Here is a 56,317-nt window from a genome sequence, read left to right as displayed (position 1 = left end):
AGGAGTTGGTCGCCGGCACCGAGGGGATCGCGCCGGCCGAGCTGTGTGTGGTCGGCGACGCCGACCAGTCGATCTACGCGTTCCGGGGTGCGACGATCCGCAACATCCTGGAGTTCGAGCGGGACTTCACCGACGCCCGGACGATCCTGCTGGAGCAGAACTACCGCTCCACCCAGACCATCCTCAACGCGGCCAACGCGGTGATCGACCGGAACACCTCCCGCAAGCCGAAGCGGCTGTGGAGCGACGCCGGGGCGGGCGAGCAGATCGTCGGCTATGTCGCCGACACCGAGCACGCCGAGGCGGACTGGGTGGGCCGGGAGGTCGACCGGCTGGTCGACGCGGGCGAGACCCGTCCCGCCGACATCGCCGTCTTCTACCGCACCAACGCCCAGTCCCGGGTCTTCGAGGAGGTGTTCATCCGGGTCGGCCTGCCGTACAAGGTGGTCGGTGGGGTGCGCTTCTACGAGCGCAAGGAGGTCCGTGACGCGCTGGCCTACCTGCGCGCGGTGGTCAACGACGACGACACGGTCAGCCTCCGTCGGGTGCTGAACACTCCGCGCCGGGGCATCGGCGACCGGGCCGAGGCGTGCGTCGAGGCGCTCTCCAGCCGCGACCGGATCTCCTTCGGCGCGGCCCTGCGCCGGGCCAAGGACGCGCCGGGCATCTCCACCCGGGCCGCCAACTCCATCGGCGAGTTCGTCGCGCTGCTCGACGCCGGCCGCGAACTGGCCGAGACCGGCACCCCGGAGGAGGTGCTGGAGGCGCTGCTCACCCGTTCGGGTTACCTGACCGAGCTGGAGGAGAGCCTCGACCCGCAGGACGCCGGCCGGGTCGACAACCTCCAGGAGTTGGTCAGCGTCGCCCGGGAGTACACCGAGCGGGTCGAGGCGCTGGGCGCCGAGGGGGAGCGGGCCACCCTGGCCGGTTTCCTGGAGCAGGTGGCGCTGGTCGCCGACGCCGACCAGATCCCCTCCGACGACCCGGACCATCAGGGCGTGGTCACCCTGATGACCCTGCACACCGCCAAGGGCCTGGAGTTCCCGGTGGTCTTCCTGACCGGCCTGGAGGACGGCGTCTTCCCGCACCTTCGTTCGCTGGGCGACACCCGTGAGCTGGAGGAGGAGCGCCGGCTGGCGTACGTGGGCATCACCCGGGCCCGGCAGCGGCTCTACCTGTCCCGGGCGGTCACCCGCTCGGCCTGGGGGCAGCCGTCCTACAACCCGCCGTCCCGGTTCCTGGAGGAGTTGCCGCCGGAGCTGGTCCGCTGGGAGCGCACCGAGGGGACGTACACCTCGTGGGCCGGTGGGGGCGGCGGCGTCGGGGGCCGCGCGGACCGCGCGCCCGGCGGGCGTGGCGGCTTCACCGGGGGTACGCCGAGGGCGGCCGAGCTGGCGAAGCGGCTCGGGGTGGACGCCAGTCGGCTGACCACCGCCAGCGAGCTGCCGCAGGGGCCGAAGGTGTCGGCCGGCGACCGGGTCAACCACCAGCGCTACGGACTGGGCCGGGTGCTCGCCGTGGAGGGGCACGGGCCGAGTGCCCGAGCGCAGATCGACTTCGGCGACCAGACCATGTGGCTGGTGCTGCGGCACGCCCCGCTCGACAAGCTCTGAGCCCTGCGCGACACGCGTCGCGTGCCGGCGAGGTCCCGGTCCGGCGACGTGCCGGACCGGGACCTTCGCCGTTGGCCGCTGCGCGCTCTCCGGCGCGGCGTTGCCGGATGGCTCAGCAGGCCACGTCGATGCCCCGGGCGCGCAGGAACGGCGCCGGGTCGATCTGGTTCCACATCTGCCCCTGGTGTACCTCGAAGTGCAGGTGCGGGCCGGTGGAGTCGCCGGTGGAACCCTCGTAGCCGATCACCTCGCCGACGGTGACCCGGTCGCCGACGGTGACCTTGAGGCTGCTCTGGTGCGCGTAGTGGGTCAGGTAGCCGTTGCCGTGGTCGATGAAGACCGAGTTGCCGTAGCCGTCCCCGACGTCGCCGGCCTTGACCACGGTGCCCGCGGCAGCGGCGTGGATCGGGGTGCCGGCCGGCAGGGCGAAGTCGATGCCGGCGTGCAGGGTGCCCCACCGCTGTCCGTAGCAGGAGGTGATCTCGGCACCCTGCATGGGGATCACCCAGGACGGCTTCGGCTTCGGCGTGACCGCCTTCTTGGCGGCGACCTTCGACTTCGTGGTCACCTTCGGCTTCGCGGCGGCCTTCTTCGTCGGGGTGGCCGACGGAGTCGGGCTGGCGGTGGTGGGGCTCGGCGCGGGGGTGGGGCTGGTCGGGACGGCCGACTCCCGGGCCGACCGGTCCGCGCGGGCGGCGGCCTCGGCGCGGGCCTGGGCGTCGAGCGAGACGGCTGCCGGCTCGGGAGCGTCGGCGCGGTCGAGGGCGATCGCGGAGACCCCGGCCAGGCCCAGGCCGACCAGCGCGACGGCGCCGACGACGAGGGCACGTCCGCCGCGACGGTGCCGCCGATGCCGGATCACGGCGGCCGGCATCCCTTCCCGCCGGGTGACGCTGGCGGTGCTGTCGTTCGGGGGAGTGGTGTCGTTCGGGGAAGTGCTGTCGTTTCGGGGAGTGCTGTCGTTCTGGTGGTAACTGTCTTCCTGCACGGCGGACCTTCACACACTCAGGGGACTCGGACCCGGACCATCCTGGGTGTCGAAGTGCGTCGGGGCGGGTACGGGTACCCGGGGGTAGCAACGGTCGTCCGGGGCGGCTGCCCGGCTATGTCCCGCTCGGGCCATGTCTGCCCCGTTATCGGATCATGGTCGGCTGTGCCGCGGGTCACACTGCGGAGTGTGACCCAGTAGACTTGGTCGCACGAGAAACCGCCCGGATCCGCAGATCCGGGCGGTCAACAGGCACTACCCAGCGTCAGGAGGCGGCTGCTTCGCTGTAGTACGCCTCGACTTGCAGCTTGATGTCCACTCCGCGCTCCTGGAGCCACGGCACCGGGTCGAGGGGCTGGCCCTTGACATGTACCTCCAGGTGCAGGTGCGAGCCGTACGAGTGGCCGGTGTTGCCGACCAGTCCGAGCTGGTCACCCGCCTTGACCTGCTGGCCCTCGTGCACGCTCACCGCGGAGGAGTGGCCGTAGATGGCCTCACTGCCGTCGGCGTGCTGCACGATCACCGCGTAGCCGTAGCCGCCGAACCAGCCGGCCTTGGTGACCGTGCCGGAGTGGATGGCCACGTACGGGGTGCCCTCCGGCGCGACCAGGTCGATGCCGGTGTGCAGCTTTCCCCAGCGCATCCCGTACGGGGAGTTGAAGTCGTAGCCCTGGAGGGGCAGCAGCCACGGATCCTGCTCGTTGGCGCCGGCCTCGGTGTCCCGGGCGTTGTCCCGGGTGGCCCGGTCGGCGGCGTCGGCACGCGCGGCGGCGTCCTGACTGGTGATCGAGGCTTGCTTCAGCTCGTCGAGAACCGACGGGCTGACGCTCTTGGCGTCCGGCATCGCTCCCGCGCCGAGCGCGACGATTCCGGCACCGACGAACGCGGTGGTGACGACCGCCGCGTAGCGGCTCCGCGGGGGGGTGGGTACGCGGCGGCGGCCGCGATATCTATCGGGCTCAGACGACAGGCGCTGGCGCACGCACACCCTCCGTTGTCGGGGATCCGATGCAACCTTCGGCCGTTCGGTGTAGCTGATCGAACGGTCGTCGGTCGCGTCATCACCCGTCCGTGGACCTGATGACAACCGTGGACACGTTAGCCCCCCACCGCTCCGGTCACAAGCGGAAGCGCCGAACCGGCGATTCCTTCTGTCCCTTTCCGTCCATCATTGTCATATCTCCAGACGCCGGACGGCTGTCCCCCTTCCTGCCCGTTCGTCGCGCACAGTGACCGTTCGGCGGAGGCGTCCGACTTCCGGGCGGGCGGCCGGGACGGTAGGGGTCCGGCCCGGGTTCTCCGACCCCGGCAGGTCGGGTTACCGTTCGTTCAGCTGGTAGCCGCGGAGCCGTGAAGGGTGTGCGCTGATGAGCTCTCGTATCCGGGTAGTCGTCGCGAAGCCGGGCCTCGACGGCCACGACCGGGGCGCCAAGGTGGTGGCGCGTGCCCTGCGTGACGCCGGTATGGAGGTCATCTACACCGGCCTGCACCAGACCCCGGAGCAGATCGTCGAGACCGCCATCCAGGAGGACGCCGACGCGGTCGGCCTCTCCGTGCTCTCGGGCGCGCACATGACGCTCTTCCGTCGGGTGCTGGAGCTGCTCGCCGACCGGGAGGCGCGGGACGTCGTCGTCTTCGGCGGCGGCATCATCCCCGACGCCGACATTCCCGAACTGGTGCAGCTCGGTGTGGCGAAGATCTTCACGCCGGGCGCGACCACCCAGTCGATCGTCGAGTGGGTTCGCGCCAACGTGGCCCAGCCGGTCGCCTGACGGGCCGGCGACGGTCCACCGTCACCCCTCCTGCGGGCCGGGGGTGTGCCGCGCCCCGTGCGTACGCCGACGGTGGTGTTCCGATCCCGGGACGCCGCCGTTTCGTCGTGGCGCGACCCCGGCGGCGGTGTCGCCCGAATCCGGGCAGGGTGAAGGGCCGGACGCACCCCTCACACGCCCGGCCCTTCTATGCACGATGCCCCGCCGCCACCCCTCGACCGACAGGGCATCGGCCGCTCCCGTCTTCGCGCTGACCAGCGCTCCGACATCAGACTCAACGACGCCCACACGGTGGGGTTACGCGCAACGCGGGACAACCTGTGGACCGTTCTGTGCCGTCGGCGAGTCGCCGACGGCGCGCTGTGCATTACCGCACACCGCGCACCCGCTCGGTTGCCGCTGGTGCCCACCTCGCTAGGCTGCGGCCAATGGCCTGTTTCAACTGATGACAGGCGTCAACGGAGTTTCCACAACGCTGGCGGCGGCGCGACGGCGCGCCGCGGAGACGGGACGGGACGCGCAATCGTGGACCTGTACGAGTACCAGGGGCGGGACCTGTTCGAGCGGCACGGCTTGCCTGTGCTAGCCGGCGGCGTCGCCACTACCCCGGAGGAGGCCCGCGCGATCGCCGAACGCCTCGGCGGTCGGGTGGTCGTCAAGGCACAGGTGAAGGTCGGTGGCCGAGGCAAGGCCGGCGGCGTCAAGCTGGCCGAGGGCGCCGACGAGACGGTGGCCAGGGCCACCGACATCCTCGGCATGGACATCAAGGGTCACACCGTCCACAAGGTCATGATCACGGTGACCGCGGACGTGGCCGAGGAGTACTACTTCTCGTACCTGCTCGACCGGGCGAACCGCACCTTCCTCTGCATCGCCAGCGTCGCCGGCGGCATGGACATCGAGCAGGTCGCCGCCGAGACCCCCGACAAGGTGGTCAAGGCCCCGATCGACGCGGTCGAGGGCGTGGACGAGGCGAAGGCCCGGGAGATCGTCGACGCGGCCGGTTTCCCGGCCGAGGTCGCCGACCAGGTCGTCTCGGTCGCGGTGGGGCTGTGGAAGGCGTTCGTCGCGGAGGACGCCACCCTGGTCGAGGTGAACCCGCTGGCCAAGACGGGCGACGGCACGCTGCTGCTGCTCGACGCCAAGATCACGCTGGACGAGAACGCCGGCTTCCGGCACCCGGACCACGAGGCCCTGGTCGACCAGGCCGCGGTGGACCCGCTGGAGCAGGCCGCCAAGGAGAAGGACCTCAACTACGTCAAGCTCGACGGCGAGGTCGGCATCATCGGCAACGGCGCCGGCCTGGTCATGTCCACCCTCGACGTGGTGGCCTACGCGGGCGAGCGGCACGGCAACGTCAAGCCGGCCAACTTCCTGGACATCGGCGGCGGCGCGAGCGCCGCGGTGATGGCCAACGGCCTGGAGATCGTGCTCTCCGACCCGTCGGTGCGCAGCGTCTTCGTCAACGTCTTCGGCGGCATCACCGCCTGCGACGAGGTCGCCAACGGCATCATCCAGGCGCTGGCCCTGCTGGAGGAGCGCGGCGAGAAGGTCACCAAGCCCCTCGTGGTCCGGCTCGACGGCAACAACGCGGAGGCCGGTCGGGCGATCCTCGACGGCGCCGAGAACCCGCTCGTGCAGCGGGTCGACACCATGGACGGCGCGGCCGAGCGGGCCGCCGAGCTGGCAGCTGCGGGGGTCTGACGATGGCGATCTGGCTGACCAAGGAGTCCAAGGTCATCGTGCAGGGGATGACCGGGTCCGAGGGTTCCAAGCACACCCGGCGGATGCTCGCCGCGGGCACCACCGTGGTCGGCGGCGTGAACCCGCGCAAGGCCGGCACCACCGTCGACTTCGACGGCACCGAGCTGCCGGTCTTCGCCTCCGTCGCGGACGCGATGAAGGCGACCGGGGCGGACGTCACGGTGATCTTCGTACCGCCGCAGTTCACCAAGGGCGCGGTGGTCGAGGCGATCGACGCGCAGATCCCGCTCGCCGTGGTGATCACCGAGGGCGTGCCGGTGCACGACACCGCCTCGTTCTGGGCGTACAACGTGGCCAAGGGCGGGCAGACCCGGATCATCGGGCCGAACTGCCCCGGCATCGCCTCGCCGGGCGCCTCCAACGCCGGGATCATCCCGGCCGACATCACCGGCTCCGGCCGGATCGGCCTGGTCAGCAAGAGCGGCACGCTGACCTACCAGATGATGTACGAGCTGCGCGACATCGGCTTCTCGACCTGCGTCGGCATCGGCGGTGACCCGATCATCGGGACCACCCACATCGACGCCCTCGCCGCGTTCGAGGCCGATCCGGACACCGACGCGATCGTGATGATCGGCGAGATCGGCGGCGACGCCGAGGAGCGGGCCGCCGACTTCATCAAGGCCAACGTCACCAAGCCGGTGGTCGGCTACATCGCCGGCTTCACCGCGCCCCCCGGTAAGACCATGGGGCACGCCGGCGCGATCATCTCCGGCTCGGCGGGCACCGCCGAGGCCAAGCAGCAGGCGCTGGAGGCGGTCGGCGTCAAGGTCGGCAAGACCCCGACCGAGACCGCCAAGCTGATGCGGGAGCTGATGTCCGGCCGCTGAGCCACCGGCTGAACCGCCCGAGCGGGCGGTTGCACCAGCCGCGCCGCCGGCTGCCCGTCGGCCGGGCAGCTGAGCTGCAACCGCCGGGCGGCTGACCTGCCGAGCCCGGCACGGACAGGCGACGGAACAACTGAGGGGGTCGACCGGAGACGGTCGGCCCCCTCAGTTGTTCCAGAGCGGGTACGTCCCGCTGGCCCGCCAGATCGCGGTGCCGATGAGGTTGATCACGCCGAACGCGATGGCCAGGTAGCCGAGGATCGGCGACTGGCCGTACCGCTTGGCGTCCCGGATCGACAGATAGCCGAAGACGATGCCCAGGATCCCGCAGCAGATCAGGCCGAGGACGATGCCGAGCACCCCCCAGAGCGTGGTGCGATCCCGCCCGGCCGCAGACGGCGGCGGGGGCGGTGGGTACGGAGCGTTCACGGCTTCCTCCGGACGATCGGTGCCGCGACTTCGGTCGCGTCCCTGCGCCGAGGCTAGACCGGATCGTCGCCCGGCGACGGTGGATCACGGAACTCGCCGGGGTCGGGCGGCCCCGGCGGGCAGCCGCCACCGGTCCGGCGTGCCAGAGTAGAGCCGATGTCCTCGACCACCCCTGATCAGCCACGCCGTCCCGCCGGTGTCCGCGCCGACGGTAGGCCGCCCGGTCGTGCCGGCGGCGCCCGGGTGCCCGCCCCCCGCCGGCCGGAGCAGTCCGGGCGCTCCCGCGCGCCGCTCCCGGTCGCCGCCGGGGTGGCCGCCGCCGGTGCCGCCCTCACCTCGTACCTGCCGGTGGCGTTGGTGCTCGGGTTGGCCCAGCTCAGTGAGGATGCCGGCTCGATGGTCGGTGCGCTGCGCGCCGGGCTGGCCGGTTGGCTGCTCGGCCACGGGGTGCCGCTACAGACCACCGCCGGTCCGCTCGGCCTCGTCCCGCTGGCGCTCTCCGCGCTCGCGTTCTGGCGGCTGTGCCGGGCCGGGGTGCACACCAGCCGGGCGGTCGGGGCGCGCGGCGGTCGGTCACCCCGGCAGGCGATCACCGTCGCCGTCGCGGTCGGCATCGGGTACGCCCTGTTCGGCGTCCTGGCCGCGCTCCTGGTCGACAGCGCCGGCCTGCGGGTCTCCCCGGTCCGGTCCGGGCTGACCCTGCTGTTCTTCGGCACGCTGGCCGCCCTGGTCGGGGCGGTACGCACCACCGGCGTGGCCGGCCTGCTCGTCGCCCGCGCGCCGACGGTGCTGCGTGACGGCGTCCGTACCGGCCTGGTCGCCGGCCTGCTGCTGCTCGGGGCGGGTGCCGGGGCCGCCGGGCTGGCGGTGGCGACCGGCGGGGGAGACGCCGCCGACCTGATCGGGGCCTACCGGACGGGGGTGGCCGGTCAGGCCGGCATCACCCTGATCAGCCTGGCCTACGCGCCGAACGCCACCGTCTGGTCGAGCGCCTACCTGCTCGGCCCCGGGTTCGCCGTCGGCACCGGCACGGCGGTGCGTACCAGTGAGGTCTCCGTCGGTTCGCTGCCGGCCGTACCGCTGCTCGCCGGCCTGCCCAGTGGCCCGGTCGACGGGCTCGGAGCGGCGCTGTTGGCGGTGCCGGTGCTGGCCGGCATGACGGCGGGCTGGCTGCTCGGCCGACGTCTGCTCCGCCCGGACGGCGACGACCGGGCCGGTCCGGGCTGGTCGGCTCTGCTCGGCCCGGCGGCGCTCGCCGGACCGGTGGTCGGCCTGGCCGTCGGGCTCGCCGCGGCGGCCTCCGGCGGTCCGCTCGGCGGCGGCCGGCTGGCCGAGATCGGCCCGGTGCCCTGGCAGGTGGCGGCGGTGGCGACCGGGGTGGTGATGGTCGGTGCGCTGCTCGGTGCTGCCACCGCGAAGGTCCTCGACCGTTCGTCGCCCGCGGCCCGCCCGCCGGTCGACCGGCCCCGGCCGCCCCTCGGCCGCCCCCGCCCGCCCCGAGACCGGCCGCCCCGTCCGGCACGCGACTGATCGCGTCCGCCCCCGCCCCCACCCGCGGCCTGGTGGAGGCACTTCCCAGGGGCATCAGGTCCGGCCGGACGGCGGTCGTGGTCGCACTGCCGGGACGTGGTCGCGGCCTGCTCCCGGTCGCGGCCTGTTTGCGGTCCCGGTCGCGGGCCGCCGGCGGCGAGGGAGGGCCCGTAACGGCGAGGGGCGCCCCGGACGGTGCCGGGACGCCCCTCGTGCCGTACCGGTCAGGGCGACGTGGGCAGCGTGAACTGGCCGATGAGGTTGAGGAGCAGCAGCAGGATGCCGAGCGTGACCGCGATCGCTCCGCAGACCAGGCCGGCGACGGCCTGACCGCCGTTGCCGGCCAGCCCCTGGTTCGCCTTCTGCCGGCCCAGCCAACCGGTGACGACCGCGCCGATACCGACCGGGATGCCCAGATAGATGCAGCAGACCAGCGGGATCGCCGCGATGCCGAGGATCATCGACAGCAGGCCGAGGGTGTTCTGCTGCCCCTGCGGCGACGGGTAGCCGGCCCCCGGGTAGGAGGCCGCCGCGCCGTACGGCTGCTGCGCGTACGGGTCCTTGTGAACGGGCTGCCCGTACGGGTCGTGGTGGACGGGCTGACCGTACGGCTGGCCCGAGGCGGGCTGCTGCCCGTACGGGTCGTGCGGGGGCTGCTGGCCGTACGGGTCCTGTCCGGGCTGCATCTCGGGTGCTCCTCAGTCGTTGGCCGTCAGTAGGTGCTCGTGTTGCTGCCGCCGACCGCCCCCATCACACCACCGAAGAGGCAGCAGAGCAGCACGATGACGAGCCAGACGGCGCCGATGATGAAGGCCAGCTTCGACCACTTCTTCGACTCCTTGGCGGCGGCCTCGGCACCCGCGTAGTCGCCCTGCTGGAGCAGCGGGTTGACCTTCGAGGCGTTGATGATGGCGGGGATCGCCAGCGGCCAGAAGAAGAAGATGGCCACGATCGACGGGGTCATGTTGTTGTTGATCTGCTGCGGGGGGTTGGGGTAGCCGGGCTGCATCGCGATGCTCCTTGTTTACGTTCGGCACGGTGTCCGTACCTGATCAGTCTGTGAAGGGTGCGGTGGCGGGCATGGCCCGGCCACCGGGCGACCGGCAGCGTATCGTGTCCGGGCGACACGAGTGCTCAGCCGAAACGTCGCTGCCCGAAGGATGGGCGTCCTGACCTGCCCGATAGGGTGGCCGCGTGCCCGAGCCCGCGTCCGTCGCCCGTCTCGTCGTCCTCGTCTCCGGCTCCGGCAGCAACCTCCAGGCGCTGCTGGACGCCGCCGCCGACCCCGGCTACGGGGCCCGGGTGGTGGCCGTCGGCGCCGACCGGGACGGCATCGTCGGGCTGGACCGGGCCGCCGCTGCCGGGGTGCCGACCTTCGTCGACCGGGTGAAGGACCACCCCACCCGCGCCGACTGGGACAAGGCGCTCACCGCGCACGTCGCCGAGCACCGGCCCGACCTGGTCATCTCCGCCGGCTTCCTGAAGCTGGTCGGGCCGCAGTTCCTGGCCGCCTTCGGCGACCGCTACCTGAACACGCACAACACCCTGCTGCCGGCGTTCCCCGGCATCCATGGCCCCCGCGACGCGCTCGCCTACGGCGTCAAGATCACCGGAGCCACCCTCTTCTTCGTCGACGCCGGGATGGACACCGGCCCGATCGTCGCGCAGGTCGCCGTGCCGGTCCGCGACGACGACGACGAGGAGACGCTCACCGAGCGCATCAAGGAAGCCGAGCGCCGCCAGCTCGTCGAGCAGGTCGGTCGCCTGGTCCGTGCAGGTTGGACGATCACCGGAAGAAAGGTCACGGTTCCGTGAGTGCCCCGCAGGACTCCCGCCGTCCGATCAGGCGGGCGCTGGTCAGCGTCTACGACAAGAGCGGTCTGGTCGAGCTGGCCCGCGCGTTGCACGAGGCCGGGGTGGAGATCGTCTCGACCGGTTCCACCGCGTCGACGATCTCCGGCGCGGGCGTGCCGGTGACCCCGGTCGAGCAGGTGACCGGCTTCCCCGAGATCCTCGACGGCCGGGTGAAGACCCTGCATCCCAAGATCCACGGCGGTCTCCTTGCCGATCTGCGCAAGGAGTCCCACGTCGCCCAGCTCGACTCGCACGGCATCGCCGGGATCGACGTCCTGGTCTCCAACCTGTACCCGTTCCAGGCCACCGTCGCCTCCGGCGCGTCGCCGGACGAGTGCGTCGAGCAGATCGACATCGGCGGGCCGGCGATGGTCCGGGCCGCCGCCAAGAACCACGCCTCGGTCGCTGTGGTGACCGACCCGGCCGCGTACCCGGCGCTGGTCGCCGCGCTTGTCGAGGGCGGGTTCACGCTGGCCCAGCGCCGGGCGCTCGCCGCCCGCGCCTTCGCCGACATCGCCGAGTACGACGTGGCGGTCGCCGACTGGTTCGCCACCTCGCTCGCCCCGGCCGCCGACGGCTGGCCGGACTTCGCCGGGCTGGCCCTGCGCCGGCAGGCGACGTTGCGCTACGGCGAGAACCCGCACCAGGGCGCCGCCGTCTACGCCGACCCGAGCAGCCCGGCCGGATTGGCCCAGGCCGAGCAGCTGCACGGCAAGGAGATGTCCTACAACAACTACGTCGACGCGGACGCCGCCTGGCGGGCCGCGAACGACTTCCCCGACCAGCCCGCCGTGGCGATCATCAAGCACGCCAACCCGTGCGGCATCGCCGTCGGCGCTGACGTGGCCGAGGCCCACCGCAAGGCGCACGCCTGCGACCCGGTCTCCGCCTTCGGTGGGGTCATCGCCGTCAACCGGCCGGTCTCCGTCGAGCTGGCCGGGCAGGTCGCGGAGATCTTCACCGAGGTGCTGGTGGCACCGGAGTTCGAGCCCGGCGCGGCGGAGATCCTCCAGGGCAAGAAGAACATCCGACTGCTGCGCGCCCCGGCCTTCCAGCCGCTGCCGGCCGAGTGGCGGCAGGTCACCGGCGGCATCCTGGTGCAGCAGCGGGATCGGATCGACGCCGAGGGCGACGACCCGGCGAACTGGCGACTGGCCACCGGCGAGGCGGCCGACGAGGCCACCCTGCGGGACCTGGCGCTGGCCTGGCGGGCGGTCCGCGCGGTGAAGAGCAACGCGATCCTGCTGGCCAAGGACGGTGCCTCGGTCGGCGTCGGGATGGGCCAGGTCAACCGGGTCGACTCGGCCCGGCTGGCGGTCAGCCGGGCCGGTGCCGACCGGGCCCGGGGGTCGGTCGCCGCCTCGGACGCCTTCTTCCCGTTCGCCGACGGTCCCCAGATCCTCATCGACGCCGGGGTGAAGGCGATCGTCCAGCCCGGCGGTTCCATCCGCGACGAGGACACCATCGCCGCCTGCAAGCAGGCCGGCGTGACCATGTACCTCACCGCCACCCGCCACTTCTTCCACTAACTCGGAAGTAGACCTACTTCCTCCCGATTGGAGCCGCTTCGTGTAGCGGAGCGGCCAGGACCGGCCCCACCCACCCCGCCCCACCCTCCCCTTGATCGTCCACGGCTGAGCGGCACTCGTCCCGGCGTGTCGAGTCGGTCAGACGTAGACGATCAAGGGGAGCCGGGTGGTGGCGCGGTGGGTGGCGACGAGTCGGGCGGTGGTGCGGTGGGTGGGGGGCGGAGCGCGGCGAAGTGGCAGGCGCTGGGGTGGGGGTCGGCGGGTCGGGGGACGGTCGGCGGGTCCTCGCGGGCGCAGAGATCCTCGGCCTTCCAGCAGCGGGTGCGGAAGTGGCAGCCGGACGGCGGGTCGGCCGGGCTGGGCACGTCGCCGGTCAGCCGGATGATGCTGGCGTCGTCGCGGGCGTCCGGGTCGGGCACCGGCACCGCCGAGAGCAGCGCCTGGGTGTACGGGTGGGTCGGTCGCTCGTAGATCTCCTCCTCGGTGCCGATCTCCACGATCCGACCCAGGTACATCACCGCGACCCGGTCCGAGATGTGCCGGACCACCGACAGGTCGTGCGCGATGAAGATGTACGACAGCCCGAACTCGTCCTGGAGCTGCCCCAGCAGGTTGATCACCTGTGCCTGGATCGAGACGTCCAGGGCGGAGACCGGCTCGTCGCAGACGATCACCTCGGGACGCAGGGCGAGCGCGCGGGCGATGCCGATGCGCTGCCGCTGGCCGCCGGAGAACTGGTGCGGGTACCGGTTGACGTGCTCGGGATTCAGCCCGACCACGTCCAGCAACTCCTGCACCCGGCCGCGTTTGCTGCCCTTCGGTGCGGCGTCCGGGTGGATGTCGAACGGCTCGCCGATGATGTCGCCGACCGTCATCCGCGGGTTCAGCGAGGTGTACGGGTCCTGCATCACCATCTGCATGTTGCGGCGCAGCCGGCGCAGCTCACCCCCGGAGGCGGACAGGAGGTCCCGGCCCTCCAGGGTGGCCCGGCCGGAGGTCGGCGTCTCCAGTCGCATCAGCAACCGGGCGAGGGTGGACTTGCCGCAGCCAGACTCGCCGACGATGCCGAGCGTCTCGCCCCGGCGCAGCGCGAAGCTGACCCCGTCGACGGCCCGCACCGCACCGATCTGCCGCCGGAAGACCACGCCCCGGGTGATCGGAAAGTGCTTGACCAGGTCGTCGACGGTGAGGATGGTCTCGCCCCGGACCTTGGCCGGGCTAGCGGGCGCGGTCATCGTGGACCTCCTGCGCGAAGTGGCACGCGCTGGTCCGGCCGTCGGCGAGGACCAGGTCGTCCGGCACCACGTCCACGCAGACCTGCTGCGCGTACGGGCACCGGGGGTGGAACGGGCAGCCGGTGGGGATCCGCATCAGGTTCGGCGGCAGTCCCCGGATCGTCGACAGCTCCCGGCCGCGCACGTCCAGGCGCGGAATCGAGGCCAACAACCCCTTGGTGTACGGGTGGGCCGGCGCACGGTACAGCGGGCGGACGTCGGCGTGTTCGACGATCCGGCCGGCGTACATGACCGCGATCCGGTCCGCGACGCCAGCCACCACCCCGAGGTCGTGGGTGATCAGGATCATGGCCATGTCGAGGTCGCGGCGCAGTCCGGCCAGCAGGTCCATGATCTGGGCCTGCACGGTGACGTCGAGGGCGGTGGTCGGCTCGTCGGCGATCAGCACCTTCGGGTTCATCGCCAGCGCCATCGCGATCATCACGCGTTGCCGCATGCCGCCGGAGAACTGGTGCGGGTAGTCCCCGAGCCGCCCCGCCGCCCCGGGGATCTTCACCAGGTCCATCAGCTCGACGGTCCGCCGGCGGGCGTCGGCGCGGGACATCCGGTCCCGTTGCCGCAGCGTCTCGCCGATCTGCCAGCCGACCGGGAAGACCGGGTTCAACGCCGACAACGCGTCCTGGAAGATGATGGCGATCTCCTTGCCGCGCACCTGCCGGCGCTGCTCCTCGGGCATCGTGAGCAGGTCGCGGCCCTGGTAGCGGATCTGGCCGGAACGGATCACCGCCGGTGGGGTGTCCAGGATGCCCATGATCGCCTGGGCGGTGACCGACTTGCCGGAGCCGGACTCGCCGAGCACGGCCAGCGTCTCGCCCGGGTCCAGGTGGTACGAGACTCCGTTGATCACCTTGGCCACCCCCTCGCCGGTGCGGAACTCGACGTACAGATCCCGTACCTCCAGCAGGTGACCGCCGGGCGGGGCGGGTGAGGCCGGCGTGGGCCGGACCGCGTACTCGGTCACCGGATCTGCCTTTCGTTCGCGATTGCGGGGCTCGCTGCGCTCACTCCTCGCGCTCGCGGTGCTGGTCTTTCGTTCGCGACTGTGGGGCTCGCTGCGCTCACTCCTCGCGCTCGCGGTGCTGGCTGTTCGCTCGCGACTGCGGGGCTCGCTGCGCTCACTCCTCGCGCTCGCATAGGGGGGACCTCACCGGAGCTTCGGGTCGAAGGCGTCGCGGATCGCGTCGCCCAGCATGATGAAGGCGAGCACGGTCAGGGCGAGGAAGACGGACGGGACGACCAGCGGGGTCGCCGACTCGCGCATGTGCACCCGCCCGGCGTCGATCTCGATGCCCCAGGAGATGGTCGGGGCCTTCAGGCCGATGCCGAGGAAGCTCAGCGTCGCCTCGGCGGCGATGAACGAACCGAGCGCGATGGTCAGCACCACGATCGCCGGAGCGAGCGCGTTGGGCAGGATGTGTCGCCACATGATCCGGCCGTCGCCCGCGCCGAGCATCCGGGCGGCGGCGACGTAGTCCTGCTCCTTGGCGGTGATCACCGAGGAGCGGACCACCCGGGCGGCGGTGGTCCAGCCGAGCACCGCCAACACGAAGATCACCGCGAACAGCCGGACGGTGTCGCTGCTGGTGCTGACCCGCTTGAGCAGCACGATCGCGGCGAGCAGCAGCGGGATGCCGAGCACGATGTCGATCACCCGGGAGAGCACCGCGTCGACCCAGCGGCCGAAGTAGCCGGCGACCATCCCGACCACCAGCGCGATGACGCCGGTTCCCAGCGCGGAGAGCGCGCCGACCAGCAGCGAGGCGCGGGCCCCGTAGACCGCGCGGGCGTACGTGTCGCAGCCCTGGAAGTCGTACCCGAAGATGGCCCCGCCGGACGCGGCGGCGTGCTGGCGGGAGAGCACACAGTCGCGCGGGTCGTTCGCGGTGAACAGCGACGGCACGGCGGCCATCGCGGCGACCAGCACGACCAGTACCAGGCTGACCCAGAAGACCGGCTTGCGGCGCAGGTCGCGCCAGGCGTCACCGGCCAGGCTGCGGGGCTTCTGCGGGACGCCCACCTGGTTGGGCGTCCCGGGCTCCCCGGAGACGCCCCGCCGCGCGGCCTGGTTCTCCGTCGCCGCCACCGTCTCGAAGTCGCTCATGCCGGCACCTCGCTGCGCTCACTCATAGCGGATCCTCGGATCGAGTACGGCGTACAGGACGTCCACCACCAGGTTGGCGACGAGGTAGACCACGACGAGCACGCTGACGATGCCCACCACGAGCGGGCCGTCCTCGGTGCGGATGCCGCGGAACAGGTTGAAGCCCACCCCGGGGATGTTGAACACGCCCTCGGTGATGATCGCGCCGCTCATCATGTTGCCCAGCTCGACGCCGAGGAAGGTGATCACGGGGATGAGCGAGTTGCGCAGCACGTGCACGCTGATGATCCGCCGTCGGACCAGGCCCTTCGAGCGGGCGGTGCGGACGTAGTCGGCGCGCAGGTTCTCGGCGACCGAGGTACGGGTCAGCCGCAGCGCGGTGGCCAGCGAGAGCGAACCGAGCACGATGCCGGGCAGCAGCAGGGCGAACAGGTCCGGGTCGGCGCCCGCGGTGGCTGGGAAGATCGGCCACCGGACGCCGAGCAGGTACTGGGCGAGCGGGGCCAGCACGATGGTGGGGATGCCCAGCACCAGCAGGGTCAGCACCAGCGTGGCGTTGTCGAAGATGCCGGCCCGGCGGATGCCGGCGAGCACCCCGGCGGTGACCCCGAACAGGATCGTCACGGCCATCGCGATCAGGGCCAGCTTGACGGTGACCGGCCAGGCGGCGGCGAGGACGTCCGCGATCGACCGGCCGGTCAGCGACTGGCCGAGGTCGCCCTGGAGCAGGTTCTTGAGGTAGTCGAGGTAACGGTAGAAGAATCCACCGACCCCGGTCCGGTCGAGGTGGAACTTCTCGGTCAGGTACGCCCGCTGGGCCGCGGTCACCGGCCGTTCGCCGGCCAGCGCCTGGATCGGGTCACCCTGGCCGGCGAACATCAGGGCGTACACGATCAGCGTGGTCCCGAAGAAGGCGAGGACCATCTGGAGCAGACGCCGCAGAACGAAGCGGAACATACTGTGCAGTCTTGCCGAAAACGGCCTAATGCGAGGCGGGTCGGGCCACCGTCCACCGATGACCCGACCCGCCCTGCGCGCGTGCCTAGCTGACGGCCTCGATCTTCAGCAGGTCGATCCGGTCGAAGAGGTCCATCTGGACGTTCTTCACCTTGGTCGAGTGCCCGAAGTTGTTCTGGCCGTAGCGCAGCGGGATCACCGGCATGTCCTTCGCCAGCAGGTCCTCCGCCGCCTGGTACTTCTCGATCGCCGCTTCCTCGTTCGGCGCCTTCGCGCCCTCGGCCAGCAGCTTGTCGAACTCGGGGTTGCTGTAGCCGTAGTAGTTCGAGGACCCGTTCGTGCTGTACAGCGGGCCGAGGTAGTTCTCCATGGACGGGTAGTCCATCACCCAACCCATCCGGAACAGGCCCACCGGCTGCTCCGCCTTGACCTTGGTCAGCAGGTCGGCGAACTTGGGCTCGGCGGTGCCGACGCACTCCACGCCCAGGTTGGCCTTGAGCTGGTTGCAGGTCGCGTCGATCCAGTCCTTGTGGCCGCCGTCGCCGTTGTACGACAGTTCGATCTTCTTCGGGCCGCCCGCGGCCTCGTACATCGACTTCGCCTTGGCCGGGTCGAACTCACCGGCTGCGCCGATGGTGTTCTCCCGGTAGCCCGCGACCACCGGCGAGACGAACGAGCGGGCCGGCTGCTGCGAGTCCTTGAAGATCGACTTGGTGATCTCGTCCCGGTCGATCGCCATCGAGATGGCCTTGCGGACCTCGGGGTCGCTGTACTCCTTCTGGGAGGTCGGGAAGGCCAGCACCTGGAGCGACGAGGCGGGGCTCTGCTGGAAGCGGTCACCGAGGTCGGTGGCGGCGGTGGACAGGTTCTCGGTCGGAATCGTCTTGATCACGTCGAGGTTGTCCGACAGCACGTCCGCGTACGCGGCGGTCGGCTGCTGGTAGATCCGGAACTCGACGCCGCCCACCTTCGGCTGCTCGCCGGGGAAGGCGTCGTACTTCTCCACCTCGACCTTGGCGTCGTGCTGCCAGGAGCCCTTCATCCTGAACGGGCCCTGCCCGATCGGAGCCTGCTCGTAGCCCTCGGCCAGCGCCCCCGGACCGGAGAACGCGGCCTTCGGCAGCGGGTAGAAGGCGGTGTAACCGAGCATCGACTTGAACTCGCTGTACGGCTCGGTCAGGGTGACCGTGAAGGTCAGGTCGTCGACCTTCTTCAGCCCCGACAGCCGCTCCGCGGCCGGCTGCTCACCCTGGAGGTCGGCGTACCCGGCGATCTTCTCGAAGAAGTAGCTGGAGTTCTGCCCGTTGGGGGCGTACGCGCCGTAGTTCCAGGCGTCGAGGTAGTTGTCGGCGGTGACCTTCTCGCCGTTGTGGAAGGTGTAGCCGTCCTTGAGCGTGATCGTCCAGACCTTGTTGTCGGACGACGTGACCGAGTCGGCGGCCACCTCGTACGGCTTGTTGGCCTCGTCGTAGTCGACCAGCGGGCTGAACAGGGCGGCGAGCACCTGCGAACCACTCGTCTCGTTGGTGTTGGTCGGCACCAGGTGCTGCGGCTCGGCGATCTCGATCCGCACGGCCGCGTTGGGGTCGGACTGCCCGGTCCCGCTGCCGCCGCCCGAGCCGCAGGCCGCCAGGCCCAGGGTCACCGCGAGCGGGAGGGCGGTCCAGGCGGCAAGCCTGCGCACACGCATGGGGTCTCCTCATCTCCATCACGTAGCGCAGCCGGACCCGGCGCTGGGTGACTCTGCGCAACGTTCGGCAACGGTAGGTCGAGGGAGGCCCGTCGACAACGGGAGGGTTGCGAACGGGTAACGGGTCACCCGCCACGGTCTTGTTGTCGATGGGCTCACCTGGTAATGGGATGCAAGAAGGTATGCTGCTCATTGGTGGTGCGGCGGCGGTTCTGCCGGGGTTGCCGTCCCAAGGTCGGCCACCCCGGGGTGTTGTGTGCCCCGCGTCCGGTCTGCGGCCGGGACTGCGCGACCGTCCGTCGGGGCGAGTGGTGCGATCCACACCTGATCACTCAGAGTGACTAACAGCACGTCACGGATCGTCACGGATCCCCGTCGCCGGCCCACCGTTCGCCGGCCATGAGACGATCTGGTCGTGACGGCGATCATCCTGGACGGCAAGGCGACCGCAGCCGAGATCAAGGACGAGCTGCGGGTACGGGTCAAGGCGTTGGCCGAGCGAGGTGTCACCCCCGGCCTGGGTACCGTCCTGGTCGGCGCGGACCCCGGCTCGGAGGCGTACGTCAACGGCAAGCACCGCGACTGCGCCGAGGTGGGCATCGCCTCGATCCGCCGGGAGCTGCCGGCCGACGCCAGCCAGCAGCAGCTCGACGACGTGCTCGCCGAGCTGAACGCCGACCCGGGCTGCCACGGCTACATCGTCCAGCTGCCGCTCCCGGCCCACCTGGACACCCAGCGGGCCCTGGAGATGATCGACCCCGGCAAGGACGCCGACGGTCTGCACCCGGTGAACCTGGGCCGGCTCGTGCTCGGCTACGACGGCCCGCTGCCCTGCACCCCGCGTGGCATCGTCGAGCTGCTCCGCCGGCACGACGTGCCGCTGCGCGGGGCCAACGTCGCTCTCGTCGGCCGGGGCAACACCGTCGGCCGCCCGCTCGGCCTGCTGCTCAACCGGCGCAGCGAGAACGCCACCGTCACCCTCTGCCACACCGGCACCCTGGACCTCGCCTCGCACACCCGGGCCGCCGACATCGTCATCGTCGCTGCCGGGGTGCCCGGCCTGCTCACCGCCGACATGGTCACCCCGGGCACCACCGTGGTGGACGTCGGCATCACCCGGGTGATCGGCGAGGACGGCAAGGGCCGCTACACCGGCGACGTGGACCCGGAGGTGGCGCAGGTCGCCGGTCGGCTGGTGCCGATGCCGGGCGGCGTCGGGCCGATGACCCGGGCCATGCTGCTCACCAACGTCGTCGAACGCGCCGAGCGCGGCTGACCCGCCCGCCGGATCTCGCGTAGCCGCCCGCCGGAAACGGGCGGTGGTGACGTTGGCCCCATCCCAGGGCTGGTCGCCGCCCCTGGCCCGGACGATGCCGGGATGACTGTTACGGTCAGGAAAACCGACTGGTAGCAGGGGAGTGGGACGACCATGGGTAAGAAGGTCACTGTCGTCGGGGCTGGCTTCTACGGCTCCACCACCGCACAGCGCCTGGCCGAGTACGACGTCTTCGACACCGTCGTGATCACCGACATCGTGGAGGGCAAGCCGGCGGGCCTCGCGCTGGACCTCAACCAGTCCCGCGCGGTCGAGGGCTTCGAGACCAAGGTCGTCGGTGCCACCACCGGCCCCAACGGCGAGGGCTACGAGGCCATCGAGGGCTCGGACGTCGTCGTGATCACCGCCGGTCTGCCCCGCAAGCCGGGCATGAGCCGGATGGACCTGCTGGAGACCAACGCCAAGATCGTGCGGCAGGTGGCCGAGAACGTCGCCAAGTACGCCCCGAACGCCGTCGTCATCGTGGTGTCCAACCCGCTCGACGAGATGACCGCGCTGGCCCAGCTCGCCACCCAGTTCCCCAAGAACCGGGTGCTCGGCCAGGCCGGCATGCTGGACACCGCCCGGTTCACCAACTTCGTCGCCGAGGCCCTCGAGGTACCGGTGAAGTCGGTGAAGACGCTGACCCTCGGCTCGCACGGCGACACGATGGTCCCGGTGCCGTCCAAGAGCACCGTCAACGGCAAGCCGCTGCGTGACGCGATGCCGGCCGAGCAGATCGAGGAGCTGGTCGTCAAGACCCGCAACGGCGGTGCCGAGGTCGTCGCGCTGCTCAAGACCGGTTCGGCGTACTACGCCCCGTCGGCTGCCGCCGCCCGGATGGCCAGGGCCGTGGCCGAGGACTCCGGCGCGGTCATGCCGGTCTGCGCCTGGGTCGACGGCGAGTTCGGCATCTCCGGCGTCTACCTGGGCGTCGAGGCCGAGATCGGCGCCGAGGGCGTCAAGCGGGTCGTCGAGACCGACCTGGACGCCGACGAGTTGGCCAGCCTCAAGGAGGCCGCCGAGGCCGTCCGCGCCAAGCAGGCCGACGTCGCCAGCATGTGACCTGAACGACCCGCGAAGGGGCACGCCGGCACCCGCCGCCGTGCCCCTTCGCATACCCCCACCTGCCCCACCTGCCCCGCCCCGCCAGGTTGATCAAGAAGTTTATGTCACCCGCGGCGTGGCAGATGACGCAAACCTATTGATCAACCTGACGGGGCGGGTGCGGGGTGGGGGGTGGGGGATTCTGGGCGTTGGGTGGTGATTTTCTGGGCGGCTGGGGCAGTTGGAGGTGGCCGACCGAGGCCGGCTGGGGATCGCCGACCGGTTTCCAGTACGCTCGTACTGCTAGAGCACGTGTCCCCCGAGAGGAGCGCCGGCCGATGGCGAAGATCAAGGTAAACAACCCGGTCGTGGAGCTCGACGGCGACGAGATGACCCGGATCATCTGGAAGCAGATCCGGGAGCAGCTGATCCTGCCCTACCTCGACGTCGACCTGCACTACTACGACCTGTCGATCCAGCACCGGGACGCCACCGACGACCAGGTGACCGTCGACGCCGCCAACGCCATCAAGGAGCACGGCGTCGGCGTCAAGTGCGCGACCATCACCCCGGACGAGGCCCGGGTGGAGGAGTTCGGCCTCAAGAAGATGTGGCGGTCGCCGAACGGCACCATCCGCAACATTCTCGGCGGCGTCGTCTTCCGCGAGCCGATCATCATGTCCAACGTGCCCCGGCTGGTGCCCGGCTGGACCAAGCCGATCATCATCGGCCGGCACGCCCACGGTGACCAGTACAAGGCCACCGACTTCGTGGTACCCGGACCGGGCACGGTGACCATCACCTACACCCCGGCCGACGGTGGCGCCCCGATGGAGATGGAGGTCGCCAACTTCCCCGGCGGCGGCATCGCGATGGGCATGTACAACTACGACGAGTCGATCCGGGACTTCGCCCGTGCCTCGTTCCGGTACGGCCTGGACCGCAACTACCCGGTCTACCTGTCCACCAAGAACACCATCCTCAAGGCGTACGACGGTCGGTTCAAGGACCTCTTCGCCGAGGTGTTCGAGAACGAGTTCGCCGCCGAGTTCGCCGCCGCCGGCATCACCTACGAGCACCGGCTCATCGACGACATGGTCGCCGCCGCGCTCAAGTGGGAGGGCGGCTACGTCTGGGCCTGCAAGAACTACGACGGTGACGTGCAGTCCGACACCGTCGCGCAGGGCTTCGGCTCGCTCGGCCTGATGACCTCCGTGCTGCTCTCCCCGGACGGTCGTACCGTCGAGGCGGAGGCCGCGCACGGCACGGTCACCCGGCACTACCGGCAGTACCAGAAGGGCGAGAAGACCTCGACCAACCCGATCGCCTCGATCTACGCCTGGACCCGGGGCCTGGCCCACCGGGGCAAGCTGGACGGCACCCCGGCGGTCACCGAGTTCGCCGACACCCTGGAGCAGGTCATCGTCGACACCGTCGAGGCCGGCCAGATGACCAAGGACCTTTCGCTGCTCATCTCGCGGGACGCCCCGTGGCTGACCACCGACGAGTTCATGAACGCGCTCGACGAGAACCTGGCGCGCAAGCTCGGCGCCTGACCTCTCACCCGCACCCCACGGAACCCGTCGGCGGACTGCCGGCGGGTTCCGGCGTGCTCGGGGATGGCACGCGTCGGCGGACTGCCGCCGGGTTCCGTCGTGCCGGGGATGACACGCGTCCCGGGTGGGCCGTCCCGGGCCGGCACAGGGCCCCGCCCGGGGGTGCCACCCGTCCGGGTGACGGAGGCGTCACCGGCCCGGAAACAGATCGTTGAGCTGGGTGGACGTGGTGCCAGTCGCGTCCAGGAAGGTTGACGTCGGTCGCCGCACGGCACCAGCGCCGATCGGCCAGCCTTCCCGGCTGTCGAGTACAGCCAGCCGTCCCTTCCCCGCGGGGGGCCCAGTCCCGGGCCCCCCGCGTCCTGTCTCCAGGGATGCCCGGCCCGGCGGCGGACGCCCGGCGCAGGCGGTGCGCAGGAGTTCGGTGGTGGCCCGGCGCGGGTGGTGCGCAGGAGTTCGGTGGTGGTCCGGCTCAGGCGGCGGCGCGCAGGAGTTCGGCGGCGCGCTCGGGGGCGATGTCGTTGATGAAGACCCCCATGCCCGACTCGGAGCCGGCCAGGTACTTCAGCTTGTCCTTCGCCCGCCGGACGGTGAACAGCTGAAGGTGCAGGTGGCCCAGTTCCCGGTCGATCCGTACCGGTGCCTGGTGCCAGGCCGAGATGTACGGCATGGGCAGGTCGAACAGCCCGTCGAAGCGGCGCAGCACGTCCAGGTAGAGCGGGCCGAAGGCGTCCCGCTCGGCGTCGTCGAGCGCGGGGATGTCCGGCACCGGCCGGTGCGGCGCGACGTGCACCTCGAAAGGCCAGCGGGCCGCCGCCGGGACGTACGCCGTCCAGTGTCCGTTGGCGGCGACCACCCGGTCGCCGGCGTCCCGCTCGGCGGCGAGCACGTCGGCGTAGAGGTTCCCCCCGCCGGTGCGGTCCGCGTGCCGGCGGGCCGCCGCCAGCAGCGACCGGGTACGCGGCGTGACGAACGGGTACGCGTAGATCTGGCCGTGCGGGTGGTGCAGGGTCACCCCGATCTCCACCCCCCGGTTCTCGAAGCAGAACACCTGCTCCACGCCGGGCAGCGCGCCCACCGCCGTGGTCCGGTCGGCCAGCGCGTCCAGCACCAGCCGGACCCGGCGGGGGGAGAGGCTGGCGAAGGAGGCGTTGTGGTCGTCGGTGAAGCAGACCACCTCGCAGCGGCCCTGACCGGGGCGGACCGGGGTGAACGGGGTGATCTCGGCCGGCTCGTCGGCGATCCGCTGGCTCAGCGAGGGGAACCGGTTCTCGAAGACCGCCACGTCGTAGTCGGGCGCGGGGATCTCGCTGTGCCGCTCGCCCCGGGACGGGCAGAGCGGGCACTGGTCGGCCGGCGGGAGGAAGGTGCGGGTCTGCCGGTGCACCGCCACCGCCACCCACTCGTCGGTGAGCGGGTCGTACCGGAGTTGGGAGGCCGGCGGGGGCGGGGGCAGTTCCCGCTGGTCCGGCTGGTCCCGGACGGCGTCGTCCCGCTCGTCGAAGTAGATCAGCTCGCGGCCGTCGGCCAGCTCGATCGGCGTACGCTTCACCGCGTCGTCTCCTGCTTTGTCGCCCGGCCCGTGCCTGTCACGATCACCAACTCGCCCACTTTCTCGTCGATCACCCGGCGCGCAACGGGTGCCAACCGGTCGTCGCTGACCAGCACGTCGGCGGCGCCCAGGCCGACGATGGAGGAGATGCCCACGGTGCCCCACTTGGTGTGGTCGGCGAGGACGACCAGCCGGTCGGCGGCCTCCACCAGGGCCCGGTCGGTCTCCGCCTCCATCAGGTTGGGGGTGGTGAAACCGGCCCGTTCGGTGATCCCGTGGACGCCGAGGAAGAGCAGGTCCAGGTGGAGCGAGCGGATCGCCTCCACGGCCAGCGGGCCGACCAGCGCGTCGGACGGGGTGCGTACCCCGCCGGTCAGCACCACGGTCTGGTCGGGCCGGCCGGCGGTGTGCAGGATCTCCGCCACCGGCAGCGAGTTGGTCACCACGGTGAGCCCCGGCACGTCGACCAGCCGACGGGCCAGCTCGGCGGTGGTGGTGCCGGCGGAAAGGGCGATCGCGGCACCCGGCCGGACCAGTTCGGCGGCGTGTCCGGCGATGGCGGCCTTCTCGGCGGACTGCCGTACGGACTTGGCGTGGAAGCCTGGTTCGTCGGTCGAACCGGGGCCGGTGGCGGTGGCTCCGCCGTGCACCTTGGCCAGCAGACCCTGGTCGTGCAGCGTGTCCAGGTCACGCCGGATGGTCATGTCGGAGACGCCGAACTCGGTGGCCAGCTCGGTGACCCGTACGCCACCGGCGGTCCGGACCCGGTCGAGGATGGTCGCCTGTCGCTGCCGCGCCAGCATCCGCCGCACCTCCCGGGCCCCCGCACCTGCACGCACTCGAACGTGTTCCAACAAGTTTGAACACTAGCGCGCAGCAGGCAGCGGCGGAAGTGGACCCCAGGGTCAGGCGGACGGCAGCCGCTGCTCCACCCAGCCGGTCTCGTTCAGGTGGTTCATCACCGCCTGCACCGCCTCGTCGATGCTCTGGTCGGTGGTGTCGACCACCAGGTCGGCATCGGTCGGCGCCTCGTACGGGTCGTCGATGCCGGTCATCCCGGTGAGCAGGCCGGCGCGGGCGCGGGCGTACAGGCCCTTGCGGTCCCGCTGCTCACAGACCTCCAACGGGGTGGCCACGTGCACCAGCAGGAAGCCCGCCCCGGCCGCTCGGGCCATCTCCCGGACGGCGGCCCGAGCCTGGGCGTACGGGGCGATCGGGCAGCAGATGCCCACCCCCCGGTGCCGGGCGATCTCGGCCGCCACCCAGCCGATCCGGCGTACGTTGGCGTCCCGGTCGGCCCGGCTGAAGGTCAACCCGGCCGACAGTTCCCGGCGCACCACGTCCCCGTCGAGCAGGGTGATCGTGCGCTCGCCCTGCTCCCGGAGCAGATCGGCCAGGCCCCGGGCGATGGTCGACTTGCCGGAGCCGGAGAGCCCGGTCAGGAAGACCACCAGCCCCCGGTGCCGGCGCGGTGGGCGGGCCCGACTGAGTTCCTTGGCCACCGCCGGCGGGGTGTGCCACTCGGGCAGCGGGAAGCCCCGGTCGAGTAGGTCGTCGATCTCCGCCTCGCTCAGTGCCAGCTTGCGGTTGCGCGGCGGGATGTCGTCCCGCCAGCGCCACTGGCCGTCCCGGTTGTCGTAGGCCAGCTCGCGGGGGACCAGCACCCGAAGCCCGGCGCCGGAGAGCATGCCGCCGGTGGAGAGCAGGTGGGTCACCCCGTAGGCGGCGGAGATCCGGGCGCGCAGCAGGGCGTCGCTGATCTCGTCGGAGCGACGGGGCAGCGGCACGGCGACCAGGGTCGCCGGGGGCATCCGGTCCCGGGCGGCGAAGACGCTGCGGACCAGGGCCTCGGTAGGCAGCCCACCCGCGCCGTCCTCGCCGACCGGGATCATCACCAGCAGATGGGCACCGAGGGTACGGGCCGCGTGCGCGATCTGGGCCAACTGTGGCCGGTGCAGCGGCCGGTCGGCGATCACCCCGAGCACCCGGCCCGGGGGGAGCAACGGGCGTACCTCGTCCGGGCCGCGGCGCAGCCGCTGGAACGGACCGTGCCCGCCGTCGCCGAGCCGGCGGACCGGACCACCCAGCCCGGCCACACCGTCGCGGGCGGGCCAGATGTCGGTCACCTCCAGCGCGGCCACCGGGGCGCCCTCGCCGTCGGTGAGCACCAGTGTCCGGCGGGCCGGGTCGGCCGGGTCCAGGCCGTCGGCGACCGAGGTGGGAACCTGGAGGGCCACCGGGACCGGCCAGGAGGTGCCGTCGGCCAATCGACCCCGACGCTGCAACGAGGCCAGGTCGGCGCGGGTCATGAAGCCGGTCAGCGGGGTGTACGCCCCGCTCAGCAGCAGCTCCAGATCGGCCAGCTCACCGGGGCGCGGCGCGTACGCGGGCGCATCCCGCAGCACGTCCTCGGGCAGCACTGAACCGTTGCTCATCCGTACCCCTCACTCGCTGGCCGGCTCACAGTTTCTCAGCCGGCCGGCGATCGGTCGAGAGCGCCACTCCACTCCGGCCCGGAAGTGGATCAACGGTGCGGCGTACCGACCGGTCGGCGGGTGGCGCAAGTCGGCCGGGACCAGCGACGGGACGCCGAACGCCACGGCGAGACCCGTCAACCGGCCCGTACGCCGCGAGACTCCGCCCGGTCGCCCGGTCGACCGGCCGGCGGGCGTGACGAAGCCCCCACCCGCCGTTGGCCATCCGCAATCCATAGCTCATTCATAGCTAGTTCATACAGTGTTTCCGGTCTGGTCACCTTTTATGCCTGCGACCCTTTCGCGACGAGAAAGTGCCCACCGCATGCGACTACGGTTCCCTCGCCGGACCTCCAGATCCGATCCGCCCACCGTCCCCGAGCCCTCCGCCAGCGGGCATCCCGAGTCGTCGACCCCGCCCGGCGACGCCGACCACGCCGGCCACGCCCTGCGGGCGCCGAGCAAGCTGCACGCGTTCAACCGGTACGAGATCAAGTACCTGGTCGAGACGACGAAGGTGCCGGCGTTGCGGGCCGAACTCGCTGCCCGGATGATGCTCGACGCGCACGGCGGTGATGGCGGATACGGCGTCTGGAGCGTCTACTACGACACCACCGACCTGCGGTTCTACTGGGAGAAGATCGAAGGGCTGAAGTTCCGCCGCAAGCTGCGCGTGCGTCACTACGGCGACCGGTCGGGCGTGACCGACGACGGCACCGTGCACGTCGAGATCAAGCAGCGGGTCAACCGGGTCACCCAGAAGCGCCGGATCGCGGTGCCCTACCGGGTGGCCCGCCAGCTCTGCGACGAGCGCGTCATGATCGAACACGACCCCTCCCAGCGCGGTTTCGTCGAGGAGGTGCTGGAGCTCGTCTCCGGCCTCGACCTGCGCCCGGTGGCGATGACCGGCTACCAGCGCGAGGCGTTCGTCGGCCAGGAGGCCGACGTGGGTCTGCGGGTCACCCTCGACCACCGGGTACGTGGCCGGGACCGCGACTTCCACCTCGGCGCGGACGCCGAGAACCGCCTGATCATTCCGGCCTCGAAATCGATCGTCGAGGTCAAGGCGAACGAACGTGTCCCGTACTGGCTCACCGACCTGGCCGGCCGGGCCGAACTGTCGGTGGTGCGGGTCTCGAAGTACTGCCAGAGCGTCGAGGCGTTCGGCCGCGTACCGCGCTCGATCTTCCACGTCCAGGACGCCGACCCCGCCGCCGACCTGGTGGCCCCCACCCCGAGAAACGAGGCCTGAACCCCGATGGACATCACGTTCCAGGACCTGTCCGGCACCTTCAGCACGGGCGACATCGCCCTCACGCTGTCGTTGTCCTTCCTGCTCAGCGCCATGATCGGCTGGATCTACCGGGCCACCCACCGCAACGTGTCGTACAGCCAGTCGTACGTCCAGACGCTGATCATCCTGGGCATGCTGATCTCGTTGATCATGCTGGTGGTGGGCTCGAACATCGCCCGAGCCTTCGCCCTGGTCGGCGCGTTGTCGGTGGTGCGGTTCCGTAACGCCATCAAGGAAACCCGCGACGTCGGCTTCATCTTCCTGGTGATGGGCGTCGGGATGGCCTGCGGCACCCGGTTCTACAGCCTGGCCATCGCCGCCGCCGTGGCGATCAGCCTGATCATCGTGGTGATGTACCGGTTCAACTGGTTTGCGCTCAACGTGCAGCGGCAGGTCGTCAAGGTCCAGGTTCCGGCCGGCGGCAACCACACCGCTGACATCCAGGACGTGCTGGTCCGGCACACCACCGAGTTCGAGCTGGTCAGCATGGAGACGATCCGGGCCGGTGCGCTCACCGAGCTGATGTACACGGTCCGGTTGAAGAAGGGCGGCGAGCCGGGCGACCTGATCTCGGCGCTCAGCGAGCGGACCTCCGGCCAGCGGGTGACCGTGCTCACCGGCTACGACCAGACGGACCTGTGATGACGCAGCCCCTGCGTACCCGGTCCGTGCTGCCGCGCCGGCTGCGCCGCCGGCTGCCGGTCCGGGTCCGGCAGAACTGGAAGCTGCTCACCACCTGCGCGGCCTTCCTCGCCGTGCTGACCCTGGTGCTGGGGACGGAGCGGATTCGTCCGTACGTCACCAGCACCGGGGACACCAACAGCGACGTGGTGACCGTGAACGTCGCCGGCACCGTCGACCTCTTCGACGCCAGTCGACCGCACGAGATCTCGCTGACCTTCCGGGACACGGACTACGAGCGGATGCTCGACACCTACTGGAAGGAGGGCGAGAAGGAGTACGTCGAGGCCGACCTGACCGTCGACGGGACCACGATCCCCAGCGTGGGCATCCGGCTGAAGGGCAACTCCACCCTGGGCCAGCTCAGCTGGAAGGGCGAGACGCGCGGCTTCGGGGGCAGGAACGGCGAGGGCGGGCCGCGAGAGGGCGGCGGGTTCCCGGGTGGACCACCTGAGGGGCTGCCGGAAGGCATGGAGCTCCCCGAGGGCTTTCCGGAGGGTGGTTTTCCGGAGGGTGGGTTTCCGGGCGGTGCTGCCCCCGGCGGTCAGCAGGGCGGTCAGCAGCAGGGTGGTCAGCAGCCCGGTGGCGGTCAGTTTCCCGGAGGGATGGCCATGGCAGCGTTGAAGGCCGAGGAGCCGGAGACGTTGCCGTGGCTGATCAGCTTCGACGAGTTCGCCGACGGCCGGCGCTATCAGGGTCACCGGGAGGTGGCCGTCCGGGTGGGCGGCATGGGCGGCGGTTCGACGGTGCTCAACGAGGCCCTGTCGCTGTCGCTGCTCGACGCCACGGGCCAGGCCGCGCAGCGGTACGCGTACTCCTCGTTCAGCGTCAACGACCGGCCCACCACCGCCCGACTGCTGGTCGAGCACCCGGACGAGCACTTCGCCGATCAGATGGACGGCACCGGGGTGCTCTACAAGTCGCTGGCTAGCGGCAGCTTCACCGACCAGGGCGACGATCCCACCGAGTACGTCGACGACTTCAAGCAGATCACCATGAAGGGCAGTCAGGACCTGCAACCGGTGATCAACTTGATTCGGTGGGTGAACTCGGCCAGCGACAAGGAGTTCGACGCGCACCTCGCCGACAAGGTCGACGTGGAGTCCTTCGCCCGGTACGTCGCGTTGCAGAACCTGCTGCTCAACTTCGACGACATGGCCGGCCCGGGGAAGAACTACTACCTCTGGTACGACCTGGAGACGAAGAAGTTCAGCGTGATCAGCTGGGACCACAACCTGACCTTCAGCGGCAACGCCAGCCAGGGCCCGCACGAAAGCGGTGGGTTCGGCATGGGCCGGGGCGGCCCCGGCGCAGCCGGTGCGAATGGTGCCGCCGGTGCGAACGGTGCCGCCGGTACGAACGGCGCGGCCCCGGGCCAGGCCGCGCCGGGCGGGACCGGTCAGCAGGCCAGCCAGCAGCCTGGTCAGCAGGGCGGGCAGCAGCCTGGTCAGCAAGGTGGGCAGCAGGGCGGTCAGCAGGCTGGGCAGCAGCCTGGTCAGCCGGGCGGGCCGAACGCCCGCGGCGGTGACAACGAGGGTGGCCGGCGTGGCGGAATGATGATGGGCCACAAGCTCAAGGAGCGCTTCCTCGCCAGCGACGCATTCAAGGCGACCTACGAGGACGCCTACCGGGAGCTTTACCAGCAGGTCTTCGGCAGTGGGAAGGCGGCGGAGTCCCTCACCGCGATCAGCGCGGTGCTGAAGGAGGTCGAGGGGGCGGACGCCGCCGCCGTCGACTCCGACGCGGCCCAGTTGCGTACCCTCATCGGCCAGCGGACCGAGAGTCTGGCCAAGAACGAGGTGATCGCCCGGAGCTGAAGCCGGCGGGACGCGGGCCGGCACCAGGCCCGCGTCCCGCCTCCGACCTAGGGGAAGTCCCCGGGCGATTCCCGATACCGGCCGGGGTGCCGGCTCCCTAGGCTGGCGGACGTGACACTGATCGCGACCGAGTCGCTGACCAAGACGTATGGAGGCCGGGTCACCGCGTTGGCCGACCTGACCGTCGCGGTCGAGCCGGGGATCATCGGTCTGGTCGGCGCGAACGGCGCCGGCAAGTCGACCCTGATCAAGATCCTGCTGGGCCTGCTCCCGCCGACCAGCGGACGGGTCTCCGTGCTCGACCTCGACCCCACCACCGACCCCGCGGCGGTCCGCGCCCGGGTCGGCTACATGCCGGAACACGAGGCGCTCCCGCCCGACCTCTCCGCCGCCGAACTCGTCACCCACCTCGGCCGGATGAGTGGCCTGCCCCGTACGGTGGCCCGCGAGCGCGCCTCCGAGACGCTGCGCCACGTCGGCCTCTACGAGGAGCGGTACCGGCCTGTCGGCGGCTACTCCACCGGAATGAAGCAGCGGGTCAAGCTCGCCCAGGCTCTGGTGCACGACCCGGACCTGCTGCTGCTCGACGAGCCCACCAACGGCCTCGACCCGGCCGGCCGGGACGCCATGCTCGCGCTGGTCCACCGGATCGGCACCGAGTTCGGCATCTCCGTCCTGGTCTGCTCGCACCTGCTGGGCGAGGTGGAGCGGATCTGCGACACGTTGGTGGCCATCGACGGTGGCCGGCTGCTGCGCGCCGACCGGATCGACGCGATGACCTCGGCCACCGACGTGCTCGCCGTCGAGGTCAGCGAGGGCACCGACCAGTTGGCCGGCCGACTCGCCGCGCTCGACCTCCCGGTGACCCAGGACGGCCGGCTGCTGCTCGTCCCGCTCGTCGACGAGCGCACCTACGACCTGATCCTCGGCGCGGTCGCCGAGCTGGACCTGCCGCTGCACCGGCTGGACCAGCGTCGGCACCGGGTGGCCGAACTCTTCGCCCCGAGGGAGCCCAGCAATGCCTGAGCCGACCGGCGTCATCCACGACATCGGCTACCAGCGCTACACCGGCCCCCGGTTGGGTCGCCGGCACGTCTTCGGCGCGCTCTACCTGCACAGCCTGCGGACGGTCTTCGGGCTGGGCCGCAGCGCCAAGGCGAAGATCTTCCCCTGGCTGGTGGTCGGCATCGTGACCGTGGTGGCCGCCGGCCTCACCGCGGTCCGCAGCCAGATCGGCGAGGTGGTGATGACGTACGCCCAGTTCGCCGACGCGATGAGCTGGCTGGTCATCTTCTTCGTCGCGGTGGCCGCCCCCGAGTTGGTCTCCCGGGACCTGCGCAGCGGCGTACTCCCGCTGTACTTCTCCCGGCCGCTGCCGCGCGACGACTACGCGCTGGCCAAGCTGCTGTCCCTGGTCAGCGCGCTCTGGCTGCTGCTGGGCGGGCCGCAGCTGGTGATGTTCCTGGGGGCGGCCTTCACCACCTCCGACGGCATGCGCGGGGTCTGGAACGAGCTGCTGGACCTGCTGCCCGCCCTGCTCTACGCCGGGCTGTGGGCGGTGGTCTTCGCCACGATCGGGCTGCTGATCGCCTCGCTCACCGGCAAGCGTGCCTTCGCCGCCGGCGGGGTCGTGGCGGTCTTCCTGATGACCACCCCGATCGTCGGCGTGCTGTCGATCCTGCCGTCCCGGTCGGTCAACGAGCTGGCCCTGCTCGCCTCACCCTCCACCCTGGTCGAGGGAGTCGGCACCTGGGCCCTGGGTGACCTGTTGTACCCGGGCGCCGGGACCGGCCCGCTGATCGGCAGCTTCGGCCCGGTCTACGCGGTCGCCGCCGTGCTGCTGGTCGCCGCCTGTACCGCCCTGCTGCTGCTGCGATACCGGAAGGTGGCCGCCCGATGACCACACTCGACACCGTCGCCCCGCCGGCCGCCACCACCAGCACCCTGGACCTCGCCGGGGTCTCCCGCTGGTACGGCAACGTGGTGGCGGTCAACGACGTCACCATGCGGCTCGGCTCCGGGGTGACCGGCCTGCTCGGCCCGAACGGCGCCGGCAAGACCACCCTGCTGCACATGATGGCCGGCTTCCTCGCCCCGTCCCGGGGCACGCTCACCCTGGACGGCGAATCGACCTGGCGCAACCCCGACGTCTACCGCCGACTCGGGCTGGTCAGCGAGCGGGAGGCGGTGCACACCTTCCTCACCGCCCGCGAGTTCGTGCTGGCCAGCGCGAAGCTGCACCGGCTGCCCGACCCGGAGGCCGCAGCCCGCCGGGCGATCGAGCTGGTCGAGATGACCGACGCGCAGGACCGCCGGATCGGCACGTACTCCAAGGGGATGCGGCAGCGCACCCGGGTGGCCGCCGCGCTGGTGCACGACCCGCAGGTGCTGCTGCTCGACGAACCGTTCAACGGGATGGACCCGCGCCAACGGCTGCACATGATGGGTCTGCTGCACTCCCTCGGCGACGCCGGGCGGACCATCCTGTTCAGCTCGCACATCCTGGAGGAGGTCGAGCAGGTCTCCGGCACGGTGCAGGTGATGGTGGCCGGCCGGCTGGCCGCCTCCGGCGACTTCCGGACCATCCGCCGGTTGATGACCAACCGTCCGCACGTCTTCGCGGTCCGCTCCACCGACGACCGGGCGCTGGCCGTGGCGCTGATGGCCGATCCGTCGGTCAGCGGCGTCGAACTGGACAAGACCGGCCTGACCGTACGGGCCGGCGACTACGGCGCGTTCACCCGGGCGCTGCCGAAGATCGCGCTTGCCCAGCGCATCCGGGTCCGACAGTTGACCCCCGAGGACGAGTCCCTGGAGAGCGTCTTCTCCTACCTGGTGGAGGCCTGATGTCGACCGTTTCCTGGATCACCGCGCGCGGGCTCTTCGGCCGCCGCCGGTTCCTCATGCTGCTGCCGCTGCCGGCGGTGCTGGTGCTGCTGGCCGTGCTCTGCCAGGCGCTCGGGGTGGACCCGGGCCAGTGGGCGCCGCCGGTGCTGGTCGGCCTCGGCCTGGCCGTGGTGCTGCCGGTGGTGGCGCTCATCGTCGGCACCGGCGTGCTGGGCGCGGAGATCGACGACGGCACGGTGGTGCACATCCTGACCAAGCCGCTGCCGCGGTGGCAGATCGTGCTGCCGAAACTCGCGGTGGCCGCCGGGGTCAGCGCGGCCACCGTCGCCGTGCCGCTCTACGTCGCGGGCGTGCTCGCCGACTCGGTACGCCTCGGCCTGGCCCTCGCCGCCGCCTCGGCGCTCGGGGCGCTGGCGTACTCGGCGCTGTTCCTGGCGCTCAGCCTGGTCACCCGGCGGCCGGTGCTGCTCGGTCTGGTGTACGTGCTGATCTGGGAGGGGCTGCTGGGCAACTTCGTCAGTGGTACCAAGGTGCTGTCGATCCAGCAGTGGGTGATCGCCCTGGCCGACCGGATGGCCCCCACCGAGCTCCTGTCCACCACCGTCTCCGTCCCGGTCGCGGGGGTGCTGACCGCCCTGGTCAGTATCGGCTTCACCATCCTCGCCATCGACCGGCTCCGCTCCTACAGCATCGCCGGCGAGACCAGCTGACCCCGCCCCACCCGGCCCGGCCCGCCTCACCCGCCCACCCTGCCCCGACCGGGCGGGCGGGGCAGGGGCAGGGGCATGATCGACACAGTTGCGCAGATGTGGCGGTGTCCGCCTGCCCGGACACCGCCACATCGGCGATCTAGCACCGACCCGCCGACCCGCCGACCCGCCAGCCCGGCCGGTCCGACGGTCAGAAGGCGCTGGCGATCACCAGCTCGGGGGTGCGGTCGGGGAGCAGGTCGAGGGTGGTGATCCGGCCGGCGGCGCGGACGTCGTCGGCGATCAGGGTGAGCTGGTCGAGCAGGGCGGCGGGGCCCAGCGCCTCGGCCAGCGGGATCTCCGCCCGCATCGACAGTTTGCGCTCGGACTTGGCCCGGCGGACCTGGGCCAGGGCGTCCCCGGCCAGCCGGAGCAGGGCCGGGTCACCGGTGCCGGTGATCGCCCGGTCCACCTCGTGGGTGGTGGGCCAGGTGGCCCGGTGCACCGAGCCGTACCGCCACCACGACCAGACCTCCTCGGTCACGTACGGCAGCACCGGGGCGAAGAGCCGCAACTGCACCGACAGCGCGGTGGCCAGCGCCGCTCGGGCCGAGTCGGCAGCCGGCCCGGTGCCGTAGGCGCGTTCCTTCACCAACTCGATGTAGTCGTCGCAGAACCGCCAGAAGAACGCCTCGGTGGCCTGCAACGCAGCCGTGTGGTCGTACCCGTCGAAGGCGGTGGTCGCGGTGGCGACCACGGCGGAGAGTTCGGCGAGCATGGCGGTGTCCAGCGGGGTGGTCGCCGGGGTACGCAGCGCGTCGGCGGCACCCAGCCCGAGCGCGAACTTCGACGCGTTGAGCAGCTTGGTGGCCAGCCGCCGACCCACCTTGATCTGCGCCGGGTCGAAGGCCAGGTCCATGCCGGGCCGGCCGTTGGCCGCCCAGTAGCGGACCGCGTCCGAACCGTGCTGCGTGAGCAGCGCCATCGGGGTGACCACGTTCCCCTTCGACTTGGACATCTTCTTGCGGTCCGGGTCGAGGATCCAGCCGGAGAGCACCGCGTCCCGCCAGGGCAGCACCCCGTGCTCCAGGTGGGCGCGGACCACGGTGGCGAAGAGCCAGGTCCGGATGATCTCCTGCCCCTGCGGGCGCAGGTCCATCGGGAAGACCCGGCCGAACAGCGCCGGGTCGGTCTCCCAGCCGCCGACGATCTGCGGGGTCAGCGACGAGGTGGCCCAGGTGTCCAGCACGTCCGGGTCGCCGACGAAACCGCCGGGCACGTCGCGCTGCGACTCGTCGTAGCCGGGCGGCGGCTCGCTCGACGGGTCGATCGGCAGCGACGACTCGTCCGGTGTGAGAGGGTTGGCACGGTCCGGCTCGCCAACGGCGTCGAGCCGGTACCACACCGGCACCGGCACCCCGAAGAAGCGCTGCCGGCTGACCAGCCAGTCACCGGTCAGCCCACCCACCCAGTGCGCGTAGCGGTGCCGCATGTGCTCCGGCACCCAGCGCAGCTCGTCGCCCCGGGCCAGCAGCGCCGCCCGCAGCCCGGCGTCCCGGCCCCCGTTGCGCAGGTACCACTGCCGGGTCGAGACGATCTCCAGCGGCCGGTCGCCGCGCTCGTAGAACTTCACCGGATGGGTGATCTCGCGGGGCTCGCCGACCAGGTCACCGGCGTCGCGCAGCAGCTCCACCACGGCCCGCCGGGCGGCGTTGACGCCCTGCCCGGCCAGCGCCGCGTAGGACGCCGCCGGCACGCCGGCCGGCGGCTCGGCCAGCAGCCGACCGTCCCGGCCGATCACCACCCGGGTCTCCAGGTCGAGGTCCCGCCACCAGGTCACGTCGGTCAGGTCACCGAAGGTGCAGACCATCGCGACGCCGGTGCCCTTCGCCGGGTCCGCCAGCGGGTGCGCGCGCACCGGCACCTCGACCCCGAAGACGGGGGTACGCACCGTCGCGCCCACCAGGTCGGCGTAGCGCTCGTCGTCCGGGTGGCAGACCAGCGCCACACAGGCCGGCAGCAGCTCCGGCCGGGTGGTGTCGATCAGCACCTCCCGCCCGTCCGGCCCGGCGAACCGCAGCCGGTGGTACGCCCCCGGGCGCTCCCGGTCCTCCAGCTCCGCCTGGGCCACGGCGGTGCCGAAGCCGACGTCCCAGAGGGTCGGCGCCTCCGCCTGGTACGCCTCACCCCGGGCCAGGTTGCGCAGGAACATCCGCTGCGACGTGGCCCGCGCCGCCCGCCCGATCGTGGTGTACGTCAGCGACCAGTCCACCGACAGTCCGAGCCGTCGCCAGAGCGCCTCGAAGACCTGCTCGTCGTCGGCGGTCAACCGCCCGCACAGCTCGACGAAGTTGCGCCGGGAGATCGGCGTCGGCTCCCTGCGCCGGGCCTCGGTGACCGGGACGCCGGGCGGCTGCCACGCCGGGTCGTACGGCAGGGACGGGTCGCAGCGCACGCCGTACACGTTCTGCACCCGGCGTTCGGTGGGCAGGCCGTTGTCGTCCCAGCCCATCGGGTAGAAGACGTTCCGGCCGCGCATCCGCTGGAACCGGGCCACCGTGTCGGTGTGCGTGTACGAGAAGACGTGCCCCATGTGCAGCTCGCCGGATACGGTCGGCGGCGGGGTGTCGATGGAGTACACGTCGTCGCCCCGACCGTGCCGGCGCGTGCCTTCCGCCGCCGGCTCACGACCCGCTACGGTCGCCTTCGCCCGGTCGAACGCGTACGTGCCCTCCTCCTGCCAGCGGTGCGCCCAGCGTTCCTCGATGCCGTCCAGGGTGGGACGCTCGGGAACACCGGCGCGGGCCGTCCTCGCCGTATCAGTCATCGGTCGATCCTAGGCAGCCGCCGACGCCCCGCCCACCGGCTTTTCCCCCGTGCGGCACCCGACGTCGCGCCCACCGGTTTTCCCCGGTGAGGCACCCGGCGGGGCGGGCCGGGTGCCGCGGACAGGCGGTTACCGGTTCGAGGAGCCGGTCGGCGGAGCGAGCAGCGGCCCCCGGGTGGCGATCTGGAAGTCGAGCCCGGTGCGACCGTTGACCCGGTCGAGGATGACCGAGACCGGCGCGTAGATGTTCTTCTCGTCGGGGTTGGTGCAGGGGCCCTCGCCGTCGTCGCCGTTGCTCAGGATGCCCAGCGCCCGCCCGTCGGACTCGGTGAACAGCGGACCGCCGCTGTCGCCCGCCCGGGCACACACCCGCACGTCGATGCCGCCGCTGGCCTTGCCGATGACCTCGCCGCAGCGGGTGCCCGGCAGGTAGCCGAGCCCGGCCCCCGAGTCGACGTACTGCTCGCCGGCCTTCGGGGTGTACGCCGAGCCGGTGGCGCAGACCACCCAGCCGGCCTGTACCGCGTCGTACGGCGTGACGCCGGTGACCGGCACGTCGTGGCTGCCCTTGGTGGCGCACGCCGGATTGTCCGCCACGCACCAGTAGTTGACCAGGCTGGGGGCCTTGCCGACGGTCCGCCTCGGGTACGACCACCGGGTCGCCGCCCCGTCCGCGTACGGCAGGATCGCGTAGTCGTTGGGGAAGGCGTTCTCGGCCAGCACCGGGTTGGTCGACTCGATGCCCACCGGCACCTTCGGCCCGAGGAACTGGTGCCAGGTGTCGTCGACGCGCTGGTGCCGGCCGCCGACCACGCAGTGCCCGGCGGTCAGCACGTAGTACTGCCCGGACTTCGCCTGCACGTTGAAGCCGGTGGTGCAGCCGCCGACGGTGCCGTCGTCACGGGGCACGTCCAGCCGGATGCCGCCGCGCATCGGCGCCTTCGCGCAGTACCGCGGGTCGCAGGCCTTGGGGATCGAGGACTTGTCGAGCCGGGCCTGGGCCCGGACCGGCACCTCGGTCGCGCCGAGCGCCCCGGCCAGCCGGGCGTCGTCGGCCCGCACCGTGTCGCCGGTGAGCACCACCACCTCGTTGGCCCGCTCGTCGACCAGCACGTCCTGCCCGGCGGTGACGCCCAGCGCCCCGGCCAACCGGGTCACTGCCGCGTCGAGGTCACGCCGCGAGTGGCGGACCGGGACGACGGTGACGTGGCGGGCGTCCGGCAGGCCGGCGACCACCTCGGTGACCGGGGCCGGGTCGGTGGCGGCGATGGTGAGCACCCCGCCGTCGGCCTGGTCCAGCCACATCCCGGCGTACGAGGTGGGGAAGCGGGCGGCGAGGGTGTCGGCCAGCGGCGCGGACAGCTCCTGGAGGGCGAGCCGGCGGGCGGCCTCGTCCGAGGTGACCCGGTAGCGCTCGCTCAGGTAGCTCACCGAGGCGGGCGCGGCCTGCGCCACCACCGCCGCCGGGCGGGTCGCCACCGGCACCGGCTGCACGGTGGCCGGCGTCGCGGCCCGGCCACCGGTGCCGGTGCGGGCCGCTGCCCGGACCTCCTCGGCGACCGGGGCCGCCCCGGCCGCCCAGGCGCCACCGGTCGATGCGGTGGTCGAGGCCGGATCGGGGGCCCGGTCCAGGGCCAACGCCACCCCGGTGGTCTCCACCGTGCCCAGCGCCAACGCCGCAGCCAACACCACTCGTCCATGAATCCGCACGCCGTAACCTCCCCGTGTGTCCGGCTATGCCACCGGCCCGCCGCGCCCGGCCGGCCGGGCGAACCGGCGCAGACGGGGGTGAGGCCTGTCAATGGGGGCCGAGTGTATCGGCTCCACTGGTCACCGGCGGCCCCGTACCGTCCCTGAGGGACAGTGGGCTCCCCGAACTGCCACTCAGGGACAGGACTCCCGCACTGCCCTCGGGGCAGGGCTCGCCGCAGCGTCCCGCAGGGACGGTGTCCCCGATGGCCCGCGTCGGGCCGTCCCCCGAGGGCGGCTGGCCGGCACCCCGGCCCGGCCGGCCGGGGCGGTCAGATCAGTGAGTCGCGCCACTGCCGGTGCAGCGCGGCGTACCGGCCGCCGGTAGTGGCGAGGAGGGCCGGCGGGCCGTCCTCGACGAGCCGCCCGGAGTCGACGACCAGGACCCGGTCGGCGGTCTCCACGGTCGAGAGCCGGTGCGCGATCACCAGCGCGGTGCGGTCCCGCAGCACGGTGGCCAGGGCCTGCTGCACCAGCCGCTCGGTCGGCACGTCTAGCGACGACGTCGCCTCGTCGAGGATCAGCACCCGGGGGTCGGCCAGGAACGCGCGGGCGAACGCGACGAGCTGCCGCTGCCCGGCGGAGAGCCGGCCGCCGCGCCGGTGCACCTCGGTGGCGTACCCGTCGGGCAGGGCGGCGATGAAGTCGTGCGCGCCGATCGCCCGCGCCGCCGCCTGCACCGCCGCGTCGGTGGCGGCCGGCCGCCCGAACCGGATGTTCTCCGCCACCGTGCCGCCGAACAGGTGGTTCTCCTGGGCCACCAGCACCACCGCGCGGCGCAGTTCGGCATCGCACAGCTCCCGCAGGTCGATGCCGTCCAGCTCGACCGTGCCGTCGTCCGGGTCGTGGAAGCGGGCGAGCAGCTTCGCCACCGTCGACTTGCCCGCGCCGGTCGGGCCGATCAGGGCCACCGTCTGCCCGGCCGGTACGACCAGGTCCAGCCCGGTCAGGATCGGCGTCTGCGCCCGGTAGCCGAACGAGACCGAGCGGAACGTCACCGCACCGCGGCCCGGCCCGGCCGGCAACGGCACCGGCGACGCCGGTTCGGGCACCCCGGGCCGCTCGTCCAGCACCCCGGCGAGCTTCTCCAGCGCGGCGGTCGCCGACTGGAGGGAGTTGTAGAACTGGCTGAGCTCCTGCATCGGCTCGAAGAACCGGCGCAGGTAGAGCAGGAACGCGGCGAGCACCCCCACCTCGGTGTCGCCGCCCAGCACCCGCCATCCGCCGTACCCGAGCACCAGTGCCACGGTGACGTTGCCGATCACCTTGATCCCCGGCGAGTACGTGGCGATCAGCCGGAACCCGTGCAGGCTGGCCTGCCGGTACTCGTCGTTCACCGTCACGAAGATCTGCTGGTTGCGCGGCTCGCGGCGGAACGCCTGCACCGCGCGGATGCCGCGCAGCGACTCGACGAAGTGGACGATCACCAGGGCCACCGCCTCCCGGCTGCGCCGGTAGGCGTGCGCCGAGGCGCGGGCGAACCAGCGGGACAGCCAGAACAGGAAGGGGAACGCCAGCAGGGTCACCGCCGCCAGCGGCAGATCCAGCCAGAGCAGGATGGCGGAGACCGACAACACCGACAGCGCGGCGGCGACCAGGGTGTCGATCCCGCCGTCGACCAGTTCGGCGATGGAGTCGACGTCGCTGGTGAGCCGGGACACCACCCGCCCCGAGGTGTAGCGCTCGTGGAAGCCGACCGAAAGGGTCAGCAGGTGGTCGTAGACCCGCTGGCGCAGTTGGAGCAGGACGGCCTGACCGATCCGGGCGGAGCGGGTGAGGTAGCCGCGCCGGGCGGCGTACTCGATGACGGCCGCGACGGTGAACGCGCCCGCGACGGCGGCCAGCGGACCCGGGTCGCCGGCCCGCAGCGGCGGCACCGCCCGGTCGATGCCGAGCATGACCAGGTACGGCCCGGCCATCGCGGCGGTGTTCTGCGCGAGCAGCAGGGCCACCGCCACGCCGAGCGGTCGGCGGTGCGGCCGGAGCAGATCCCGCAGCAGTGCCCGGCTCCGCCCACGCAGCCGGGCCACCGCCTCGGGTGAGTCGTCCTCGGCGCGGCTGCGGTCGGCGTCCGGGTCGGTGGCGAGTCCGCGCCAGCGGGACAGTGCGTCCGCGGGCTGTCCGTCCTCCTCGCCGTCCCCGTCGTCCGCGACGCGCTGCCGGGGCGGTCGGCGGATCACGAGCGCACCAGGCCCGGCGTCGTCGAGGGCTCGGCGGCGAGCACCGCCCGGTACGCCGGCACCGTGGCCAGTAGCTCGGAGTGCCGGCCGACGGCGGTGATCCGGCCCCCGTCGAGCAGTGCCACCCGGTCGGCCAGCGCGACCGTCGACGGCCGGTGCACCACCAGCAGCGCGGTGGTGTCCCGCAGTACCCGCCGCAGCGCCGTCTCGACCAGCGCCTCGGTCTGCACGTCCAGGGCGGAGAGCGGGTCGTCCAGGACCAGCAGCGCCGGCCGGCCGAGCACCGCTCGGGCCAGCGCCAGCCGCTGCCGCTGCCCGCCGGAGAGCGACAGGCCCTGCTCACCCACCCGGGTCGCCAACCCCCACGGCAGGTCGTACGCGAAGTCCGCCTGGGCCAGGGTCAACGCGGCCCGCACCTCGTCGGCGTCGGCGTCCGGGCAGCCCAGGGTGAGGTTCTCCCAGACCGACATGGAGAACAGGGTCGGTTCCTCGAAGGCCATCCCGACCAGCCGGCGCAGCGAGCCCAGTCGCACCGCACGCAGGTCGTGCCCGTCCAGGGTGATCCGACCGCCGGTCACGTCGTACAGCCGGGGCACCAGGGAGAGCAGGGTGCTCTTGCCGCACCCGGTCGCCCCGACCAGGGCCAGCGTCTCGCCCGGCTCGACGGTCAGCTCGATCTCCCGCAGCACCGGCTCCGAGCTGCCCGGATAGTGGAACGACACCCCCTCGAAGCGGAGTCGGCCCTGGACCGCCTCGCGGGCCAACGGGACGGCGTCCGGAGCGTCCACGATCGACGGCGGGGTGTCCAGCACCTCCTGGATCCGGTCCGCGGCGGTCGCCGCCTCCTGCCCGTTGGCGATGAGCCAGCCGAGCGACTGCACCGGCCAGATCAGCATGAGCTGGAGGCTGACGAAGGCGACCAGCTCACCGATGGTCAGCGCGTCCCGGGCGACCAGTGTCGCGCCGCCGACCAGCACCGCGCCCAGGGTCAGGTTGGGCACCAGGTCGAACAGGGCCGAGGCGCGGGCCTGCAGGGCGCCCTTGCCGACCCCGGTGTCGTGCAGCGCGCGGGCCCGTCGGGCGAACCGGTCGGCCAGTTCCGGCCCCCGCCCGTACGCCTTCATGGTGCGTAGCCCCTGTGCGGTCTCCTCGACCAGGGTGGCCACGTCGCCCTGCTGGTCCTGCATCCGCCGGGCCACGGCGTGGTAGCGCCGGCCGAACCGGCGACTGATCAGGAACAGTGGCACCGCGCTGGCCGCCACCAGCATCCCCAGCGGCCCGTGCAGCCGGAGCAGGAGGACCACCACGGCGACGTAGGTGACCAGGTTGAGCACCAGGAAGAGCAGCCCGAAGGAGAGGAACCGGCGCAGCACCGACAGGTCGCTGGTGGCCCGGGAGAGCAACTGCCCGGACTGCCAGCGGTCGTGGAAACCGGCCGGCAGCCGTTGCAGGTGGGCGTATAGGTCGGCGCGGATGGTCGCCTCCATGCCCACCGAGGAGGAGGACTGGCTCCACCGCCGGATGAAGATCAGCACCGCCTCGACGAGCCCGAGCAGCAGGGCCAGCCCGCCGAGGCGCAACAGCCCGGCCGGGTCGTGTCGGGCGATCGGCCCGTCCACCACCCGCTGCACCACCAGCGGCACGGCGAGACCGGCCGCGGTGGCGGACAGCGCGGCCGGCAGCAGCAGGGCGTACTCCGCAGCGTGCGGGCGCAGGTAGCGGCGCAGCCGCCAGAGGTTACGCAGCGGCCGGACCCGGCCGTCCGCCCTCGGGGCCGGGTCGCCGTCGCACTGCGCGGGCACCATCCGACCGTAGCGTCGATCGGCGTCGATGTGGCTGTCAGCTTGCTGTCAGCCGCCGCTCATGACCGAGCAGCCACCTCTTCACCTCCAGCCCGTACCGGTAGCCGCCCAAGGTCCCGTCGGTGCGCAGCACCCGGTGGCAGGGGACGAAGAGCGCCGCGGCGTTCCGGGCGCAGGCGGCGGCTGCCGCCCGGACCGCGGCGGGACGGCCGGCCAGCGCGGCGTACCGGGTGTAGGTGATCGGGTCACCGGGCTTGACGTCGCGCAGCACGGTCCAGGCATGGGTCAGGAACACCCCGTCGCTGTGCTGGGTCACGGGCACCTCGTCGATCGCGGTCAGCTCGCCGTCGAGGTAGGCGTTAACGGCGGCGGTCACCGGGCCGAGGCCGGCGTACGGCCGGAGGGTGCCGCGCAGGCTCGGGTGCACCAGCGGCAGCAGGCTCTCCGGCGCGGCGGTGAAGCCGGCGGCACGGATCGCGCCGTCCGGGCCGACCAGCACGCTCAGCGGGCCGGCCGGGGTGTCCAGGGTGGTGGTGTCGATGGTCGTCATGCCGCTCTCCAGAGTCTGATCACCGCGTACGACCGCCAGGGCCGCCAGCGGTCGGCGTACGCGTCGAGGGTGGTGGGGGCGTCGGGCAGGCCGAGGGCGGCGGCGCCCCGGCGTACCGCGAGGTCGGTGGGGAGCAGGACGTCCGGGTCGCCGAGGGCGCGCATGGCCAGGTAACCGGCCGTCCACGGCCCGATCCCGGGCAGCGCGACCAGCCGCCGGACGGTCTCCGCCCGGTCCCCGCCCGGCTCCAGGTCGACCTCCCCGGCGGCCACCGCCCGCGCCAGCGCCCGAATCGTCTCCCGCCGCGCCGCCGGCATCCCGAACGCCGAATCCGGCAACCCCAAAACCTCCTCCACCCCCAGAAACCCCCACCCCCCACCCCCACCCCCACCCTCCCCACCCTCCCCGCGCTCGCCCTCCCCGCGCTCGCCCCGGTGATCAAGAAGTTTGCGTCGGCGGGAAGCGCTCTCCGTGACCGAAACCTCTTGATCACCGAGGTCTGCGGGGGTTTGGGGGAGGGGAGCGGGGTGGAGGAGGCGGGTGAGGGTGGTGGTGGCGGCGCGGAGGGAGACCTGTTGGCCGATGATGGCGCGTAGGGCCATTTCGAAGCCGTCCACCGCTCGGGGGAGGCGGACGCCGGGGTCGGCGGCGACCGCCTCGGCGAGGGCCGGGTCGGCGGCCAGCGTCTGGTCGATCGCCTCGGGGTCGGCGTCCAGGTCGAACAGGCGGCGGCAGCGGGCCACCGCCGGGGCCAGGTCGCGCAGGTCGGCCAGCTTCAGCGTGGCCGCCACGTACCCGGTCACCGGCGTCAGCGCGACCTCCGCCGGGCCGTGCGGCAGCCGCAACCCCCGGCGGTACGTCCCGTCGCGCACCTCCTCCACGCCGGGCAGCGCCCGGTCGGCCAGGAAGCCCAGTAACGCGGTGGCGTGCAGCGGCGGTCGGTACGCCAGCCGGAGCGTGATCGTGCCCGCCCCGCCCGGCGCCTGCGGGCCGCCCCGCGCGGTACGTAGCTGCGACGGGGCGGTGCCGTACACCTCGCGGACGGTGTCGTTGAACTGCCGGACGCTGCCGAAGCCGGCCGCGAACGCCACCTCCGCCAGGCCCAGCCCGGTGGTCTCGATCAGCGTCCGGGCGGTCTGGGCACGTTGCGCACGGGCCAGCGCCAACGGTCCGGCTCCCAGTTCGGCCCGGAGCATCCGGTGCAGGTGCCGCTCGGTGTAGCCCAGCCGGGCGGCCAGCCCCGGCACGCCGTCCCGGTCGACCACCCCGTCGGCGATCAACCGCATGGCCCGACCCACCACGTCGGCACGGACGTCCCACTGCGGTGAGCCGGGTGCGGCGTCCGGACGGCACCGGCGGCAGGCCCGCAGCCCCGCTCCCTGCGCGGCGGCTGCCGACGGAAAGAACCGGACGTTACGCCGCTTCGGCGTCATCGCCGGGCAGGACGGCCGGCAGTAGATCCCGGTCGAGGTGACGCCGGTGTAGAACCACCCGTCGAACCGCTGGTCACGGCTGTCCACGGCCCGGTAGCACCGTTCGAAGTCCAACTCCACGCCACCGATGATGCCCGCAGCTCACCGGCGGCGGCTCGCGGGAATCGGACCTGAGCGTCCGGCCCCCGGTGGCCCTCCACCCCGGGTTCGGGGCAGGGTGCGGGCAAGCCCGCCGAGGGCCACCGGGCGTGCGGTGTCGTCAGCGTGCCGGCACCGCTGCCGGTGCGGTCCGTGCCGGCGCGGGTACGGCAGCCGGTGCGCTCTGGGCCGGCACCGCGGCGGGTGGAGCGGCGGGTACAGCGGCAGGGGCGGCTGCGGTCCGGGTCGGGTAGACGGTGCCGGGTAGGGCGGTCGGGTAGACAGTGCCGGGCGGAGCGGTCTGGGCCGGGACGGCGGTGCCGGGTGGGGCGGTCTGGGTCGGAAAGACGGTGCCGGGCGGAGCGGTCGGGTGGACGGTGCCGGGTGGGGCGGTCCGGGTCGGGTAGACGGTGCCGGGTGCGGCAGGCGGGCCGTCGCCGCCGCTGCTGGCGGCCATCGCGAGCGGGGCGCCGATCAGCACGGCGGCGAGGACGCCCGCCGCGCTCATCGTCATCGTGGTGCGGCGTCGGTTCCGGTTCCGGTGTTCCGCACGGGTCAACTGGTCCTGCACTGTCGGTGCCTCCTCGGCAAGGTCGGAGAGGGTGGAGCGGATGAGGTTCTCGAAAGGCGTGGTCACCGCCGTACCTCCAGCAGTTCGACGTCCGGCAGGAGCTGCCGCAATCGGGCCACGGCCCGATGGGTGCGGCTGCGCACGGTGCCGATCGAACAGCCCAGCGCAGCGGCCACCTGGGTCTCGGTCAGGTCCTCGTAGTACCGCAGGACCACGACCGTGCGTTGGGCCGTCGGCAGTGCGCGTAGCGCGGCCCGCATCGCCAGCCGTACGTCGGTGCCGCCGCTCGGGTCGGGACCGGCCCGTTCGTCGGCCCCGGTGAGCAGCGTCTCCCGATAGCGGCGCAGCCGTCGCCACCAGCTGACCTGCTCGCGGTACATGACCGCGCGCAGGTAGCCCTCCGGGTCGGCATGGCGCAGCTCGCGCCACCTCGGAATCGTTCTGGCCAACGCCGACTGGAACAGATCCTCGGCGGTGTGCCGGTCCCCGGTGAGCAGGTACGCGACCCGCATCAGGGCCGGCGTCCGGCTGGCCACGAACTCGGCCAGCCGGGCCCGGTCGTCCTCGTCCACCCGCCCTCCCCGTTGTCGACTGTCACAGATACAGACGCCCCAGCTCAGCTCAGCTATCCCTGATCCGACGAGCGATTCCGGCCCGGAAAGTGTCGGTAGTGGTCGATAGCGTCCCGGCACCAACTCCAGAAGGGTGCGGCGATGGCGAGCGTGACCGGGCGGGGAGCCCCTCGGTCAGGGCGGGCGCGGCTGGACGATGCCGCGGCGCAGGGCCTCTACGACCGGATGCGGGTGGTGGCGTCGGCCGCCTTTGGCGCGATCGAGCGGGACCGGGCCGACGACCCGGCCCGGCCGTTCGTCGACACCGCCTGCGGCCGGCTCGCCGGGTCCCTGGACGCGGCCGGCCTCCGGGCGCTCGGCATGTGGGCACACCACTGGTGCATGCGGTGCTACGACGACGACACCCGGGTCGGCCGGCGGCTGGTACGCGAGCTGGCCGGCCGGCGCGGGCTGGGCTGGACGCCCGACGAGGTGTGCTGGATGCTCGGTGAGTCCGAGCGGACCGCCCCGACCGCCGCCGACCGGTTCACCCTGCCGCTCGCAGCGGCCGGCGAGTTGGCCGGCGAGCTGCCTGCCGGCGAGCTGCCCGGGGTGCCGGGCGGCGGGGTGGGCTGGCGGCTCGCGGGCTGACCGGGCATTCGGTGGGCGCGGCGGTGGCGCAGGATGGGGAGCGGAACCATCCGACGGAAGGAGCAGCGTGCCTGCCAGCGAGCCGACGATCGTCGCCACCAGCATGGGTTTCGCCAGCCGCCACCGTGGTCCGTGGGACGCCGACCCCGGGCCGGTGTTCGACCTGATGGCCGAGTTGGCGCAGGCCGACGCGCCGAGGATCTGCTACCTCAACCAGGCCGTCGGTGACCAGCCCACCTCGCTGACGGTCTTCCACGGTGCGTTCGCCGGCACCCGCTACCGCCCGTCGCACCTGGCCCTCTTCCCGATGCCCAACGTCGACGACGTCCGGTCCCACCTGCTCGGTCAGGACATCATCTGGGTCGGTGGCGGCAGCGTGGCCAACCTCTGCGCGGTGTGGCGGGTGCACGGCCTGCCAGAGATCCTGCGCGAGTGCTGGGAGGCCGGGGTGGTGCTCGGCGGGGTCTCCGCCGGCTCGATCTGCTGGCACGTCGGTGGCACCACCGACAGCTTCGGCCGGAAGCTGCGCGCCTACACCGACGGCCTGGGTTGGCTGCCGTACGGCAACGGGGTGCACTACGACAGCGAGGCCGAGCGTCGGCCGCTGCTGCACCGGCTGGTCGGCGACGGGAGGCTGCCGGCCAGCCACTGCACCGACGACGGGGTGGGGCTGGTCTACCGGGGCACCCGGCTGGCCGAGGCGGTCGCCGACCGGGCCGGGGTGGCCGCGTACGAGGTGGTGCCGGACGGCGCCGGTGGGGTCCGGGAGACCCGGATCGCACCCCGGCTGCTCACCGCCTGACGATCTCCGCCGGGGCTGCCTGCCCGGGGTGGGGGTGTGACGGCGTAAGCTGGCCCGTCGTGAGTCTCACCATCGGCATCGTCGGCCTGCCCAACGTCGGCAAGAGCACCTTGTTCAACGCGCTGACCAAGAACGACGTGCTCGCGGCGAACTACCCGTTCGCCACCATCGAGCCCAACGTCGGGGTGGTCGGGTTGCCGGACGAGCGGCTCGGCAGGCTCGCCGAGATCTTCTCGTCGCAGAAGGTGCTGCCCGCACCGGTCTCGTTCGTCGACATCGCCGGCCTGGTCCGGGGCGCGTCGAAGGGGCAGGGGCGGGGCAACGCGTTCCTGGCGAACATCCGTGACGCCTCGGCCATCTGTCAGGTGGTGCGGGCCTTCTCCGACCCGAACGTGGTGCACGTCGACGGCAAGGTCTCCCCGGCCGACGACATCGAGACGATCAACACCGAGCTGATCCTGGCCGACCTCCAGACCCTGGAGAAGGCGCTGCCCCGGCTGGAGAAGGAGGCCAAGCTCCGCAAGGACCGGGCCGCCGCGGTGACCGCCGCGAAGCAGGCCGTCGAGGTCCTCGACGGCGGCACCACCCTGCACGCCGGGGCCGCTGCCGCCAAGATCGAACTGGAGCACCTGCGGGAGCTGCACCTGCTCACCACCAAGCCGTTCCTCTACGTGTTCAACGTCGACGAGGCCGAACTGGGCAACGCCGGTTTCCTCGACGAGCTGCGGGCGCTGGTCGCCCCCGCCGAGGCCGTCTTCATGGACGCCAAGATCGAATCCGAGCTGGTGGACCTGCCCGAGGAGGAGGCCCGCGAGCTGCTGGAGTCCATCGGGCAGAACGAGCCCGGTCTGAACCAGCTCGTCCGGGTCGGCTTCCGCACGCTCGGGCTCCAGACGTACCTCACGGCCGGCCCCAAGGAGGCGCGGGCCTGGACCGTCCCGGTCGGCGCGACCGCGCCGGAGGCCGCCGGTGTGATCCACAGCGACTTCCAGCGCGGCTTCATCAAGGCCGAGGTGGTCTCCTACGACGACCTGGTCACGGCCGGATCGATGGCGGCGGCGAAGGCCGCCGGCAAGGTCCGGATCGAGGGCAAGGAGTACGTCATGCAGGACGGCGACGTGGTGGAGTTCCGCTTCAACGTCTGATTTCGGAGCGCCGGCCGTGCGCTTTTCCTACTCGTTTGACACACTGGGGTCATGGGCGAAGCGGTCTACAACATCGGGGAAGGACCGGCGACACGGGTGAGCCTGTCGCTGCCGGAGGGAACCGCCGAGGCGATCCGCGCGCGGGTCGGCAAGCGGGAGTTCTCCGCGTTCATTGCCGAGGCAGTCGAGCGGGAGTTGCGCGGGCAGGTGCTTGACGAGTACCTGGCGGATTACGAGAGCCGGAAAGGGCCGGTCTCCGAGCAGGCCCGTCAGCGGGCGCGGCAGGTCTTCGACGAGGTGTTCGCCGAGGAGGGCGAATGGCCCGCCGCAAGCTGATCCACGAAGGCACGCTGGTCCTCGACAGTGAAGGGCTCTCGAAGCTGCTCGACGACGACGAGCAGATGGTGGCCATGACCGCCGAGGCGCGCTCGCGTGGCATGGAGGCCGTGATCAGCGCACTCACCATCATCGAGGCCGTCCACGCCCGCACCCACAAGGCGCGCTTGAACTGGGTGCTCTCGGGGCTGCGCGTAGTCCCGGTGGGCGAGGAGGAAGCGAAGGCAGCGTCAAAGCTGCTGATGGAAGCCGGTCTGCACGGGCACAAGTATGCGATCGATGCGGCGGTCGCCGAGGCTGCGTTGCGCCAGCATCGCCCCGTGGTCATATTGACTTCCGACATCGACGACATGGTCAAGCTCTGCGGTGATCGTGTGCGGCTCGTCGCGGTATGAGTCCTTGCCCCGGCGTCGCCGGTCGAGCGCTGCGTGATGTTGCTCGACGACGGAATCCGGTGAAGTTCCGTTTCAACGTGTAGCGACGTACGACCTCTGGCAGACATCGGCCGGGTGCCCGGTCCAGCTTCTGCGGCCGGGTACCAGCCCGTCCAGATCGATCCTGATCGCGAACGGCGTCGTGGTGCGCAGTTCGTGTCGATGGATTCCGGTCGGCGCGTACGACCGGGTGGGCTCGTCGAGTTCGTAGGCGTGGACCACCGGTGATCCGTCGTCGTCCTCGATGCGCCAGTAGTTCGCGATGCCGGCTTCCGCGTACTTGCGCAACTTGACGTGGCGGGTCCGGTGCGCCGACTCCGGCGAGACCACCTCCACGACCAGAAGGGTCTCCTCAGGGGTGTAGAAGGTACGGGACGGATCGTAAGGTGCCGTCGTGGCCAGGAGATCGGGCTCGGGACGATTCCACCTGTCGAGTCGGATCGTGATTTCCCGGTCGACCTCGATGCCTGCCGGTGCCTGGCCGCTCAGGGAGTTCACCAGCGCGGTGATCATCCTGGCGTGCCAGACCCGCTGGGGGGACATCATGAAGACGAGTGCTCCATCGATCAGCTCGGTGTGACGCGGCGCTTCGGAAAGGTGGTCGAGGTCGTCGGCGTACCACCCCTCGGGGCGGGGCGGCCGCATCCACTCGGGCACCGCAGTCATGCCGTCACCGTAGCGTTCGGTAATGACGGCCTGGCCTGCCGAGCGCGGCCGTTCGGCTGTCGCACGCCAACAGTCCTGGTGGAGTTTCTGCGCGCAGGTCACCAGCACCCGGTCCAGGCCGAGTTTCTGTCCCACCCCGGAGATCGGGGTGGTCTTGCCGGCGGGCCGCACCATGGGTGAGTGCGGCGACGGGAGCGGTTGTATCGGGACACCGCCAGGTTGAGGCGTCACCTCGTGTTCTGTGGGGTGTTCGGGGCGCTCACCTGGGTAGCGGCGCAGGCGGCCCAGGCCAATCCGGATCACCTGTACCACGACAGGGCCGCGCTGTTCGAACTCGTTGCTGTCGTCATGATCGTCTGCTCCGTCGTCGCGCTGCTCGCCCTGTTCTGGCCCTTCCTGATCGAGGTGGACGACGAGGGGCTGACGCTTCGCCTGCGCGGGTTCACGACCCGGTTGGCCTGGGAGTCGGTCGAGTCGCTGGCGGTGGTGAAGGTCGGGGAGACGTGGGAGCACCCGTACCTCAAACTTCGCCTGGCTCCGGGCGTACGGCTCGGCGGACGTCTGGCGAGCAAACGGGACGGGCGGCGTATGTACACACTGCTTGCGCTCGACGATCTCACGGCTACGCCCGAAGAGGTGGTCACGCTTCTCCACCGGTACGGCAGAGGCAGATTCGAGGCCGAGGAGTACGTCCGGCACCGGGCCGCCCGGCGGTCCGTCGCGCGATTCCTGCGCGGCGAGGGGATTCGGGCCGACCCGCAGCTGGGCGAGTACCTCGCCGAGCGTCGGCGTATCGAGATCGAGGACGCCCAGGCCGGGGATCTGCCGACTGACCACGGGTAGGTGGAGACCGCCGCGCTTCCCGGCCACGGGTGGCGGGGCAGCGGGCCGGGGCGGTGCTGGCCTACCGTGGCGGCGTGGCGACCTTGAGGCTCGAACCGATGACCGACGAGCAGTACCTGCGCTACCGGGAGCGCGCCGTGGTGGACTACGCGCAGAACATCGCCGCCTCCGGGGCGATGCCGCTGCCGGACGCCCGGGAGAAGGCCCGTCAGGACTACCAGAACCTGCTGCCCGACGGGCTGGCGACCGAGGGGCACCGGCTGTGGACGGCCTACGACGACGCCGACGAGGTCGGCATGCTCTGGCTGCACCTGGAACGGAAGTCCGACGGTCTGCACGCCTTCGGCTACGACTTCGAGGTACGCGAGGAACTGCGCCGCCGGGGCTACGGCCGGGCGATGATCCAGGCCGTCGAGCAGGTGTGTCGGGAGTTGGGCATGGTCGCCATCGGGTTGAGCGTCTTCGGGTTCAACTCCGGCGCGCGGGCGCTGTACGAGCAGATGGGCTTCGAGGTCACCGCCGTACGAATGATCAAGCGGCTGTGACCGGGGGGTCGGGTGTCTGCCCCGCCCCCGGGGCCCGGTCAGCGTCGGTAGTGACCGGGAGGTGCTCGCCGCCGGGTTTGGCGCGCAGCTTCGCCACCATCTCCGGTGACGCCTCCACCCCCTCGACGGGGATGCCCCGGGCGGCGAGCGGCAGCGCCACCCGACCCGTCCCGATGACGAGTTCGAGCACCGGGCCGCTCGGCGACCGCCCCGGCCCTGGAACTCGGGCAGCACCGTGGTCACGGCGCCTCCGCGTACGCGTCGACATTGGTGGTCAGCACGTCACGCAGGAACACGACGCTGGCTTCCGCTGACCGCAGTGGAGAATCGCCCCGCTGTGCCCGAGTAGTCCAGGGCCGTACCAGGTGGGGCTGGTGTCAGGCGGAACGGGACGGGGTGAGGAAGCGGGCCAGCCGGGCGAGGCCGTCCTCGCCGTGACCGGCGGTGACGGCCCCGTCGATGACGGACCGGGCGGCGCGCAGCACCCCGGAGTCGAGCCCGTGCGCGTCGGCGGTCTCGATGACGTGGGTGAGGCCCGAGCCGGCCGAGGCGATGGTGGACCGGTCGCCGGGGAACCGGTCCTCGGCGAGCTGGTCGGCGAAGCGGGTCGCCATTTCCCCGAGCATCGCGGCGATCCCGGCGGCGTACCCGGCGAACGCCCGGGGGGCGATGCCCTCGGCCGAGGCCAGCGCGAAGGCGTGGGTCAGACCGCTGACCGCGGTGCCGAACATGTCGAGCAGCGCCATGTCGTACGCCGCCGCCGCGCCCGCGTCCGGGCCGAGGTACGCGGGCGTGCCGCCGAAGGTCGCCAGGATCGGCAGGCCGGCGTCGAAGGCGGACCGACTGCCGCACCACAGCACCGTGGCGGCCGGCGTGCCGATCGTCGGCGTCGGGGTCAGGATGGCGCCCTTCACCAGGTCGACGCCGTGGCCGTCGGCCCAGGCCGCCAGCTTCCGCGCCTCGTCCGGTCGGCCGGTGGTGACGTCGACGACCGTCCGACCGGCCCAGTCGTCGTGCGCGGCCAGCACGGAGTCGACCGCCGCCGGGTTCATCAGGCAGGTGATCACGAGGGTGGAGGCCCGGACCGCCTCGGTGACGGTCGGCGCGGCGGTCGCGCCCCGCGCGACGAGGGGCTCGGCCCGTTCCGGCGTACGGTTCCAGACGATGGTCGGGATCCCGGCGGAGGTCAGGGCGGCGGCGAGGGCCCGACCCATGGGGCCCAGGCCGAGCACCGCCACCGGGTCACGGTGCGTGAGTTGTCGATCGCTCATGCCGGTGACGGTAGACGTTCACGTTGACGTGAAGGTCAAGTCCGCGATCTCCTGTACGGCATGCGGATCGGTGAGTTGGCCCGGCGGGCCGGGGTGAGCACCCGGGCCCTGCGCTACTACGAGGAACAGGGCCTGCTGCGGCCCGAGCGACGATCGAGCGGCTACCGCGACTACGGCGAGCAGGCCCTGACCACCGTGCGGCACATCCGGCTGCTCCTCTCGGCCGGCCTCGGCACGACCGTGATCGCCGAGATCCTGCCCTGTGTGCCGGACGACACCACGGTGCTCGCCCCCACCTGCCCCGAACTGCTCGACGGCCTCGCCGAGGAGCGGGCCCGGATCACCGCGTCCATGGAGCGGCTCGCCGCGGCCCGGGACATCCTCGACGCCCTCATCGCCACCGGGGCCCCCGCCCGCCTGCCGTGAGGCGGTCGGGGCCGGTCGGCGTCCGCGTCGGCGGAGGTCAGGAGATGTAGTGCAGGATCACGTTGTGCACGTGGTGGCTCTTCTGGGCACCCCGGAACTCCACCTCGTAGGTGTGGGTGCCGACGTGTACGGCGATCGAGCCGGTGGAGAAGAACTCGCCGCCCCATGACTTGTTGCTCACCACGCTCACGCTGGTGATCTTCGAGTAGGGGATGCTGGTGATCGCGTACTTCTTGCCCACGAAGGACCGGTCCTGGATGATCACCCGCCGGTCGGTCAGGCCGATGAAGCCGGTGCCCGTGCCGACGGCGTCGTAGACGGCGATGATCTGTTCCCCGTCGAGCAATCCACTCTGGATCTGCTGGAACTGCTCCTTGCGGTCGTACGTCGCATTTGCCATGGGTTCCACGGTAGGAAGTACCCGCCAGCGTCGGCCGTTCCCCGTCCGTTGGTCCGGTCGACTACTCTCCCCATGCCTGGCAAGACGCGGGCGACGGGGGAGGGAAGCGGCGTGAACAGCGAACATTCCGAGACGCAGCCCACCGACGAGGCCCGGCGGGAGCCGCCGCCGACACCGACCGGGGTCGACTGGGAGCCGTGGCCGCAGCGGCCGGCCGTCCGGGGCCGGCTGAACCGGCTGGCCGTCGTCACCCTCGTGCTCGGCCTGCTCGGCGGCCTGCTGGCGCCGGTCGCCGCCGTATTCGCGCGGCGGCGGATCAGGCGGGACGGCGAGCGGGGAAAGGGCCTGGTGACCGCCGGGCTGGTGCTCTGCGGCGGGTGGGTGCTGGCGGGTCTGGTGGCGCTGGGTGTCGTGCTGACCGGCTCCGACTCCGACACCGGGCTGCGTGGGCTGCGGGTGGGGGACTGCTTCCGGGTTCCCACCGGTGCCACCGCCAGCCGGACCGCACCCGAGCAGGTCACCCGGGTGGCGTGTGACACCCCGCACGATGCCGAGTACGTCGACGACTTCCCGGCGTACGAGCGCTCCGCAGACGAGCGGTACCCCGGGGCGGCGGCGCTCTCCCAACGGGCGGAGGCGCTCTGCCGGCAGCGGCAGCGCAGCTACGTCGTCGACCCGCTGGGGTTGCCCACCGAGGTGCGGTTGAGCTGGTACCTGCCGACCCGGGTCGACTGGTCCACCGACCCCACGATCACCTGCTACCTGACCGCCCCGACCGCCCTGGCCAGGCCGCTGCGGATGGACACCACGGTGCTCAACCCCGCGCAGCTCGGCTACCTGCTGGCCAGCCGGGACTGGACCGAGGCGCGGGCCGCCCTGGTGGCGACCGCACCGACCAGCACCCCGGCCGAGCTGCGTGACGCGGTGCGACGGGCCGAGGCCACCCACACCGACATGTGGTTCCGGCTGCGTCGGGAGCCCTGGCCGGAGGCGGTACGACCGGCGATGGAGCGGCTGCTCACCGAGATGGAGCAGGCCGAGCCGGCCTGGCGGGACGCCGACGGTGAGCCCGACCAGGGCAAGCTGCTCCAGGTCGTCGCACAGGCCGGGCAGCACCCGAACCCGGGCACCGAGCTGGCCGTACGCCAGGCACTGGGGTTGCCCACCACGCAGGGCGAGCCGATGCGTTGACCCTCACCAACTGTGGTTTTTCGACCACTCGGTGCTCGCGGGTGGGACGTTCCGGGGAGCGTGCGGCTGGCCGAGGGGCCCTAGGCTGGTGACGACGATCCGGCGCGGCGCCGGTGGGGACGGGGGCCGACGATGGCGTGCGCTCAGTCCTCCATCACCGTGCGGTACGCGTCCTCGATCCGGGCGGCGAGCAGCACCTCACCCTCGGTGAGTGGTTCCCCGTCGCCGTGCCCGACCCGGATTCGCGTCTCGGTGTCCCGCCGGCTGATGTCCGGCCGCAGCCGCAGCGCGTCCGCGACGACCTTGACCCGTTCGGTCAGCTCCGCGTGCTGGGTGTCGTCCATGACCAGGGTGCGGCGAATCTGCTCACCGTCTCGGGTCCACCCGTGCAGGAGCGTGAGGGCGTCACTGAGATAGTCGTGCTTGGTTCGGCTGGTGAACAGCGCGCGCATCACCGCACCTCCCAGGCGTCGTTGCCGGCTTGTGGCCAAATCGTCGCCGTCCCGTGTCCTCGTGGTGCTACCCAGTCTGTCGACCTGACGGCGGTGTGTCCACGCCCACACTTCCGTCTCTTATTGGCCTACCGGTCGCGCAAGGTACCCAAACCGACGATTGATCTGGCACGCTGGACGCCCGTGCAGACCGAACGGTGTAGCGGTGACGGACAGGCCGACCGGCGCGAGCCGAAGGTGGTCGTGGGCGCGGCGATCATCTCCGACGGGCGGGTGCTCGCCTGTGCGCGCACCGCGCCGCCAGAGGTCGCCGGCATGTTCGAGTTCCCCGGCGGCAAGGTCGAGCCGGGCGAGAGCGAGACGGCCGCGCTGATCCGCGAGTGCGCCGAGGAACTGGCCGTCCGCGTCGAGATCGGCGACCGGGTCGGCCGGGACGTCCGGATGGCCCACGGCCGGTCGGTGCTGAAGGTGTACGCCGCCCGCCTGCTGCACGGCGACCAGCCGCGTGCACTGGAGCACTCCGCGATGCGCTGGCTCGCCGCCGGTGAACTGCACACGGTCACCTGGCTCCCCGCCGATGCCCCCATCGTCGCCGCCCTCCGCCCGCTGTTGGCTTCCGTCACCGACTGACATCCGCGCCCGCCGTCACCGACTGACCGCGTCCGAGCCGTCCGCCCGAGGTCGTCGCCCCCGGCACCCTGGTCGGCGATCATGAAGCTGGTGTCACGACACACCGACGGACCTGGAAACAAGCCGTGGTGGACGAGTGGGGCCACCGGCTCGAAACGGGACGGGGGCCGACGGCTTGCGCCGTCGGCCCCCGTCAACCGTCGTCGTGCTTCCTCGGCGCGGGTCGCGCCGGTTTCAGTCCTTGCTGCGCTGGTTCAGTGCTTGTCGTCCTGGCTCGGGTGGGCGAAGTTGAGGTGCTCCGGCGGCAGCGGGAAGGTGACGTCGTCACCGAACGGCGACGGGGCCGCCGCCCGGTCGAAGGTCAGCTCCGTCAGCGGGAGCCGGCCCCGGTCGTCGACCGCCGGCATGGTCGGGTGCGGGACCTCGCGGTGCCAGTTCACGCCCTGCTGCGCCTGGGCCTCCGCGCTCGGGTCGCCGGAGCCTCCGGCGTGCGAGTGGACCCCAGCCTGACGAGCGCCGCTGTGCACCACGGACCCCTTTCCCGCGCTGCTCGCGGTGCTCTGGGGCGTGTCACCCCGACGGAAGATCTTGCTACCAAGCCACACAAGGGGATCGTACCTGCGGTCGACGACCCGTTCCTTCATGGGGATGATCCCGTTGTCGGTGATCTTGATGTGCTCGGGGCAGACCTCGGTGCAGCACTTGGTGATGTTGCAGAAGCCGAGCCCCTGCTCCTCCTGCGCGTACTGCTTGCGGTCGGTCCTGGCGTCCAGCGGGTGCATGTCCAACTCGGCGGCCCGGATGAAGAACCGGGGGCCGGAGAAGGCCGGCTTGTTCTCCTCGTGGTCGCGGATCACGTGACAGACGTTCTGGCACAGGAAGCACTCGATGCACTTGCGGAACTCCTGCGAGCGCTCCACGTCGACCTGCTGCATCCGGTACTCGCCCGGGGCCAGGTCGGCCGGCGGGGCGAAGGCCGGCGTCTCCCGCGCCTTCTCGTAGTTGAACGAGACGTCGGTGACCAGGTCCCGGATCACCGGGAAGGTGCGCAGCGGGGTGACCGTGACGGTCTCCGACTCCTCGAACGTCGACATCCGGGTCAT

53 protein-coding genes and 1 pseudogene (2 of these 54 running past the window's edge) are annotated in these 56,317 nt (G+C 71.9%); 27 read left to right on the top strand and 27 right to left on the bottom strand.

From position 1 onward, the window contains the following. Positions 1-1,613: the 3' portion of a DNA helicase PcrA gene (gene pcrA / locus ACIG87_RS05650; protein WP_396848516.1), read on the top strand. Its footprint begins 790 nt before the window's first position; 1,613 of the gene's 2,403 nt are visible here — the last part of the coding sequence; its start codon lies beyond the left edge, outside the window; it ends in the stop codon at positions 1,611-1,613. Positions 1,614-1,725: 112 nt separating this feature from the next. Here pcrA and ACIG87_RS05645 read toward each other — a convergent pair whose 3' ends face one another. Next, positions 1,726-2,487 (bottom strand): M23 family metallopeptidase, encoded by a 762-nt coding sequence (locus ACIG87_RS05645; RefSeq protein WP_396848745.1) that lies wholly within the window; start codon positions 2,485-2,487, stop codon positions 1,726-1,728. A gap of 379 nt (positions 2,488-2,866) precedes the next feature. After that, positions 2,867-3,583 (bottom strand): M23 family metallopeptidase, encoded by a 717-nt coding sequence (locus ACIG87_RS05640; RefSeq protein ID WP_396848515.1) that lies wholly within the window; start codon positions 3,581-3,583, stop codon positions 2,867-2,869. Positions 3,584-3,968: 385 nt separating this feature from the next. Here ACIG87_RS05640 and ACIG87_RS05635 point away from each other — a divergent pair, with 385 nt between their 5' ends. The 3 genes from ACIG87_RS05635 (at position 3,969) to sucD (ending at position 6,967) form a co-directional block, all read left to right on the top strand. Beyond that, a complete protein-coding gene (locus tag ACIG87_RS05635) occupies positions 3,969-4,373 on the top strand; it encodes a cobalamin B12-binding domain-containing protein (protein WP_396848513.1) in 405 nt (134 codons plus the stop codon). Positions 4,374-4,898: 525 nt separating this feature from the next. Beyond that, positions 4,899-6,077, top strand: a complete 1,179-nt coding sequence (gene sucC, locus ACIG87_RS05630; protein WP_067312399.1) for an ADP-forming succinate--CoA ligase subunit beta — start codon at positions 4,899-4,901, stop codon at positions 6,075-6,077. Positions 6,078-6,079: 2 nt separating this feature from the next. Then, positions 6,080-6,967, top strand: a complete 888-nt coding sequence (gene sucD, locus ACIG87_RS05625; RefSeq protein WP_396848511.1) for a succinate--CoA ligase subunit alpha — start codon at positions 6,080-6,082, stop codon at positions 6,965-6,967. A 162-nt stretch (positions 6,968-7,129) separates the two neighbouring features. Here the strand turns inward: sucD and ACIG87_RS05620 are convergent, their stop codons facing one another. Continuing rightward, positions 7,130-7,393: a DUF4190 domain-containing protein gene (locus ACIG87_RS05620; protein WP_396848510.1), complete on the bottom strand. Its 264-nt coding sequence runs from the start codon at positions 7,391-7,393 to the stop codon at positions 7,130-7,132. Between the two features lie 156 nt (positions 7,394-7,549). Between ACIG87_RS05620 and ACIG87_RS05615 the strand changes: the two genes are divergently transcribed. Next, positions 7,550-8,923 carry a DUF6350 family protein gene (locus ACIG87_RS05615; RefSeq protein WP_396848508.1) on the top strand — a complete coding sequence of 458 codons (1,374 nt, stop codon included), beginning with the start codon at positions 7,550-7,552 and terminating at the stop codon, positions 8,921-8,923. Between the two features lie 224 nt (positions 8,924-9,147). Here ACIG87_RS05615 and ACIG87_RS05610 read toward each other — a convergent pair whose 3' ends face one another. Both ACIG87_RS05610 and ACIG87_RS05605 read right to left on the bottom strand, forming a co-directional pair. Further along, complete coding sequence (locus ACIG87_RS05610; protein WP_396848506.1) at positions 9,148-9,609, bottom strand: DUF4190 domain-containing protein; 462 nt, start codon at positions 9,607-9,609, stop codon at positions 9,148-9,150. Between the two features lie 26 nt (positions 9,610-9,635). Then, positions 9,636-9,932, bottom strand: a complete 297-nt coding sequence (locus tag ACIG87_RS05605; RefSeq protein ID WP_396848504.1) for a CD225/dispanin family protein — start codon at positions 9,930-9,932, stop codon at positions 9,636-9,638. A gap of 185 nt (positions 9,933-10,117) precedes the next feature. Between ACIG87_RS05605 and purN the strand changes: the two genes are divergently transcribed. Together purN and purH are read left to right on the top strand one after the other, a co-directional pair. Next, complete coding sequence (gene purN / locus ACIG87_RS05600; protein ID WP_396848502.1) at positions 10,118-10,738, top strand: phosphoribosylglycinamide formyltransferase; 621 nt, start codon at positions 10,118-10,120, stop codon at positions 10,736-10,738. Continuing rightward, positions 10,735-12,306, top strand: coding sequence for a bifunctional phosphoribosylaminoimidazolecarboxamide formyltransferase/IMP cyclohydrolase (gene purH / locus ACIG87_RS05595; RefSeq protein WP_396848501.1), 1,572 nt, complete (start codon positions 10,735-10,737; stop codon positions 12,304-12,306). The genes purN and purH overlap by 4 nt, the downstream gene beginning before the upstream one ends. Before the next feature lie 152 nt (positions 12,307-12,458). Here the strand turns inward: purH and ACIG87_RS05590 are convergent, their stop codons facing one another. The 5 genes from ACIG87_RS05590 to ACIG87_RS05570 form a co-directional block, all read right to left on the bottom strand. Beyond that, positions 12,459-13,541 carry an ABC transporter ATP-binding protein gene (locus ACIG87_RS05590; RefSeq protein WP_396848499.1) on the bottom strand — a complete coding sequence of 361 codons (1,083 nt, stop codon included), beginning with the start codon at positions 13,539-13,541 and terminating at the stop codon, positions 12,459-12,461. Further along, positions 13,525-14,562 carry an ABC transporter ATP-binding protein gene (locus ACIG87_RS05585; RefSeq protein WP_396848497.1) on the bottom strand — a complete coding sequence of 346 codons (1,038 nt, stop codon included), beginning with the start codon at positions 14,560-14,562 and terminating at the stop codon, positions 13,525-13,527. The genes ACIG87_RS05590 and ACIG87_RS05585 overlap by 17 nt, the downstream gene beginning before the upstream one ends. A 183-nt stretch (positions 14,563-14,745) precedes the next feature. Continuing rightward, the gene (locus ACIG87_RS05580) at positions 14,746-15,702 is read right to left on the bottom strand and encodes an ABC transporter permease (protein ID WP_396848495.1); all 957 of its coding nucleotides are present in this window, start codon (positions 15,700-15,702) and stop codon (positions 14,746-14,748) included. An 18-nt stretch (positions 15,703-15,720) separates the two neighbouring features. After that, positions 15,721-16,659, bottom strand: coding sequence for an ABC transporter permease (locus ACIG87_RS05575; protein ID WP_396848493.1), 939 nt, complete (start codon positions 16,657-16,659; stop codon positions 15,721-15,723). Between the two features lie 85 nt (positions 16,660-16,744). Next, positions 16,745-18,349, bottom strand: coding sequence for an ABC transporter substrate-binding protein (locus tag ACIG87_RS05570; protein ID WP_396848492.1), 1,605 nt, complete (start codon positions 18,347-18,349; stop codon positions 16,745-16,747). A 415-nt stretch (positions 18,350-18,764) separates the two neighbouring features. Between ACIG87_RS05570 and ACIG87_RS05565 the strand changes: the two genes are divergently transcribed. From ACIG87_RS05565 to ACIG87_RS05555, 3 genes are all read left to right on the top strand, one after another. Next, complete coding sequence (locus ACIG87_RS05565; RefSeq protein WP_396848490.1) at positions 18,765-19,625, top strand: bifunctional methylenetetrahydrofolate dehydrogenase/methenyltetrahydrofolate cyclohydrolase; 861 nt, start codon at positions 18,765-18,767, stop codon at positions 19,623-19,625. A 153-nt stretch (positions 19,626-19,778) separates the two neighbouring features. Next, positions 19,779-20,729 carry a malate dehydrogenase gene (locus tag ACIG87_RS05560; RefSeq protein ID WP_396848488.1) on the top strand — a complete coding sequence of 317 codons (951 nt, stop codon included), beginning with the start codon at positions 19,779-19,781 and terminating at the stop codon, positions 20,727-20,729. A 320-nt stretch (positions 20,730-21,049) separates the two neighbouring features. Next, positions 21,050-22,267, top strand: coding sequence for an NADP-dependent isocitrate dehydrogenase (locus tag ACIG87_RS05555; RefSeq protein ID WP_396848487.1), 1,218 nt, complete (start codon positions 21,050-21,052; stop codon positions 22,265-22,267). Between the two features lie 472 nt (positions 22,268-22,739). On the opposite strand, the gene galT is transcribed toward ACIG87_RS05555, so the two are convergent. The 3 genes from galT to cysC form a co-directional block, all read right to left on the bottom strand. Continuing rightward, complete coding sequence (galT, locus tag ACIG87_RS05550; protein WP_396848486.1) at positions 22,740-23,819, bottom strand: galactose-1-phosphate uridylyltransferase; 1,080 nt, start codon at positions 23,817-23,819, stop codon at positions 22,740-22,742. Then, entirely contained in the window at positions 23,816-24,622 is an 807-nt protein-coding gene (locus ACIG87_RS05545; RefSeq protein ID WP_396848484.1) for a DeoR/GlpR family DNA-binding transcription regulator, read from the bottom strand. Before ACIG87_RS05545 ends, galT begins: the two co-directional genes overlap by 4 nt. Positions 24,623-24,724: 102 nt before the next feature. After that, positions 24,725-26,254 carry an adenylyl-sulfate kinase gene (gene cysC / locus ACIG87_RS05540; protein WP_396848483.1) on the bottom strand — a complete coding sequence of 510 codons (1,530 nt, stop codon included), beginning with the start codon at positions 26,252-26,254 and terminating at the stop codon, positions 24,725-24,727. A 364-nt stretch (positions 26,255-26,618) separates the two neighbouring features. Between cysC and ACIG87_RS05535 the strand changes: the two genes are divergently transcribed. The 7 genes from ACIG87_RS05535 to ACIG87_RS05505 all read left to right on the top strand — a co-directional run bounded on the left by ACIG87_RS05535 (position 26,619) and on the right by ACIG87_RS05505 (position 33,642). Continuing rightward, on the top strand, positions 26,619-27,545 hold the full coding sequence (locus tag ACIG87_RS05535) for a polyphosphate polymerase domain-containing protein (protein WP_396848481.1): 927 nt from the start codon (positions 26,619-26,621) through the stop codon (positions 27,543-27,545). Positions 27,546-27,551: 6 nt separating this feature from the next. After that, positions 27,552-28,229 (top strand): DUF4956 domain-containing protein, encoded by a 678-nt coding sequence (locus tag ACIG87_RS05530; RefSeq protein WP_396848480.1) that lies wholly within the window; start codon positions 27,552-27,554, stop codon positions 28,227-28,229. Next, the gene (locus ACIG87_RS05525) at positions 28,229-30,085 is read left to right on the top strand and encodes a CotH kinase family protein (RefSeq protein WP_396848479.1); all 1,857 of its coding nucleotides are present in this window, start codon (positions 28,229-28,231) and stop codon (positions 30,083-30,085) included. The genes ACIG87_RS05530 and ACIG87_RS05525 overlap by 1 nt, the downstream gene beginning before the upstream one ends. A 111-nt stretch (positions 30,086-30,196) precedes the next feature. Beyond that, positions 30,197-31,111 carry an ABC transporter ATP-binding protein gene (locus tag ACIG87_RS05520; RefSeq protein ID WP_396848477.1) on the top strand — a complete coding sequence of 305 codons (915 nt, stop codon included), beginning with the start codon at positions 30,197-30,199 and terminating at the stop codon, positions 31,109-31,111. Then, entirely contained in the window at positions 31,104-31,985 is an 882-nt protein-coding gene (locus tag ACIG87_RS05515) for an ABC transporter permease (RefSeq protein WP_396848476.1), read from the top strand. The genes ACIG87_RS05520 and ACIG87_RS05515 overlap by 8 nt, the downstream gene beginning before the upstream one ends. Further along, the gene (locus ACIG87_RS05510) at positions 31,982-32,932 is read left to right on the top strand and encodes an ABC transporter ATP-binding protein (RefSeq protein ID WP_396848475.1); all 951 of its coding nucleotides are present in this window, start codon (positions 31,982-31,984) and stop codon (positions 32,930-32,932) included. The genes ACIG87_RS05515 and ACIG87_RS05510 overlap by 4 nt, the downstream gene beginning before the upstream one ends. Continuing rightward, complete coding sequence (locus tag ACIG87_RS05505) at positions 32,932-33,642, top strand: ABC transporter permease (protein WP_396848474.1); 711 nt, start codon at positions 32,932-32,934, stop codon at positions 33,640-33,642. Before ACIG87_RS05510 ends, ACIG87_RS05505 begins: the two co-directional genes overlap by 1 nt. Before the next feature lie 190 nt (positions 33,643-33,832). On the opposite strand, the gene valS is transcribed toward ACIG87_RS05505, so the two are convergent. The 8 genes from valS to ACIG87_RS05465 form a co-directional block, all read right to left on the bottom strand. Continuing rightward, on the bottom strand, positions 33,833-36,448 hold the full coding sequence (valS, locus tag ACIG87_RS05500; protein WP_396848472.1) for a valine--tRNA ligase: 2,616 nt from the start codon (positions 36,446-36,448) through the stop codon (positions 33,833-33,835). Between the two features lie 129 nt (positions 36,449-36,577). Beyond that, positions 36,578-38,158 carry a trypsin-like serine protease gene (locus tag ACIG87_RS05495; RefSeq protein ID WP_396848470.1) on the bottom strand — a complete coding sequence of 527 codons (1,581 nt, stop codon included), beginning with the start codon at positions 38,156-38,158 and terminating at the stop codon, positions 36,578-36,580. A gap of 311 nt (positions 38,159-38,469) precedes the next feature. Beyond that, complete coding sequence (locus ACIG87_RS05490) at positions 38,470-40,377, bottom strand: ABC transporter ATP-binding protein (RefSeq protein ID WP_396848468.1); 1,908 nt, start codon at positions 40,375-40,377, stop codon at positions 38,470-38,472. Further along, positions 40,374-42,179, bottom strand: a complete 1,806-nt coding sequence (locus ACIG87_RS05485; RefSeq protein WP_396848466.1) for an ABC transporter ATP-binding protein — start codon at positions 42,177-42,179, stop codon at positions 40,374-40,376. Before ACIG87_RS05485 ends, ACIG87_RS05490 begins: the two co-directional genes overlap by 4 nt. Positions 42,180-42,216: 37 nt before the next feature. Next, the gene (locus tag ACIG87_RS05480; RefSeq protein ID WP_396848464.1) at positions 42,217-42,729 is read right to left on the bottom strand and encodes a methylated-DNA--[protein]-cysteine S-methyltransferase; all 513 of its coding nucleotides are present in this window, start codon (positions 42,727-42,729) and stop codon (positions 42,217-42,219) included. Next, entirely contained in the window at positions 42,726-44,282 is a 1,557-nt protein-coding gene (locus tag ACIG87_RS05475) for a DNA-3-methyladenine glycosylase 2 family protein (protein WP_396848462.1), read from the bottom strand. Before ACIG87_RS05475 ends, ACIG87_RS05480 begins: the two co-directional genes overlap by 4 nt. Before the next feature lie 139 nt (positions 44,283-44,421). Continuing rightward, a complete protein-coding gene (locus ACIG87_RS05470) occupies positions 44,422-44,937 on the bottom strand; it encodes a hypothetical protein (RefSeq protein ID WP_396848460.1) in 516 nt (171 codons plus the stop codon). Next, on the bottom strand, positions 44,934-45,443 hold the full coding sequence (locus ACIG87_RS05465) for a SigE family RNA polymerase sigma factor (protein ID WP_396848458.1): 510 nt from the start codon (positions 45,441-45,443) through the stop codon (positions 44,934-44,936). The genes ACIG87_RS05470 and ACIG87_RS05465 overlap by 4 nt, the downstream gene beginning before the upstream one ends. Before the next feature lie 141 nt (positions 45,444-45,584). Here ACIG87_RS05465 and ACIG87_RS05460 point away from each other — a divergent pair, with 141 nt between their 5' ends. The 5 genes from ACIG87_RS05460 to ACIG87_RS05440 all read left to right on the top strand — a co-directional run bounded on the left by ACIG87_RS05460 (position 45,585) and on the right by ACIG87_RS05440 (position 48,751). Further along, positions 45,585-46,073 carry a hypothetical protein gene (locus tag ACIG87_RS05460; RefSeq protein ID WP_396848456.1) on the top strand — a complete coding sequence of 163 codons (489 nt, stop codon included), beginning with the start codon at positions 45,585-45,587 and terminating at the stop codon, positions 46,071-46,073. A 67-nt stretch (positions 46,074-46,140) separates the two neighbouring features. Beyond that, positions 46,141-46,875 (top strand): Type 1 glutamine amidotransferase-like domain-containing protein, encoded by a 735-nt coding sequence (locus ACIG87_RS05455; RefSeq protein ID WP_396848454.1) that lies wholly within the window; start codon positions 46,141-46,143, stop codon positions 46,873-46,875. A gap of 59 nt (positions 46,876-46,934) precedes the next feature. Further along, positions 46,935-48,020: a redox-regulated ATPase YchF gene (gene ychF, locus ACIG87_RS05450; RefSeq protein WP_396848452.1), complete on the top strand. Its 1,086-nt coding sequence runs from the start codon at positions 46,935-46,937 to the stop codon at positions 48,018-48,020. Between the two features lie 51 nt (positions 48,021-48,071). Further along, positions 48,072-48,356, top strand: a complete 285-nt coding sequence (locus ACIG87_RS05445; protein WP_396848450.1) for a hypothetical protein — start codon at positions 48,072-48,074, stop codon at positions 48,354-48,356. Beyond that, the gene (locus tag ACIG87_RS05440; protein ID WP_396848449.1) at positions 48,338-48,751 is read left to right on the top strand and encodes a hypothetical protein; all 414 of its coding nucleotides are present in this window, start codon (positions 48,338-48,340) and stop codon (positions 48,749-48,751) included. Before ACIG87_RS05445 ends, ACIG87_RS05440 begins: the two co-directional genes overlap by 19 nt. A gap of 72 nt (positions 48,752-48,823) precedes the next feature. On the opposite strand, the gene ACIG87_RS05435 is transcribed toward ACIG87_RS05440, so the two are convergent. After that, a complete protein-coding gene (locus ACIG87_RS05435; RefSeq protein ID WP_396848447.1) occupies positions 48,824-49,456 on the bottom strand; it encodes a Uma2 family endonuclease in 633 nt (210 codons plus the stop codon). 234 nt (positions 49,457-49,690) lie between these two features. Here ACIG87_RS05435 and ACIG87_RS05430 point away from each other — a divergent pair, with 234 nt between their 5' ends. Both ACIG87_RS05430 and ACIG87_RS05425 read left to right on the top strand, forming a co-directional pair. Further along, positions 49,691-50,299 carry a hypothetical protein gene (locus tag ACIG87_RS05430; protein ID WP_396848445.1) on the top strand — a complete coding sequence of 203 codons (609 nt, stop codon included), beginning with the start codon at positions 49,691-49,693 and terminating at the stop codon, positions 50,297-50,299. A 74-nt stretch (positions 50,300-50,373) separates the two neighbouring features. Then, entirely contained in the window at positions 50,374-50,844 is a 471-nt protein-coding gene (locus tag ACIG87_RS05425) for a GNAT family N-acetyltransferase (RefSeq protein WP_396848443.1), read from the top strand. A 52-nt stretch (positions 50,845-50,896) separates the two neighbouring features. Here the strand turns inward: ACIG87_RS05425 and ACIG87_RS05420 are convergent. Together ACIG87_RS05420 and ACIG87_RS05415 are read right to left on the bottom strand one after the other, a co-directional pair. Continuing rightward, positions 50,897-51,040 (bottom strand): annotated as a pseudogene (locus ACIG87_RS05420) (SAM-dependent methyltransferase); the annotation flags it as partial. A gap of 181 nt (positions 51,041-51,221) precedes the next feature. After that, positions 51,222-52,115 (bottom strand): NAD(P)-dependent oxidoreductase, encoded by an 894-nt coding sequence (locus ACIG87_RS05415; RefSeq protein ID WP_396848441.1) that lies wholly within the window; start codon positions 52,113-52,115, stop codon positions 51,222-51,224. Between the two features lie 60 nt (positions 52,116-52,175). On the opposite strand from ACIG87_RS05415, the gene ACIG87_RS05410 reads away from it, so the two are divergent. Beyond that, positions 52,176-52,541: a MerR family transcriptional regulator gene (locus tag ACIG87_RS05410; RefSeq protein ID WP_396848439.1), complete on the top strand. Its 366-nt coding sequence runs from the start codon at positions 52,176-52,178 to the stop codon at positions 52,539-52,541. 37 nt (positions 52,542-52,578) lie between these two features. Here ACIG87_RS05410 and ACIG87_RS05405 read toward each other — a convergent pair whose 3' ends face one another. Then, a complete protein-coding gene (locus tag ACIG87_RS05405; RefSeq protein WP_091241571.1) occupies positions 52,579-52,941 on the bottom strand; it encodes a PH domain-containing protein in 363 nt (120 codons plus the stop codon). 111 nt (positions 52,942-53,052) lie between these two features. Here ACIG87_RS05405 and ACIG87_RS05400 point away from each other — a divergent pair, with 111 nt between their 5' ends. Next, positions 53,053-54,132 (top strand): septum formation family protein, encoded by a 1,080-nt coding sequence (locus ACIG87_RS05400; protein ID WP_396848436.1) that lies wholly within the window; start codon positions 53,053-53,055, stop codon positions 54,130-54,132. A 143-nt stretch (positions 54,133-54,275) separates the two neighbouring features. Here ACIG87_RS05400 and ACIG87_RS05395 read toward each other — a convergent pair whose 3' ends face one another. Then, positions 54,276-54,584 (bottom strand): 4a-hydroxytetrahydrobiopterin dehydratase, encoded by a 309-nt coding sequence (locus tag ACIG87_RS05395; RefSeq protein ID WP_396848434.1) that lies wholly within the window; start codon positions 54,582-54,584, stop codon positions 54,276-54,278. A 183-nt stretch (positions 54,585-54,767) separates the two neighbouring features. Here ACIG87_RS05395 and ACIG87_RS05390 point away from each other — a divergent pair, with 183 nt between their 5' ends. After that, entirely contained in the window at positions 54,768-55,214 is a 447-nt protein-coding gene (locus ACIG87_RS05390) for a (deoxy)nucleoside triphosphate pyrophosphohydrolase (RefSeq protein ID WP_396848433.1), read from the top strand. A gap of 254 nt (positions 55,215-55,468) precedes the next feature. On the opposite strand, the gene ACIG87_RS05385 is transcribed toward ACIG87_RS05390, so the two are convergent. Next, positions 55,469-56,317, bottom strand: partial view of a succinate dehydrogenase/fumarate reductase iron-sulfur subunit gene (locus ACIG87_RS05385; protein WP_396848431.1) — the 3' portion only. It continues 219 nt past the right edge of the window; only the last 849 of its 1,068 coding nucleotides appear in the window; its start codon lies off the right edge, out of view; its stop codon occupies positions 55,469-55,471.

Origin of the sequence: Micromonospora sp. NPDC051925, assembly GCF_044548625.1 — a bacterium.
Lineage (GTDB): Bacteria > Actinomycetota > Actinomycetes > Mycobacteriales > Micromonosporaceae > Micromonospora.
This window is presented reverse-complemented; position numbering and strand designations above follow the sequence as displayed.

Excerpts from the sequence above, each read along its gene's own strand:
- ACIG87_RS05435 (WP_396848447.1), bottom strand. The coding sequence starts at position 49,456 with ATGACTGCGGTGCCCGAGTGGATGCGGCCGCCCCGCCCCGAGGGGTGG.
- ACIG87_RS05510 (WP_396848475.1), top strand. The coding sequence starts at position 31,982 with ATGACCACACTCGACACCGTCGCCCCGCCGGCCGCCACCACCAGCACC.
- ACIG87_RS05405 (WP_091241571.1), bottom strand. The coding sequence starts at position 52,941 with ATGGCAAATGCGACGTACGACCGCAAGGAGCAGTTCCAGCAGATCCAG.
- ACIG87_RS05590 (WP_396848499.1), bottom strand. The coding sequence starts at position 13,541 with ATGACCGCGCCCGCTAGCCCGGCCAAGGTCCGGGGCGAGACCATCCTC.
- ACIG87_RS05530 (WP_396848480.1), top strand. The coding sequence starts at position 27,552 with ATGGACATCACGTTCCAGGACCTGTCCGGCACCTTCAGCACGGGCGAC.
- ACIG87_RS05480 (WP_396848464.1), bottom strand. The coding sequence starts at position 42,729 with ATGACGACCATCGACACCACCACCCTGGACACCCCGGCCGGCCCGCTG.
- ACIG87_RS05575 (WP_396848493.1), bottom strand. The coding sequence starts at position 16,659 with ATGTTCCGCTTCGTTCTGCGGCGTCTGCTCCAGATGGTCCTCGCCTTC.
- ACIG87_RS05410 (WP_396848439.1), top strand. The coding sequence starts at position 52,176 with ATGCGGATCGGTGAGTTGGCCCGGCGGGCCGGGGTGAGCACCCGGGCC.
- sucD (WP_396848511.1), top strand. The coding sequence starts at position 6,080 with ATGGCGATCTGGCTGACCAAGGAGTCCAAGGTCATCGTGCAGGGGATG.
- ACIG87_RS05445 (WP_396848450.1), top strand. The coding sequence starts at position 48,072 with ATGGGCGAAGCGGTCTACAACATCGGGGAAGGACCGGCGACACGGGTG.
- ACIG87_RS05535 (WP_396848481.1), top strand. The coding sequence starts at position 26,619 with ATGCGACTACGGTTCCCTCGCCGGACCTCCAGATCCGATCCGCCCACC.
- ACIG87_RS05605 (WP_396848504.1), bottom strand. The coding sequence starts at position 9,932 with ATGCAGCCCGGCTACCCCAACCCCCCGCAGCAGATCAACAACAACATG.
- ACIG87_RS05525 (WP_396848479.1), top strand. The coding sequence starts at position 28,229 with ATGACGCAGCCCCTGCGTACCCGGTCCGTGCTGCCGCGCCGGCTGCGC.
- cysC (WP_396848483.1), bottom strand. The coding sequence starts at position 26,254 with ATGAGCAACGGTTCAGTGCTGCCCGAGGACGTGCTGCGGGATGCGCCC.
- ACIG87_RS05545 (WP_396848484.1), bottom strand. The coding sequence starts at position 24,622 with ATGCTGGCGCGGCAGCGACAGGCGACCATCCTCGACCGGGTCCGGACC.
- ACIG87_RS05440 (WP_396848449.1), top strand. The coding sequence starts at position 48,338 with ATGGCCCGCCGCAAGCTGATCCACGAAGGCACGCTGGTCCTCGACAGT.
- ACIG87_RS05555 (WP_396848487.1), top strand. The coding sequence starts at position 21,050 with ATGGCGAAGATCAAGGTAAACAACCCGGTCGTGGAGCTCGACGGCGAC.
- ACIG87_RS05645 (WP_396848745.1), bottom strand. The coding sequence starts at position 2,487 with ATGCCGGCCGCCGTGATCCGGCATCGGCGGCACCGTCGCGGCGGACGT.
- ACIG87_RS05395 (WP_396848434.1), bottom strand. The coding sequence starts at position 54,584 with ATGCGCGCGCTGTTCACCAGCCGAACCAAGCACGACTATCTCAGTGAC.
- ACIG87_RS05415 (WP_396848441.1), bottom strand. The coding sequence starts at position 52,115 with ATGAGCGATCGACAACTCACGCACCGTGACCCGGTGGCGGTGCTCGGC.
- ACIG87_RS05615 (WP_396848508.1), top strand. The coding sequence starts at position 7,550 with ATGTCCTCGACCACCCCTGATCAGCCACGCCGTCCCGCCGGTGTCCGC.
- ACIG87_RS05460 (WP_396848456.1), top strand. The coding sequence starts at position 45,585 with ATGGCGAGCGTGACCGGGCGGGGAGCCCCTCGGTCAGGGCGGGCGCGG.
- ACIG87_RS05515 (WP_396848476.1), top strand. The coding sequence starts at position 31,104 with ATGCCTGAGCCGACCGGCGTCATCCACGACATCGGCTACCAGCGCTAC.
- ACIG87_RS05570 (WP_396848492.1), bottom strand. The coding sequence starts at position 18,349 with ATGCGTGTGCGCAGGCTTGCCGCCTGGACCGCCCTCCCGCTCGCGGTG.
- ACIG87_RS05610 (WP_396848506.1), bottom strand. The coding sequence starts at position 9,609 with ATGCAGCCCGGACAGGACCCGTACGGCCAGCAGCCCCCGCACGACCCG.
- ACIG87_RS05635 (WP_396848513.1), top strand. The coding sequence starts at position 3,969 with ATGAGCTCTCGTATCCGGGTAGTCGTCGCGAAGCCGGGCCTCGACGGC.
- ACIG87_RS05560 (WP_396848488.1), top strand. The coding sequence starts at position 19,779 with ATGGGTAAGAAGGTCACTGTCGTCGGGGCTGGCTTCTACGGCTCCACC.
- valS (WP_396848472.1), bottom strand. The coding sequence starts at position 36,448 with ATGACTGATACGGCGAGGACGGCCCGCGCCGGTGTTCCCGAGCGTCCC.
- ACIG87_RS05580 (WP_396848495.1), bottom strand. The coding sequence starts at position 15,702 with ATGAGCGACTTCGAGACGGTGGCGGCGACGGAGAACCAGGCCGCGCGG.
- ACIG87_RS05505 (WP_396848474.1), top strand. The coding sequence starts at position 32,932 with ATGTCGACCGTTTCCTGGATCACCGCGCGCGGGCTCTTCGGCCGCCGC.